Origin of the sequence: Sporosarcina luteola, from assembly GCF_023715535.1 — a bacterium.
In the GTDB taxonomy this organism is placed as follows: Bacteria; Bacillota; Bacilli; order Bacillales_A; family Planococcaceae; genus Sporosarcina; species Sporosarcina luteola_B.
This window is the reverse complement of record NZ_JAMBOI010000003.1, coordinates 286,515-344,185: the sequence shown is the minus strand read 5'-3', so window position 1 is coordinate 344,185 and position 57,671 is coordinate 286,515. Positions and strand designations below refer to the sequence as shown.

The window sequence follows — 57,671 nt, the reverse complement described above, 5'->3', positions numbered from 1 at the left end:
TATTGCTGTATGTCTGTGTCGCATTGTTCGTAATCGCGTTATCGAATGTCCTTGGACTTTTCATCCGCCAGCCGTTAGTCGTATATGCACTGACTGGATTGATCAATGTAGCAGGCTATTTGTTGAGCTGGAAATTGGACGATTTCGCTCAGTATTCACCGTTCCTTTATTTAAACATACCGAAAATCGTCAATGGGGAGATTTTGACGCTGATGAACGACCCGGCGATTAGCGTGTATATGGGATGTGGGATGCTGCTTGGAGCGACGGTTATTCTTTTGGGTGTGACTTATGTTGGGTTAAGTTTTGAGAAGAGGTTTGTGAAGGAGAGGAAGTCGGTTACGGCTTCGGTGTGAATGTTGAAGTGGGGGTGGTGTTATGGGTTTATTGAAATTTGAAATGAAGAAAGTTTTTCGGCAGAAGAAGCTTGTATGGCTATTTGTAGTTGTCCTGTTAGGTGTCGCAGGCGTCTTTTATCAGAACTATTCCGAACGGGAGGCCATGAAGGAGAGGGCTTTGGAGAGCATTCGGCCGTACTCGGAAGAGGTTGACGCCCGGTATCATTTTTATAAGGAACGAGAATATAACGATCAGTTGGACGAAGCGATGCGAAGGCAGCAGGAGCATATCGTTGAATTGGGGACTATCTTCTTTCGTTGGAAAGGGGTCATCCATAACGGTGGATGGAGTGAAATACCCGCCATTGAAAATGATTTTTTGAAAAGTGTGGCGTTGTTTGAAGAGGCGGAAGGCGGTTTCGGTTCGCTATATGGGATGGAAAGGGAGAAGGCGATCCAGAAGAATGCTTGGCTTCTCAAGCAAGAGCTCCCTTATGTAGACGAAGAATTTCCCCTTTCGCCGGCACTTATGTTAAAGCAAAGTTCCAACCTTCTATTAAGCGTAGGCGGGTTTTTGTTTCTCGTACTCTTCTTCGGCAATATCGTGACGTCTGAAAAAGAGCAGCAGACTTGGTTGACGCTGAAAACACAGCCGATTGCTAAGTGGAAGCGCATTGTGGCGAAGTATACGGGGGTGCTCATCGTAATTTTTGGATTTCTACTGATGGTTTTATGTGTTGGACTGCTGATCCCGTATGTATTCGGTGAGCAAGCATGGAATTTCACCTATCCGCAGCTCATCCAATCTGGAGAGTCATTCACATTCATTTCAACAACGGCGTATTTGGTTCGGATCTTTATGTTGTTTTTCTGCGCGGGCGCATTGGTTTTCAGCTTCATCATGCTGCTGAGCACGCAATTCAGAAGCTCGTTCGCCGTTTTAGTGATGACGGGATTTGTCGGTGCAGTCGGTTATTCGGCGACGTTGTTGAATGAAGGATTTCAGACATTTTGGAATCCATTTCATTTATTGAGTATGACAACGATTGTCTCTGAAACGGTGGATGGCTCATTTTGGTTATACCCGATAGCTGCGGTCTGTTGGAGTTTGCTGTTGCTAACGGTGGGAATCTTAATGCCTGAAGGAGAACGGGGCTTATTTGGGGCGACGGATATGAAGAAGCCCTTTGGTGATGGGAAAACACGGCATGTCCTGACGATTTGGAACAGCGCTCGGTTTGAATGGCGGAAGTTGAAACGGCAAGGGTTGTTGAGACAGTCCATTATTGTGCTTGGGCTTTTTGCTGTGATCGGCTACTTTTTGCTTGGGCAGGTTTCGCATAAGAAAGAGGCGGAGTATGTTGAGGGGCTGGATGAGAGTATAGCGATGTATCGCAGTATCGTACAGCATTCTGAAGAAGAGCTTGCTTCACTGGATGAAGATAGAAAAGCAGCTGAAGAGTCTGGAGACGAGGGATGGATTAGGTATTACAATGATGTTGCGCAGCACCAACGGCAAACGATGTTGGCTTATTTCGAAGATATCCTTTCCAATTACGAAATGGGTAAAAGAGCATATGAGGAAGGGGATTGGCAATCCTTTTACCAATATCAGCTCTTTAACAACAGGCAGAGCAGCGGGGAATTTACTAATGAATATATGTTTTGGGAGATTGGTGGGCGAAGCTACGTCATGCTGGAAGCAAGCAAAGCGGAAAAAGAATGGCTGATGAAGCATAACGTGCGACCGATCATCTCAGGTGATGATATCCCGACGATTTATGAAAGTTGGGGAGATAAAGAAACGAAGAATTGGCATGTAGAGAAGAATCGGAAGGTCGATAACAGTGGATTATTTTCGCTTTTTCTATACTTTGATAACTATGTCTATTTCATTCCAATATTGCTCTTGCTAGTTGTCTTTGGCGCAGGATTCGCGGGCGAGAAAGGGAAACGGCCTACCATCCAAACGTTGCAGACACAGCCGGTTGCAGTTCGATCGATTTTCTTTGGGAAAGTGACTACGGCGATCATTGTGGGGATTTCCGGTTTAGTGGGTGTCTTTGCATTTGTTCTATTGGTCAGCACATTGTTCAATCGTTTTGGTGACTGGTATTATCCGATCTTTCATTACAACAGCAAAAAGGTAGTGGAGGCTGACCGATACACGGGGATGAGGGCGCTTGAAGGCGGCTTTGATTTTATGCCGCTAGGCGAATATGTGCTGAGCGGGATAGCGTTATCTGTTTGCATTTTCTTGTTTCTGCTTGCAATGACGCATGTGTTGGGGCTTTTTGTTCCTCGGGCATTCGTTGTATATAGCTGTGTAGCGTTAATTTGTGGAGTAGGATACTTCATCGGTGGGAAACTAGGCGACTTTGCGCAGTTTTCACCGTTCACGTATTTGGATATTGGTCGGATTGTCAATGGGGAAGTGGCTACAGTATTGAATAATCCAAGTGTGACGGTTTTGAATGGTTGTTGGGTGCTTTTGGGAGTGTCGGTATTACTAGTTGTTGCAGGATATGGGATGTTGGGTCTGCGGTCGCGAGTGAAAAGGGAGGTTACAACGGGTCAGTTGGTTGTTGGGGAGTAAGCAGCATCAGTTTAACCATATTAAAAAACATGGGACATCTTCGTCTTAATAATGAGTTAATTCGGAACGTATGTATGCTATAATTAAAGAGTAAGAGTAATTGAATAGGTGACTTAAGGATGGACGGCTCATCCCTTTTTGAAAGGGGGTGATGCCCATGTCAGTATTCGAATCTTTAATGATTGCAATCGGTTTTGCAACATTAGTAGTCATGATACTGTCAAATGACAAAAAGAAATAACCCATCCTTGAGTTCAGCGCTCATGCCGGATGGGTTATTTCATCTGAGAAAGCCGTCCCCTTACAGGGAACCTATCAATTACTGTGACCACTCGGGTGCAACCGGGTGGTTCTTTTTATACTATGAAGTCTATACATCAATTATACAATTGTTGAATTATTGTTGCAAGGTACGTGGACTATACATTGTTCACAGCACATAGGAGGGACAATTTTGAAAAAAGAATCAATCTAAAGTGCCTTTTGTGTCTACACCTTATATCTTAATGTCAATCTTCGCATTTTTCTTTAACTCTTCAACCTGCTGAGCGAGTTTTTCCTGCTGTTTTTGCTGATGAAGAGATTGTTCTATTTGCGGTTTTACATCTTCAAGCTTTGGAGCTTCTTGTCCTGCACTCTTTGCTTGTTCCGCATATTGATCATACATTTGTTGAATTTCTTCATCGGTTATTTTGCCAGCCGGCACTTCTTTCTCAACATACTTTTTAAGTTTAATATCGTCAGCTAATTGGGTTTCAAGTGTTTTCATATCTATGCCGGATTGCTTAAGAGCGGCTTCAAATTCTTTTTCTGTTTTAAACTGTTCCTTTATTTCGTCCAGTTGCTTATTAATATCTGCCTTTGAAACTTTATAGCTTTTTTTATCTGCCTCTTGAAGAAGAAGAGTTTGCCCAACCAAGCTGTCAATTGTTTGGTTTTTCGCTTGCTCAGCAGCTTCTTTAGAAGTTGGATCTTTCCCCATTAACTGCATTTGTCCTTGTACAGATGCTAGAGCGATATTATAGTCGCTTCCTACAATTTCTTCATCATTCACTTTGGCAACAGTTTTATTTTCATCTACTTGCTGTTCTTCTAATTTCTTTTGCATTTCTTCCGTTTGCTTTTGCTGTTCCTTCTGCTGATCGGTTTCCGCTGTTTTTGCTTTATCATCATTTGGGGCTTCTGTACTTTCTTCATTTCCTCCGCATGCTACTAAAACAACGGCCAATAGACCGGTTATTAATGTAAACATCATTTTTTTCATAATCGATCTCCTCCCTTAAGCTAGAAGTATGATTTTCACTAAAAAAATCATCTAGTGCGCATTATAAGGTTAATCATGCGAAAAAGAAACAGTATGCGGTCTTTTTTAATATTTATAACAGGATTGATACATTCTGTAATAATAATGGATGCATGTAATAAAAGGCGATACATATTGTACTAGCACAATATGTATCGCCTTTTATTGGTATTATCATGGTTGTCTTCACCTTTTTGGCTGATAATCAAGCATTTGAAACATTTCCTTCAGTTCCTTATCCGTCAAGTCGCGCCATTGTCCGATCGGCAAATTGCCGAGTTGGATGTTCATGATGCGTGTGCGCTGGAGGCGTCTGACGTTGTAGCCGAGTGCCGAGCACATGCGGCGGATTTGTCGGTTCAGCCCTTGCGTCAACGTGATGTTGAATTTTCGGGGACCTAGTTGTTTCACTTTGCATGGTTTTGTTATCGTATCGAGAATTTCGACGCCTGATTCCATTTTGTTAATGAATTCCTTTGTAAGCGGGCGGTCAACGGTAACGATATATTCTTTTTCGTGGCCGTGTTCTTCGCGCAGGATTTCATTCACGATGTCGCCGTCGTTCGTTAGAAGCAGCAAGCCATCTGAGTCTTTGTCGAGCCGTCCGATATGGAAGATGCGGAGCGGGTGGTTTACGAAATCGACGACATTCCCTTCGATATGGCGTTCGGTCGTGCTTGTGATGCCGACGGGTTTATTGAGGACGATATAGACGAGCTGCTCTTCGGTTTTCACGGGTTTGCCGTCGACATGGACTTCATCTCCCTGTTCGACTCTGCTTCCGAGTTCGGCTGGCTTGCCGTTGATTGTGACGCGCCCGTCTTCGATCCATTTATCAGCACCACGTCGGGAGACGATGCCAGCTTCGCTTAAATATTTATTAATTCGCATGAGATTCACCTTTTTTCGAGTTTCTTTCCCACTATTGTACAGCTTGGGCTGCAAGTATACAAAGTCGAGGGACTACATATATTATCGAAAGGTTGACAATTGATTGAAAGAATAGTAAGGTTAGTACAACTTTTTTGTTCGGAGAGGGTAGAGGTGCCGGGAGCGGTGCCGCCCAGGAACAGATGAGCCGAGTTGAGAAGAGCATAGCTAAGAAATTGTTGAATAAGAGGAGTAGCATCGGAAGCGCGATGTAGAGAGTCAGTGGGTGGTGGAAACTGATTCGCGTCCGTTGTGAATGGACTTATGAGAGCTATCTGGAGTTTTCCAGGTGGACGTCTTTCCTACGTTACGGGAAGTGCCTTTTTTAGGCGCGCCGAGTGGAAGCTTAATAGCTTCAAATAGAGGTGGCAACGCGGGTAATCCGTCCTCTGCAACTGGACTTTTCTGTCCTTTTGCAGAGGGCTTTTTTGTTTTTCTTGAAAGAGGAGAAGGGATTAGTTTGTGAAATGCATTCGGCGCGAAGGAGATTCTTTTGGAGAAATAGCCGAATTCCGCGGACCGTTGTATGGTTCGGGTCATTTTCTTGTCGTGCCAAGTGCTTTTGACAAATAAAAGGTTTTAATCGAAGGAAGCGGCTAGGTAAAAGGTCCTGAAATGACGATAACTTCCGTCAAGTGACCGATAACTTCGTTGAATTGACCGATAACAGCGGCGGATTGACCGATAACTCCGCCGAAGTGACCGATAACTCCCGGGAAATGATCGATAACTACACACGAACAATGAGAAGAGGAGAGATGAGATGGAAAAGACGAGTTTACGTATTACAGAGAAGAAAATTGAAGGAGATTCGCTGACGCCGATCCTGATTTTTAGGCGTTTGCAAGGGCGACATCGGTTTTTATTGGAAAGCTCATCGCAACATGATCGGTCGGGGCGGTATTCTTTTATCGGCGTGGATCCCGTGAAGGCGTATCGTGGCGGGAATGGCCGGTTGGAAGAGTTCGTGTACGCAACTGGAAAGACGTATTTGCATGAAGGGGACCTGTATTCGTTAATGAAACGACTCATGCCGAGGATTGCGGAGCATGGAAAATACCCGTTCATGGGCGGTGCTGTCGGGTATATCGGATACGGAGCGGCGGAGGCTACTGCGGTTTATTCCGATGAACAGCCTGACGTTTATTTCAATATTTACGATACGGTCATTATTTTCGATCATCTACAAAACGAAGTGACGTTGCTGCATACGGAAATTCATCCGGAGTACGAGAAGCCAGACTTGTATGCATTGGCGGAGACGATTACGTCAGGTCCAATAGAAGCAGAGAAGGGTGTATCGGTTTCCGATTATCGATGTGCAGTATCACGACAAGAATTTGAGGACCGCGTCAAGCAGGCGAAGCAATTCATTGAAAATGGTGAGGTTGAGCAGGTTGTCCTCTCCCGAAAGCTTGAAGCGGATATCGTTGGCGACCCCTTCGCACTATATCGAAGACTTCGTAAAAAGAATCCTTCGCCGTACATGTACTATATGGAGTTCAGCAATCAAACCGTCATCGGCGCCTCGCCAGAAAGTCTCGTCCGGGTGACGGATGGGACGGTCATAACGAATCCGATTGCGGGAACGAGGAGAAGAGGGCGAAGCGAAGAGGAAGATAAGGCTTTAGAAGAAGAGCTGCGAAATGATCCGAAAGAGCTCTCGGAACATGACATGTTAGTTGAAGTAAGCAAGAAGGAGATGGAAATCGTCTGTGATCCTTCATCCGTCCAGGTTTCAACATACATGGAAACCGTCCGATACGAGCATGTCATGCATCTTGTTTCGGAAGTAGAAGGGACACTTGCACCGGGCTTGCATGCGCTTGACGCATTGAAGGCGACATTGCCCGCGGGAACAGTGACGGGTTCACCGAAAAAGATTGCGATGGATATCATTTCACAACTGGAAGATGAGCCGCGCGGGTTGTACGGCGGCGCAATCGGCTATATCGGATTGAACGGCAATATCGATTTTGCATTGACGATCCGGACGATGACGGTACAGGACGGAAAAGCGACTGTGCAAGCGGGAGCTGGAATTGTGAAGGAATCCATACCTGCTTTGGAATATAAGGAGACATTGAACAAAGCCCGCTCTTTACTAGAGGCTTTGAAATAAAACAAGAGACTAGAAGAGGAGAGATGAGCAGTGGAAAATTATACGAGAATAGTAGAGGCAGGCCGGAACTTACAATATGAAGAAATGGAGGATGCGGCCAATCGGATGTTTTCAGAGGAAGCGAGTATAGAGGAAATGGCGGCTTTTCTTGTTGCTTTGTCTAAAAAAGGAGAAACAGCGACTGAGGTGGCGGCATTGGCTGCGGTCATGACGTCTCATGCGGTAGAGCTGAACGTCCCGATTGCACGTTATTTGGACAATTGTGGAACAGGCGGCGATGGATCGAACACATTCAATATTAGTACGACATCGGCTTTTGTCTTGGCAGGTGCCGGTGTGAAAGTGGCGAAACATGGCAACCGGAAAATAACAAGTGCTGCGGGCAGCCAGGATGTACTCGACTCGCTCGGCATCCATTCCCTCTTTACACCTGACGATATGAGCACGATGCTCCAGGAGGAAGGAATTGCCTTTCTGTTCGCGCCGATCGTCCATCCGAAAATGAAACGGATCGGCATGGTCCGCGCAATGATAGGGAAACCGACGATTTTCAACCTCGTTGGGCCGCTGACGAATCCAGTTCCAATTAGCACTCAATTTACAGGCATCAACCGTCCCGATTTCATTATGGAATACGCGTCCGTCATGCGGATGCTGGGCAGGGAAAGGGCACTTGTCGTGTCAGGGGCGGGAGGACTCGATGAAGCGTCACTCGCCGGGCAGAACTCGTTTGTCCTGATGGATAAGGGCGACTTGATTCCATTCTCACTCAACGCGGAAGATGTAGGGCTTTCATATGCACCCCTATCAGCAATCCGCGGTGGAACCCCGGAGGAGAATGCCGCCATGATACGTTCTGTGCTCCAGGGCGAGCGTGGTCCGCGCTTTGACACGGTTGTGTTCAATGCAGGTTTAGGATTGTTCACGAACGGCGTTGCCGATTCGATTCAGGAGGGGATTGAACGGGCGACTGACAGCATTCTTTCAGGCAACGCGCTCCAGAAATTGGATGCTGTCGTCGCCTTCAGTGAACAAATCAGGCAGGAGGCGATGGTGCGATGACAATTTTAGAAAAGATTTTACAAACGAAACGGCTTGAAGTGAAACAGCTGCTAATGGAGGAACGTGTCGTTTCATGTGAAACAATGTCGAAACGGCCCGCCCTTTTTGAAACGCTAAAGCAATCAAATCGCTTGGAAGTCATTTCGGAAATGAAACGCGCATCCCCCTCTAAGGGAATGATTGCCGGAAATACGGATCCGGTCGCGCAGGCAAAGACTTATGAGCAAGCAGGCGCGGCGTGCATCTCGGTATTGACGGATTCTACCTTTTTCAAAGGTTCATACGAAGACTTAGCATCGGTTGCTGAAGCGGTAAAAATACCGTTGCTCTGCAAGGATTTCATCATTCATGAAGTGCAAATTGACCGTGCGAAACAGGCGGGTGCTTCCGTTATTTTGCTCATAGTGGCGGCGCTTGATGATGCGACATTACAAAGGCTTCATAACTATGCAACGGACCAAGAACTCGAAGTGCTAGTGGAAGTCCATGACGCAAAAGAACTGGACCGTGCACTCTCAGTGAACGCAAAACTGATTGGCGTTAACAACAGGGATTTGAAAACGTTCGAAGTGGATCTTGCAAGGACAGAAGAGGTAGCGCAGCATTTTCCGTTCAATGAAAACCGCATATTCATCAGCGAAAGCGGAATCATGGACGCGGAAGATGCAAAACGGGCAGCGACAGCCGGAGCGAGCGCTGTCCTCGTAGGAGAATCGCTTATGCGGAGCGCTTCCGTTGAAGACTCGCTCCGTTCACTGCAAGTTCCGAAGGCAGGTGTGCCGCTATGACGAAAGTGAAAATTTGCGGGTTGATGGAGCCTGAGCATGTAATAGCTGCGGTGGAAGCGGGTGTGGATGCGGTCGGCTTCGTGTTTGCACCGAGCAGACGCCGTGTCGCGATTGCGCAAGCGAAGGAACTGGCACGATTTGTTCCGGATCACGTCATGAAGATTGGGGTTTTCGTCAATGCGACGCAAGAGGAATTGGGGTCGACTTTTCAGGATGTGCCGCTCGATTATATCCAATATCATGGCGATGAGACGGAAGAATTCATTAAAAAAGTTGGTCTTCCTTCCATTAAAGTATTATCAGTGCGCGGCAGTGAAGATGTAGCGAAAGTGTCTAACTATGAGACGGAGTATGTCTTGTTCGATACACCGGGTGTTGAATTCAAAGGCGGAAGTGGGAAGGTGTTTGACTGGAGTCTGGTGGAGCAGAATGTGCCCACAGACCGCCTGATTTTGGCGGGCGGTCTGAATGCGCAAAATGTGAAGGAAGCGATTCGGCAAGTTCGTCCATACATGGTGGATGTGTCGAGTGGGGTGGAGATTGATCGGAAGAAAGATCCAACGTTGATCCGCGAATTCATTCGCGCAGTGAAAGAGGAGGAGAGCTGAGATGGCGGTAGAGATGAGAAAAGGTAGGTATGGGAAGTTCGGTGGGCAATATGTGCCGGAGACGTTGATGTCTGCATTAATTGAATTGGAGAATGCGTATGGGGAGGCGAAGGCCGATCTGAAGTTTAAGGAGGAACTGGACTATTATTTACGTGATTTCGTCGGCAGGGAGAATCCGCTATATTTTGCGGAGCGGTTGACGGAGAAGGTCGGGGGCGCAAAGATATTCTTGAAGCGGGAGGATTTGAATCATACGGGTGCCCATAAGATCAATAATTCGCTCGGGCAGGCGCTGCTTGCTATGCGGATGGGGAAACGGAAAATCGTGGCGGAGACGGGTGCCGGGCAGCATGGTGTGGCGACGGCGACGGCTTGCGCGCTGTTCGGTCTGGAATGTGTCGTCTTCATGGGGAAAGAGGATATCCGTCGACAGGAGCTGAATGTGTTCCGGATGGAGCTGCTTGGAGCGAAGGTCGTATCAGTCGACAAAGGCTCGGGCACATTGAAGGATGCCGTCAATGAAGCGCTCCGCTATTGGGTCGCGAATGTGGAAGATACGCATTATATATTAGGATCTGCGCTCGGACCGCATCCATTCCCGGAAATTGTGCGTGATTTCCAGCGAGTGATTGGCGTGGAGACGCGTCGGCAGATTGTGGAGAAGGAAGGGCGCTTGCCTGACGCGGTTGTTGCGTGCATCGGTGGCGGGAGCAATGCGATTGGCATGTTCCATCCGTTTGTCGAAGATGTGGGAGTTGCGCTATATGGTGTCGAAGCGGCGGGGAGTGGAGTGGAGACAGGGCTTCATGCGGCTGCGATTGCGGACGGGAAGGAAGGCGTATTGCATGGGGCATATATGTATGTGCTACAGGACGATGACGGTTTCATTCAAGAAGCGCATTCAATTTCGGCAGGGCTTGATTACCCTGCAGTCGGGCCGGAGCATTGCCACTTGCATGACATCGGAAGGGTGAAATATGAGGCTGTGACGGATGCGGGAGCGCTGGAAGGCTTGCAATTACTCTCAAGGACGGAGGGTATCATCCCTGCCCTCGAAAGTGCGCATGCCATCCAGTTTGCAGTGGACTTGGCGAATCGCATGGGGAAGGACCAAATTGTCGTCGTCTGTTTGTCGGGACGCGGGGATAAGGATATGCAGACGGTACGTGATGTGCTTGGAGGTGGAGTGGAATGAAGACGTTGGAGAAGAGAATCCGTGAATGTAATGACGAAGGTAAAAAGGCGTTCGTACCATATATGATGGCTGGCGATGGAGGTCTAGGAAAGTTGAAGGAGAAGCTGCTCTTTTTACAGGAAGCGGGTGTGACAGCAATTGAAATCGGCATCCCGTTTTCAGACCCGGTGGCGGATGGGGAAGCGATCCAACAGGCGGGAGCGCGGGCACTTGCGGATGGCGTGACGCTACGGAACGTGTTGGAGGAGCTTGAGAGATGCAAGGGTGAAGTGACGGTACCTTTAGTCGTCATGACATATTTGAATCCGGTTTTAGCGTTCGGCGTGCCGCAATTTGTCGAAGCGTGCAAGCAGGCGGGGATTAATGGCTTGATCATCCCGGATTTACCGCTTGAGGAGAGCGTGCCGCTTCGCAATGAATTGAGAGAGACGGATATCGCATGGATTCCGCTCGTGTCGTTGACAAGTCCTGATGAACGGATTGCAAGGATAGCGGAAAGCGCGGAAGGGTTTCTATATGCCGTTACCGTTAATGGAATTACGGGTGCGCGGAATGATTTCCGTGAGGATATTTACTCTCATTTGCAGCGTGTCAAGCGGATCTGTACTGTGCCGGTATTGGCTGGGTTCGGCATTTCGACACCGACACAAGTAAGGGAAATGGGCAATCATACGGACGGCGTTATCGTCGGGAGCGCGATTGTCGAAGCTTTTCATCGGGATGAATTGGAAAAGATCCGCGAATTGGTGAAGGCGAGCGTAGTGAAAGTTGAAATTGTCAATTAACACTGAAACCTTTTAGGCACCTATGACGTACATATAGCAAAGGAGTTGTACGGCATGCATTTGGATTTGATCAGACAGGAAGTGGAAACGACATATGACAAAGTGAAATCTTTGGCAGGCTGGAGCGTCGACAAGAACGTTGTGTTGACGATCACTTCGTATTATGTGACGGCGGAGAAAGAGTTTAATGCTATGGATTTCAACCGCGCCATGGCCGCCTTGAAGGAAAGGGCAGGCTGGTTTTCACCATTGCGCGGACATCTGTTGCCGATGATGGCTGCATTTCTAACACAAGCCGACGACTCGGTGGAAGAGGGAGCCGATCGTCTGATGGATAAGCAGCGGACGTTGAAGCAGGCCGGGTTCCGGAACTCGATTCATTCCTATCTTGCCGCGCTGCTTATGGACGATGATAGCGCAAGTCTAGAGGAAGAGGCGCACCGCGCTAAAAAACTATATGACGCGATGAAAAAACAGCATTATTTTCTTACATCTGATGATGATTATGCGTATGCAGTACTGCTCGGGAAAATGGGGGAAGACCCCGTAGAGCATGCCAAGGCGATGCGTTCTTATTACGATGCGTTGCATGAAGAAGGTTTCCGGACGGGCAATGAGCTTCAGTGGCTGTCGCAAGTCATGACGTATATGGATATCGCTTTCCAGCCACGGCTTGTTAAAAGGGCTTGGGAACTTTACGAGAGGCTCCGTGAGGAATTAAAAGCGAAGCCAATCCATTATCCAATGGTCGGATTCCTGACAGTTTTCGAGGTCGAGGACGCGAAAATCCAGGATATCATCCTCCTTGCAAAGCAATTGGAGCAATCGAAACGGTTCAAATGGAACAAGGGAATGGCTCTGTCAGTCGCTATCGGCCATGTGATGCATGGGTTGACGGAAAGAGCCGATGAGGTGAGTGTCAGTCTTGCCTCATCCGTCGAATTGATTTTGCAGGCGCAACAGGCGGTGATGGCCGCAACGGTTGCGGCTGTTGCAGCTTCCTCGGCTGCGAGTTCGTCAAATTAATGATATGAAATGAATAATTAAACAGGAGAAGAGGCTATTGGCATATAACAATGGCTTTTTCTTCCTGTTTTTTTGTTGTGCATGACGAATAAATGAAAAATATTTTAATTTAAAAAATCATTAAGAAAACGTTTAGTTAGCAACGTTTGTAACATATTTGTCACATTAGAAATAATACAAGATTTAGATATTCTAAAAAAACAGTATTGTCAGGACTTATGATGTGTAGTATATTGAGTTCAATAACTTCGAATGAAGTCTGAATATTAGTTATTCGGTAAAGTGTCAGTTTGTAAGGAGGAAGTTCTATTGAAAAACCCGGTTTTGGAAATAAAAGATCTTCGTACGTCATTCAATATTAAGGGCGACTATTATGCCGCGGTAGATGGAGTTTCCATTACAGTCCACGAAAACGAAGTCGTTGCAATCGTCGGTGAATCGGGTTGTGGTAAAAGTGCATTGGCCCTTTCTGTAATGGGGCTGCATGACCGGAAAGCAACGAAGCTTGAAGGACAAGTGAACTTTGCCGGACAAAATCTGCTGACGTTAACACGCTCACGGTTGGACAAAGTAAGAGGGAAAGACATCGGAATGATCTTCCAAGATCCGATGACCGCTTTGAATCCACTCGCGATAATTGGACGGCAGATCGAAGAGCCGATGGATTATCACATGAAACTGTCCGCGAGTGAAAAGAAAAAACGTACATTGGAACTACTTCGGAGAGTAGGTATTAAAAACGAGCAACGCGTCTATGAGCAATATCCGCATGAATTATCGGGTGGGATGAGACAACGTGTCGTCATCGCAATCGCACTTGCATGCGACCCGGTCCTTCTACTGGCGGATGAGCCTACGACAGCTTTGGACGTTACGATTCAAGCACAAATCATGGATTTGATGAAAGAACTGCAAAACCAGATGAAAACTGGCATCATCCTGATCACGCATGACCTCGGAGTTGTTGCTGAAATGGCAGACCGCGTCGTCGTCATGTATGCAGGGGAAGTCGTTGAAATAGCAGATGTGAAAGACCTTTTTGAAAACCCACTGCATCCGTATACAAGATCATTATTGAATTCTATCCCTTCCAATATGGAAGGAAAAGAGAAATTACATGTCATTGATGGAATCGTTCCATCCATTCAGAACCTCGACCGCAAAGGGTGCCGTTTCGCACCGCGGATCGCATGGATTCCTGAAGAGGACCATGAGGAGATACCGGAAATGCATGAAGCGGCACCGAACCATTTTGTCCGATGCTCATGCTATAAAACGTTCTACTTCCCGGAGGACAGAGTAGGAGAGAAAGAATATGTCGCTACTAACAGTTAATGATTTGAAAGTACATTACCCGATTCGGGGCGGTTTTTTCCGTAAAGTAGTAGATCATGTCAGAGCCGTCGATGGCATCAGCTTCGAATTGCAACCCGGTGAGACTTATGGTCTGGTTGGAGAATCAGGTTGCGGCAAGACGACATCCGGACGTGCGCTTATCGGCTTGAATAAAGCGACTAGTGGGGAAATGCTGTTTGAAGGAAAGGACCTTGCTAAACTAAGCAGGGCCGAAAGACGCAATTACACGAAAGATATTCAAATGATTTTCCAGGACCCGTATTCATCTTTGAACGGACGGAAAAACGTATTGAATATCATTGCGGAGCCTCTTCGCAACTTTGAGAGACTATCTCCTAAAGAAGAGTTATTGAGAGTACAAGAGTTGGTGGCGCGTGTTGGTTTAAGCCCTGAATCGATCTATAAATACCCCCACCAATTCTCAGGCGGGCAAAGGCAAAGGATCGGGATCGCGCGTGCACTCGCATTAAATCCGAAATTGATCATTGCGGATGAGCCGGTTTCCGCGTTGGACGTATCCGTTCAGGCTCAAGTATTGAACTTCATGCAGGAAATTCAAGAGGAGTTCAACTTGACGTATCTATTTATCTCGCATGACTTAGGGATCATCCAGCATATGTGCGACCGGATCGGCATTATGTATCGGGGTCGTTTTGTAGAGGAAGGGACGGCATCCGATATCTACAACAACCCACAGCACGTCTATACAAAACGGTTGATTGCTGCGATTCCAGAAATGAATCCAGAAAAACGTTTTGAGAAGATGCATTTACGTCAATCAATCAATCAGGAATACCAAACTGAGTATAATAACTATTTCGACAAAGATGGGCGGATGTTCGACTTGAAGAGAGTCTCGGATACGCATTCCGTCGCCATGCTATAAGGAGGATGAAGTAAATGTTGAAATTCATTTTACGAAGAGCATTGCTCATGATTCCGCAGCTCATCCTCCTCAGTCTCATCATCTTCATGCTTTCAAAAGCGATGCCGGGTGATGCGGTAACGGGGGCGTTCATGTCGAATCCTAACGTTTCACCGGAGCAGGTAGAGAAAATTCGTGAAAAATTAGGTCTGAACGATCCATGGTACGAACAATATGGGCGGTGGATCGGAAAAGCGGTACAAGGTGATTTCGGACAGTCATATGTCCATAAACAGCCAGTAACATCGTTATTGGCGGGCAGGATCGAAAACACAGTGCTTCTGTCACTTTTCACAGCTATTGTCATCTATCTGTTAGCCATACCGCTAGGAATTGTAGCGGGAAGATGGACAGATACATGGGCGGATAAAATGATTGTAACCTATAACTATTTTGCTTTTGCGACTCCATTATTCATTTTCGCCTTATTGATGCTGTTCCTTTTCTCTTTCATATTGGGATGGTTTCCGATTGGAGGAAGCGGAAATATACGAATAGACCCAGGAAGCTGGGAATATATCGTCGACAGAGCCAAGCATTTATTCTTGCCGGTTATGTCAGGTGCTTTAATAGGTACGTACGGAACAATCCAATATTTACGGAATGATATTATTGACCAGAAGATCAAGGATTATGTAAAGACTGCCCGTTCTAAAGGTGTACCTGAGGGTAAGGTGTATACCCGCCATATCTTGCGAAACTCCCTCTTGCCGATTGCGGCTTTTCTCGGGTATGAAATCACGGGTCTAATTTCCGGTTCAATATTCATTGAATCCATTTACAGTTATCCCGGTCTCGGACAACTTTTCCTTCAATCCATTGCGCAACGAGATTTCACTGTCGTTACGGCACTCGTCATGGTTTCCGGTGCTGCCGTAATCATAGGGACTTTGCTATCGGATATTATCCTCAGCATTGTCGATCCTCGTATACGTATTGAATAGAAGATGAAGAGAAGGAAGAGGAGGGAAAGTAATGACAAATCCAGTCATAGATGAAAAAAAATTGATTGCTCAAGAAAAACTAAATAATCCATCGCTTTTGCGTACGATTTGGCGTGAAATAATGCACGATAAAATGGCGTTGGGCTCATTAATTTTGTTTACAATCATCGTATTATCGGCTTACATTTCGCCATTATTCGTTGACCAAACAGCATTGACGCGAGTGAACTTCTTAAACGTCTGGAAGCCGCCTTCCTTAGATAATTGGGTCGGGACAGATGATGGAGGGCGAGACGTATTTGGCCAGTTGATGATCGGGACACGGAACTCGCTCACAATCGGAGTCGCAGTCACACTCATTGCCGGGTTGATTGGCTTGACATACGGCCTGATATCTGGGTATTACGGAGGCGCAGCCGACAATGTTATGATGCGTATTCTTGAATTCCTCATGGTATTGCCGTCATTGATGTTCATTATTGTATTTGTAACTATTGTACCAAACTATAATGTATTTACATTCATCCTGATCATGAGTATTTTCGCCTGGTTTGGAAAAGCGAGGCTAATCCGCTCCAGGGCTCTTCAGGAAAGGGAGCTTGATTACATTAACGCTTCCAAGACATTAGGGACTCCAAGTTTCAAAATCATGTTCTTTGAAATGTTCCCTAACTTAAGTTCACTCGTCATAGTTAATATGACACTTACGCTTGCTAACAATATCGGGATCGAGACCGGGCTGACTTTCTTAGGATTCGGCCTGCCCGCTGGAACTCCTTCACTTGGAACGTTAATTTCGTTCGCAAGGAATCCCGATATTATAAAGAACAAGTGGTGGGTTTGGTTACCTGCAGCATTGCTGATCCTAGTAATGATGCTGTGTATAAATTACGTCGGGCAAGCGGTCAAACGCGCGTCAGACGCAAGGCAAAGATTAGCCTAAAAAATAAGGGGAGGTAATACAAATGGCAAAGAAGCAGTTTATGCTACTTGCGAGTCTGTTGCTTGTTCTCAGCGTATTTTTAGCTGCATGTACTGGCAAAGAAAAAGAAGGCGCTGGTGATAAAGAACCGGCAAAAGAACCAGAAAAGAAAGAAGAACCAAAAACGGAAGAGAAGCCGGCTGAGGATCCAAGCGCAGGCCTTGATTTCCCGTTCGAAGTAACGAACAATGCTGAGCCAATGGCAGACGGAGAATTGACGTGGGCTATGGTAACAGACACTCCGTTTGAAGGTACGTTAAGCCGTGTGTTCTACTCAGGGACATTTGATGCTCAAGTTATCGAGAAATTTGATGAGGCTCTACTATCTTCAGATGGAGATTACTTGATCACTAATGACGGTGCAGCTACTTACGAAATTTCAGAAGACAATAAAACACTCACATTAACTATCAAAGATGGTGTAAAATGGCATGACGGCGAGCCGGTAAAAGCAAGTGACCTTCTTTACTCATACCAATTGCTTGGTCACCCTGATTACACTGGAGACCGTTACGATTTCATGATTGAAAACGTTGTTGGTATGCCGGAATACAACGAAGGTAAAACAACAGAAATCTCTGGTATCGAAGTTTCAGATGACGAGAAACAAATTTCATTCACATTCACAGAAGCAACACCATCCCTATTGTCTGGTTTTTGGTCATATGCAACACCTAGGCACCACGTAGGGGATGTTATGACTGGCGAAATTACAATCGAAGAACTTGAAGCTTCCGATAAAATCCGTGTGAACCCAATCGGCTTCGGTCCTTACAAAGTTGAAAAAATCATCCCAGGTGAATCTGTCCTATACGTCCGCAATGATGACTACTGGAGAGGTAAACCTAATCTTAAATCACTGGTCTTGAAAGTTGTAAGCTCCGCTTCTATCCTTGAAGCACTTAAGAAAGGCGATGCTGATATCGCTTCAATCCCAGTTGATCAATATCTAAATGCAAAAGAAATCGACAATATCGAGCTTCTTGCGGATATTGACTATGCATACACATATATCGGGTTCAAACTTGGTAAATGGGATCCTGAAAAGAAAACAAACGTAACAGATCCAAATGCTAAAATGGCTAACAAACTTGTTCGTCAAGCTATGTGGTATGCAATGGACAACGAAACAATCGGTAAAGAACTTTACCACGGTCTTCGTTTCCCTGCAACATCATTGATCATTCCTGTATTCGCAAGCTTCCATGATGCGGACCTTGCAACACCATCTTATGATCCTGAAAAAGCGAAAGCACTTCTTGACGAAGCAGGATATAAAGACGTTAATGGCGATGGATTCCGTGAAAATGACAAAGGTGAAGAATTCGTTCTTAACTTCGCTTCCATGTCAGGTGGAGAAACTGCTGAGCCGATTGCACAGTTCTATATGCAAAACTGGGCTGACGTCGGAATTAAAGTACAACTTCTAGACGGACGTCTACACGAGTTCAACTCGTTCTATGACATGGTTAAAGCAGATGATCCAAAAATCGACATCTACCAAGGAGCATGGGGAACTGGTTCTGACCCAGATCCATCTGGCCTATACGGCAGAGATGCTGCATTCAACTACAGCCGTTTCACAAACGAGAAGAACGATGAGCTTCTTGCAGCTGGTACATCTGAAAAGGCATTTGATTCAGACTACCGTAAAGATATCTACAAACAATGGCAAGCGCTTATGGCTGAAGAAGTTCCGGTTGCACCAACTGTATACCGTTACTACCTAATGGGCGTTAACAAGCGCGTTGTTAACTACTCAATCGACCCAGGCTCTGATCTATACTTGTATGATTTGGGTGTAAGTGAATAAATAATTATCGGTTCTGATCGATAATCAACCGCCATCCGGGAAACTGGGTGGCGGTTTTATTTTTTGAAACCGTATTGTAATATTCTCAAAAGTTTGATAGGATTGAACTTACCAATTAACCGACTAGGCTATTAATTCAGAGAGATGGAGAGATGGGGGAAATAGAAATGAAGATTTACGTATCCGTTGATATGGAAGGGATCACGGGGCTGCCTGATTACACGTTTGTCGATTCTGCCAGACATAATTATGAACGTGCGCGGCGTATTATGACAGAGGAAGCAAACGCTATCATACGAGCGGCGATCGGACAAGGAGCTGAACAAGTCCTTGTGAATGATAGCCATTCCCAAATGAACAATCTGCTTTTGGAGGAGTTACATCCTGATGCAGATTTGATAACCGGTGGTATGAAAGCGTTTTCTATGGTGCAGGGACTGGATGAGTCATTTGACGGTGCTATCTTTGCCGGATATCACGCAAGGGCAGGTCAGCCAGGTGTCATGAGCCATTCAATGACCTTTGGCGTCAGGAATATGCATATCAATGACGTGGCCATCGGCGAGCTTGGCTTAAACGCATATGTAGCGGGTCATTACGGAGTTCCTGTCATCATGGTCGCCGGGGATGATCGTGCATGTATGGAAGCGCAAGCCTTGATTCCTGGGATTGTGACCGCCGCTGTCAAGCAGTCGATTTCCCGTTCCGCTGTCAAGACGTTGCATCCGACAAAGGCGCATGCATTAATCGAGGAAAAGACTGCAGAAGCGATTACTAAACGCTTAGCAATTAAACCGCTCGTACCTCCGGCAAACCCGGTTTTACGAATTGAATTCACGAACTATGGTCAAGCGGAATGGGCCGCGCTCATGCCGGGGTGTGAAATCGAGCCGGATACAACCATCGTGAAATTTGAAGCGAAAGATATTCTCGAAGCGTACCGGGCAATGCTCGTGATGGTCGAGTTGGCAATGCAAACAAAGTTCTGCTAAGGGGGAGTGGCGCGTGGCAATTTACATAGTTAAGAGATTCTTCATGATGATTGCGACAATCCTCATCATCGCGACACTGACATTCTTCTTAATGCATTCGATACCAGGCTCGCCGTTCGATGAAGAGCGGACATCGAATCCGACAATCCAGGCGAATCTGGAGAAGTTCTATAAGCTAGATCAACCGACACATGTGCAATATGTGCACTACTTGAAGTCAATTGCGACGTTCGATTTCGGACCATCCATTAAAAAACCGAACGAGTCGGTGAATAAATTACTTGCCAGAGGCTTTCCGATTTCATTCGAGCTTGGGATGGTGACGATTCTCGTTGCTGTCATATCGGGGATTACGTTAGGGACATTCGCTGCATTGCGACATAATGGCATCATCGATTATGCGGCGATGGCATTCGCTGTTATCGGGATATCCGTTCCTAACTTCGTATTGGCGACGGTGTTGATCCAGCAAGTGGCGGTCAACTGGAATCTACTCCCGCCTGCTACGTGGAGCAGCCCTCTCCATATGATTTTGCCGACATTGGCGCTTGCCACTGGTCCGACGGCAATCATTGCACGTCTGACAAGGTCGAGCATGTTAGAAGTCTTGACGCAGGATTATATGAAAATGGCGAGGGCGAAAGGATTATCGCCGATGCGCATCGTCCTTCGGCACGCATTGCGCAATGCGCTTATGCCGATCGTCACAATCATGGGGACGATGCTTGCGGGAATTTTGACGGGAACATTCGTCATCGAAAAGATTTTTGCGATTCCGGGCATGGGAAAATATTTCGTCGAGAGCATCAATAACCGGGACTACCCAGTCATCATGGGTTCGACCGTATTCTATAGCTCCTTCCTCGTATTCATGTTGTTTTTAGTAGATATCGTCTATGGATTCCTTGATCCGCGCATTAAACTTCACCGAAAGGAAGGTGATGCGTGATGGTAAGTCATCAGCAAAAAGTTCAAGTCCCGGATGAATGGTTCAAACCAATAGGGAAAGATGCGGAGAAAGCGGAATCAGTCGTACGTCCATCACTTTCCTATTGGAAGGATGCCTGGCGTAGATTGCGGAAGAACAAATTGGCGATGGGTGGGCTAGTATTCTTAATTATTCTGACATTGTTCGCAATTTTTGCTCCGATTCTATCACCACATAATATAGAAACAACGCAATATGCAAACCAGAACTTGGCGCCATCTTCGAAACATTGGTTTGGGACGGACGACAAAGGGTGGGACGTCTTCACGAGAACTTGGCATGGCGCTCGCGTTTCACTGTTCGTCGGTGTTGCCGCCGCTTTGATCGACTTTTTCATCGGCATTATCTACGGCGGAATTAGCGGTTATAAAGGCGGAAGGACGGACACCGTCATGATGAGGATCATTGAAATCCTTTATGGGCTTCCTCATCTGCTTGTCGTCATTCTGTTAATGGTCATCATGGGTCCAAGCTTGACGACGATCATCGTTGCGCTGACAATCACCGGATGGGTCGGAATGGCCCGTATTGTCAGGGGGCAGGTGCTGCAAATCAAAAACTATGAATTTGTTACGGCCTCGAAATCTTTCGGAGCGAGAACACCTAGAATTATTCGGAAGAACTTGCTTCCCAATACAATGGGACCAATCATTGTCCAAATGACATTGACTGTGCCAAGCGCCATTTTCGCGGAAGCCTTCTTAAGCTTCATCGGGCTAGGCATCCAGGCGCCTGTTGCGAGCTGGGGGGTTATGGCGAATGACGCATTGCCTGTCATCTTATCAGGACATTGGTGGAGGTTATTCTTCCCTGCGTTCTTCATTTCAATGACAATGTTTGCATTTAACGTCCTCGGAGACGGTATGCAAGATGCACTTGATCCGAAACTGAGGGGGTGAAAGGTTTGGACATGAAAAAATTTGCACCGATTGATGAAAATCAAGGCGGGACCGCGATTGCGCCAGGCCTGAAACAATCGCGTAAGCGTACTAAAACATTTACGGATGTCATGCTCTCCGTTCAGGATCTGCATGTATCTTTTAAGACGTTCGGGGGGGAAGTACAAGCTCTGCGCGGCGTTTCGTTCGATCTGTATAAAGGGGAGACTCTTGCCATCGTCGGGGAGTCGGGCTGTGGAAAAAGCGTCACCGCGAATACGATCATGGGACTCATTCCAAAACCTGCGGGACGCATTAAAAATGGAAAAGTCCTGTTTAAAGGGAAAGATTTGACGAAGCTCGATAAATCCGAGATGAGAAAGGTGCAAGGGGTCGACATTTCGATGATCTTCCAAGATCCGATGACCGCCTTGAACCCGACACTTAAAATCGGCGAGCAGTTGACGGAAGGGTTGCGGACCCATCAAAAAGTGAGTAAAGCCGAGGCGCTTCAAAAAGCGATCAACTTGCTGGAAGTGGTCGGTATCCCGAATCCCGATGAACGAATGAAACAATATCCCCATCAGTTTTCCGGAGGGATGCGTCAGCGGATTGTCATTGCAATCGCTCTGATCTGCGAGCCTGAACTGCTAATAGCTGATGAGCCGACAACTGCACTGGACGTCACAATCCAGGCACAGATTCTAGAACTATTTGAAGAGATTCAGGAACGTACGGGCGTCTCAATCATTCTCATCACGCACGATTTGGGAGTTGTGGCGAAAATCGCAGATCGGATTGCGGTCATGTATGCAGGGAAAGTCATTGAAATCGGCGATAAGCGCGAAGTGTTCTATACACCGCAGCATCCTTATACAAAAGGGCTTCTCGCTTCTGTGCCGAGGCTCGACTTGAAGGAAGAGGAACTTCAGCCGATCGAAGGGACCCCGCCGGATCTATTTTCTCCGCCAATCGGTTGTCCGTTCACGGCGAGATGCCCGTTCGCCATGGAAGTATGTGAACGCATCTATCCTGCAACGACCAGCTTATCCGAAACTCATGCAGTCGATTGCTGGCTGCAGGATGACAGGGCGAAGAAAGTGATTGGTCAAAACTAGGTTTTTCGCACGAAAGTGCTTTGTAAGTCATATATCAACAAGGGGGCTATTGGTATGAAGAAGTGGTTATCATTTTTGATGGTGGCAATGCTTGCACTTGTTCTTGCGGCATGTACTGCAAACAAGGAAGCGGGCAAGGAGCCTGAAAAACCGGCAGAAAATACGAAGACGGAAGATGGAAAAGAAGAGGGTAAAAAGGAAGAGGCGGCTGCAGGAGAGAAGATTCTCCTAATGAATAACGGGGAAGAGCCGACATCGTTCGATCCATCCATCGGGTTTAACGCAGTGTCCTGGAGTGCACTGAACAATATCATGGAAGGTCTGACACGTCTTGATAAGGACCATAAAGCGGTCGAAGCGACAGCTGAAAAAATCGATATCTCCGATGACGGATTGACGTATACATTCACAATCCGTGATGGCGCAAAATGGTCGAACGGCGATCCGGTCGTAGCTGGCGATTTCGTATTCGCTTGGAAACATATGCTGAATCCGGAAACAGCATCACCAGCGGCATTCCTAGCATACTTCATCGAAGGAGCGGAAGAGTACAATACTGGGGAAGGCTCTCCAGATGACATCGCAATCGAAGCGAAGGACGAGAAGACGTTCGTCGTCAAATTGACGTCTCCGAACGAAGCATTCTTGAATATCATCACAAACCCAAGCTTCTTCCCGATCAACGAAAAAGTGGCTTCAGCCGATCCGACTTGGCATACGGAAGCTGCAACTTTCGTAGGGAACGGACCATTCAAATTGTCCGCATGGAGCCACGATGTAAGCTTCGAATTTGAAAAGAACGAACATTATTGGGATGCTGACGCAGTCAATTTGGATAAAGTCCACTGGGCAATGGTCAATGACACGACGACAGCTTATCAAATGTATCAATCCAATGAGTTGGACGTGACGGGCGTACCGTCTGAAATTGCGGATCAATTAAAGGACAGCAAAGAACTTCGCATCGATGACCAAGCGGGCTTGTATTTCTACCGCTTCAACACGTCAATGGAGCCATTTACGAATAAAAAGATCCGCCAAGCATTCGCGTATGCGGTCGATCAAGAGGAAATCGTCAATTTTGTAACGAAAAATGGCGAGAAGCCGGCACATGGCTTCGTCACATACGGCTTCATCGGGCCGGACGGCAAAGAATTCCGTGAAACAGTAGGCGACCTCGTCTCCTTCAATCCGGAAAAAGCGAAACAACTTTTGGAAGAAGGAATGAAAGAGGAAGGCTATACGGAGCTTCCGAAAGTGACACTCTCTTATTCAACGAGCGAATCGCATCAGAACATCGCGATCGCCCTTCAATCCAAGTTCAAAGAAGTGCTCGGCGTTGACGCAGAGCTGCAAAACGTGGAAAGCGGAGTATTCCTTTCCGAGCAAAAAGAGTTCAAATACCAAATGTCCCGTTCCTCATTCCTGCATGACTATGCAGACCCTGTGAACGCGCTTGAAAGCTTTATCACCGGCTCTTCCATGAACCGTACAACATGGTCGAATGCTGAATATGATAAGCTCATTGCGGACATTAAAAATGAAACGGACGAAAACAAACGTTGGGAGTTGTTGAAGCAGGCCGATAAGCTCCTCATGGACGAAATGCCTGTATTCCCACTATACTTCTACAACTCGACATCACTTGAAAAAGAAGGCGTTTCCGGCATTCTGCGCCACCCTGTCGGCTATGTCGACTTGAAATACGCAGATAAGAACTAATGAATGAACAAGTCGCGGTGTCCGTCATGGCGCCGCGACTTTCCAATTTGAGCCCGCGGGAAATCCAATTATATGTAAGCAGTTAGTCGCGCCAAATGCCTTTCGACAATTCATGAACTAGTTGCAGGCGTTATGCGCGTGTCAGCGAGTTTATGCGTAATTCCAGTGATTTATGCGCGAGAAATGAAATTTATGCGTATATGAATGATATTATGCGGGAGTACGATGATTTTTGATTGAAAGAGGTGCAGGGTAATGAGAATACGACCGAAAAGGCTTCAGCAGGGGGATACGATCGGCATAGTCGCGCCGTCAAGCCCGCCGAATCAAGAGAATCTTGAACGCTCGCTCTCTTTTCTGGAACAGCTTGGCCTGAAATGGAAATTCGGACAACATGTGAAAAATGTTAACGGCTATTTGGCAGGAACGGATGATGAGAGGCTGCAGGATTTGGAAGACATGTTCGCGGATCCTTCGATCAGCGGCATCATTTGTGCGGGGGGCGGCTACGGTTCGGCCCGCTATGCCGATCGGTTGGATTTGCAACTGATCCGGGAAAACCCGAAAGTGTTCTGGGGATTCAGCGACATCACCTTCCTCCATACCGCAATCGGTCTCTATTCGGATCTTGTCACCTTCCATGGTCCGATGCTCGCTTCGTGCGTCGGGAAAGACAGTTTCAGCGAGCTGTCTGCGAAGATGTTCCAACAATTATTCGAACCGATGGAGCTTCATTATACGGAAGAGATTTCACGGCTGACGGCACTTGCAGGGGGTAGTGCGCAAGGCGAGCTTGTTGGTGGAAATCTATCATTGCTGTCCAATACGATCGGTACGAAATTCGAAATCGATACGAAGGGCAAGCTGCTGTTCATTGAAGACGTCGGCGAGGAACCGTATCGGGTCGATGGGATGCTGAACCAACTGCGCATGGCAGGGAAACTTGCTGATGCTGCGGGCATCGTCATCGGGGATTTCTCTGACGTTGAGCCGAAGAAACAACAAAGGACCTTGTCGTTGGATGACGTGTTCCGCCATTATTTGGGCGGCTTGAATAATCCGGTTGTGGAGGGCTTCAAGATAGGCCACTGCGAGCCGCATTTCGCGATTCCGCTAGGGGTCGATGCAAAGCTTGACGCAGATAATAAGACGTTGACGATTTTGCCGGGGGTGGAATGAATGCGCATCCGTTCAGTCGAAATAATTCCTGTCGCAGTGGCGCTGACAAAGCCGTTTAAAACGGCGTTGCGAACGGTGACGACGGCCTATGCGATCTACGTGAAAGTGACCTGTGAAGACGGACGAATCGGTTGGGGGGAAGCACCCCCGACCCACGTCATCACGGGCGATTCACTTGGAAGCATTACATACACGATTGAAGAGGTCATTGCTCCACTTTTGCTAGGGAAGGATTTACGGAATCGCGAGGAGGTCTTCCGCCTGCTGAAACGGTCAATCGTCCGCAATACAAGTGCGAAGGCCGCTGTCGATATGGCCATCCATGATCTGCTTGGCCAGTTGGCCGGAATGCCGCTTTATCAATTGCTCGGCGGTTACAGAAGTGAAATTGAAACCGACTTCACGGTCAGTGTCAATGACGCCGCAGAAATGGCGGATGACGCGGAACGGTATATTGCGGACGGTTTCAATGTGTTGAAAGTGAAAGTCGGGATCGGGGAGATTACCGACGATATCGAGAGGATCCGAGCAATCCGGGAACGGGTCGGGGAAGGACCGAAAATCCGTCTCGATGCGAACCAAGGGTGGAAGCCGAAAGAGGCTGTCTTTGCAATCGGCAAGATGGAAGACGCGGGGCTCGACATCGAATTGATTGAGCAACCGGTGCCTGCAGATGATATCGATGGGCTCCAGTACGTGACGAATCATACGATCACGCCGATCATGGCGGATGAGAGCGTGTTTTCCGCGAGAGATGCACTCCGTGTGTTGGAGCGGCGGGCGGCGGATTTGATCAATATCAAACTTATGAAATCAGGCGGCATCCATGAGGCGCTGAAGATCAATGCATTGGCAGAGACATATGGTGTCGAATGCATGGTCGGCAGCATGATTGAGACGAAGCTCGGGATTACGGCGGCAGCCCATTTTGCAGCGAGTCAGCCGAACATTACGAGATGCGATTTCGATGCGCCGCTAATGCTTGCGGAGGATATTGTCGCAGGCGGGATCGTTTATGCTGGAAGGGTCATCCGAATGCCTGAAGGACCTGGGCTCGGATTGGATCAGAAGGGAATGGGACTGATTGGGAAGGGGGCAGGACAATGACGGAGTTGACAGTGAATATGTATGTGTGCGCAGTGCCGGTCGCGACGGTATGGACTTCGCCGGAATCAGCGCGGGGGATGGATGCGGACGGGGTATCCAATCCGCTTCAACTGAATAAATGGCTGGAGAAGCTTGCGTATGAAGAGCGGCTCGATCTTTGCAATGGTAACCGGGTGCAAACGCAACTGTTATACGGCGAACCGGTAATCGTCGACGAAATCGAGGGCGAATGGGCGAAGGTGATTGCGGTATGGCAGCCATCGAAGAAAGACGAACGGGGCTATCCGGGCTGGGTGCCGCTCCGTCAATTGAAGAAGGCGACTCCGTTGGCGGAAGCTGGTGGATTTGTGAGAGTGGCGGTCGCGAAAGCGCAATTATGGAAACCGGACGGGACGCCGCTCATGATTGTGCCGTTCAATACGATTTTACCTTTGACCGATGAAAGCGACGACCATTTCCATGTGGAAACGCCGGACGGAGAGGCATTGGTCCTGAAAGCTGATATTGTGCGGGCGGCATCTGTCCATACATTCAAAAAGCGGAATGCGGCAGCCGCCGTCGAAGAGGGACTTGCCTATTTGGATCTTCCGTATTTCTGGGGCGGCATGTCTTCGTACGGCTTTGACTGTTCGGGCTTCACGTACAATATGCTGAAGGCTTGCGGGCATATCATCCCACGGGATGCCGGCGATCAAGCGAAAAGCGGCGAGGAAGTGCCGGTGGATAAACCGGAGCGGTGGGAAAAGGGCGATCTGCTGTTCTTCGCGAATGATGAAGGGAAAGGCAATGTCAGGCACGTCGGATTCTTTTATGGAAACGGGCTGCTTCTGCATTCTCCATCGACGGGGCAATCGATCGAGCTATTGAAACTTGCAGGTTCGAAGTTGGAACGGGATTTGTGCGCAGTCCGCCGTTACGGCAACGATGAAGGGGGAAATTGAATGGCTGGAGATGTGATTTTATCCGTACAGGACTTGAAACGCCATTTTGACGTGGGTAAAGGGTTGAAGCTGAAGGCGGTCGACGGCATCAGCTTCGACATTTTCAGAGGGGAGACATTCGGGCTTGTCGGGGAATCGGGCTGCGGCAAATCGACTGCGGGACGGACGATTCTTGGCCTGTACAATAAAACGGACGGCGAAGTTTTTTATGAAGGACGCAGCGTCCATACGATGACCGATAACGAACGCCAGCGCTTCCTGAAGAAAATGCAGATGATTTTCCAGGATCCGTACGCCTCGTTGAATCCACGTTCGACTGTTTATGAAATCATTGCCGAGCCGATGCAGATACATGGAATGTACAAGTCACAGGCGGAAATGCGGGCACGTGTGAATGAATTGCTTGAAGACGTCGGCTTGAACCGGGATCATGCGAACCGCTATCCCCATGAGTTTTCCGGTGGTCAACGGCAGCGTATCGGGATTGCCCGGTCGCTTGCGCTCGATCCGGAATTCATTATTGCGGATGAGCCGATTTCTGCGCTTGACGTGTCGGTGCAGGCGCAAGTTGTCAAACTGCTTCAGCGGCTGCAACGTGAGAAGGGATTGACGTATTTATTCATCGCCCATGATCTGTCAATGGTCAAATACATTTCCAACCGGATCGGTGTCATGTATTTGGGGCATATGGTCGAGCTTACGACGAGTACGCAGCTGTATGATAAGCCGTTGCATCCATATACGGAAGCGCTGCTGTCGGCGATTCCGATTCCGGATCCCGACATTGAGGAATCCCGCGAACGGATCCTTTTGAAAGGCGAGCTGCCGAGCCCGATCAACCCGCCGTCCGGCTGCGTTTTCCGGACACGCTGTCCGTACGCGATGCCGGTCTGCGGGGAGCTGAAACCGAAATGGCTTGAAAAGGAGGAAGGGCATTTCGTTGCCTGCCACTTGCATGACGAGGAAGTGATGAAGCGGTCGGATGCGGTGAAGATTCCAGTGGGGTCGTCCTGATAAATCGGGGCGGCTTTTTTGGTTAAGGAAATTTCTTGGGGGGTTATATGTGTGTCAAAGGTCCCGAAATGAGCATAACCTGCTGAAAATCGCGCATAAGTAGCCTCAATTCGCGCAAAACCCCCTCGAAACCGCGCATAACTAGCCTCGATTCGCGCAAAACTTGTCCGGTCAGCCGATTAGGTTTGCTTCGCGGGTGTCAGTATGGGGTATCCGCCGCTAACGACGCGATTCCCTAGAAAAAAGTTCCGGTTTCCGTTAAAGTTGCCAATGAAATTCGGTTATCTTATAATAGTATCGTTGTAACTCCTCAATTACCTCTTTCGGCCTGCATCGTGCCAGGTTCCAATCAATCGGGCAAGACTGCCCTTTATTGCATACTCTTGCAAGACACAAGAAATCAAAAAAATTGAATAGGATAGGTGGACGGAGTAGAATACTGTCTACAGTTGTCTAAAATGTCTGATTAAAAATTCGGGGGTGTTTTTCGTTGAGGTTATCACCAGTTGAACAGGAAAAACTAATGTTGCATATGGCTGGAGAGCTTGCCATCAAGCGTAAGGAGCGCGGGGTGAAGTTGAATTATCCCGAGGCTGTTGCTTTTATTTGTCATTTTATTATGGAAGGTGCGCGTGACGGAAAGTCCGTTGGGCAGTTGATGAGTGAAGGCAAGCAGCTGCTGACGGTGGACGATGTGATGGAAGGCGTCGGTGATATGGTGAAGGATGTGCAGATCGAGTGTACGTTCCCGGATGGGACGAAATTGGTCACTGTGCATCACCCAATTCAATAACAGAAGGGGGTTTTTCTTTTGAAACCAGGAGAGATCAAAGCTGCTGAAGGATGGATTGAAATTAATGTGGGGCGTGATACGAAGACGGTGAAGGTCGCAAATACAGGCGACCGTCCGATTCAAGTCGGGTCTCATTTCCATTTCATTGAGGTGAATAAGTTTCTTGAGTTCGATCGTGAACAGGCGGTCGGCATGCATTTGAATATTCCTTCCGGGACTGCGGTGCGTTTTGAGCCGGGCGAGGAGAAGGAAGTGGAGCTCGTCGAGTTTGGCGGAAGGCGCCATGTGTTCGGGTTGAATAAGTTGACGGAAGGTTCCACTCATAAGAAGGATGAAATCGTTGAGAAGGCGTCGGATGGCGGATTTAAAGGAGCTGACAGTTAAGTGAGAATTTCACATGAACAGTATGCAAGGATGTTCGGCCCGACTGTGGGTGACAAGGTCCGTTTAGCGGATACCGATTTATGGATTGAAATTGAAAAAGACTATACAACCTACGGAGACGAAGGTATTTTTGGAGGCGGGAAGTCCCTTCGCGTGTCGATGGGGCAGAACGGTGAAAAGACTTCCGAAGATGGGGTATTGGATACGGTAATTACGAATGCGACAATCATTGATCATACGGGAATCGTGAAAGCGGATATCGGGATCAGGAACGGAAGGATCGCCGGGATCGGTAAGGCGGGGAATCCGAATACGATGGACGGTGTCGATCAAGGCATGATCATCGGTGTCGGCACTGAGGTATATGGAGGAGAAGGGTTGATTGCGACAGCGGGTGCAATCGACACGCATATCCACCTCATCAGTCCAGAACAGGTGGAAGTCGCATTGAACGCAGGGACGACAACATTCATCGGCGGTGGGACAGGTCCTGCGTCAGGTTCTACTGCAACGACGGTGACACCGGGGAAATGGCATTTGCATCGGATGCTTCAGCAGATTGAAGACATTCCGTTAAATATCGGTATCTTCGGAAAGGGAAGCGCTGCGTTTCCTGCACCGCTTGTTGAACAGATCCGCGCGGGCGCAATCGGATTGAAAATCCATGAGGACTGGGGAGCGACTCCGTCTGCATTGGACCAAAGCTTAACGGTGGCAGATGAATATGACGTTCAGATCGCATTGCACTCTGATACGTTGAATGAGGCGGGATTCGTCGAGGATACGATCGATGCAATCAATGGACGTGTCATCCACGTATTCCATACTGAAGGAGCTGGCGGAGGCCATGCGCCTGACCAGTTGAAAATGGCGTCACTACCGAATGTCTTGCCGGCATCGACGAATCCGACGAAGCCGTTTACAGTCAATACGATCGATGAGCATATGGACATGCTCATGGTGTGCCACCATTTGAAGCGCGACGTGGCGGAAGATGTCGCTTTTGCGGATTCACGCATCCGTCCGGAAACGATTGCTGCTGAGGATATTATGCAGGATGAGGGGATTCTGAGCATCATGTCATCCGACTCCCAGGCGATGGGCCGGGTCGGGGAAGTGGCGATCCGGACGTGGCAGACGGCGGATAAGATGAAGAAACAACGAGGTCCGCTCCCGCAGGACGAAGAGAAAGACAATGATAACTATCGCGTCAAGCGCTATATTTCAAAATATACGATCAACCCTGCGATCGCCCAAGGGATTTCCCATGAAGTCGGTTCGATTGAGGATGGGAAATTGGCGGATATCGTTTTATGGGAACCAGCATTTTTTGGCATCAAAGCGTCAGTTGTCATAAAAGGCGGCATCGCTGTTTACGCAGCGACAGGTGATCCGAATGCTTCGATTCCGACGCCGCAGCCGTTCATGGGCCGCCGGATGTACGGCTACCATGGACAAGGTCCGCAAAACTCCTCAATGACATTCTTGCCGAAAATCGCTGTGGAGGAAGGTCTTCCGGAAGAACTCGGGCTGAAGAAGATGATCGGAACGGTTAAAAATTGCCGTAATGTGTCAAAAGCGGACATGAAGCATAATAGCGAAATGCCTGTGATCGACGTAGATCCGGAGACATACGAAGTGAAAATTAACGGGGAACTCGCCACATGCGAACCAGTTGACGTCCTACCTATGGCACAGAGATACTTCTTATTCTGAATTGGTAAGTCTTTGAAAAGAAGGAGAATGCAAGATGCTAATTGAAAAAATCATAGGCAATATCGGTGATACAGAAGAAATTCCAGGAAAGCGCATCGAGTGGGTCGAACTTGAATGGGAAGAACTGAGCAAGCGTATTCTGCGGACGGAAACGACAGAAGGCACAGATGTCGCATTGCGCATCAACCAGGAAGAGCCCTTGAAATACGGCGATCTATTATTTGAAGACGACAATCGCGCCATCGCAATCCGGACGAAAATGGAACAGGTCATCGTCATCCGACCGAAGGATATAGTCGAAATGGGCAAGGCCGCATTTGAGCTTGGCAACCGCCATACTCCAGCACTGATCGAAAAAGATGAAATTGTCGTCCGCGCAGATCACACGTTGGCGCCATTATTGGATGAGGTGGGTGTGGACTATGAAACGACCGAACGACGATTCAAGCAACCTTTCAAATACCGTGGCCATTCCCACTGATATACAGTTTCTGAGACTTCTCCAAATCCATGATTCGGCATTCCCGATCGGCACATATACGCAATCCTACGGGATGGAGACGTATATCCAGGAGGATACAATCCGGACTAAGGAAGAGCTGATCGCTTTTTGTACGACTTTCCTCTTTCAGAATCTCGTATATGGCGATGCGATCCTCATTCAGGAGGCGCATAAGGCTGCAAAGGGCCGGGACGTCGATCGGCTTCTGCATTTGGAAAACCTTTGCGGCGCTATCAAGCTCGCTAAGGAGTCCAGGGATGCAAGCGTCAATTTGGGCAGGCAGTTCATCAAAACGGTTTCACCGCTCGTCGAGGATGCTTTTTTCGACGAGTGGAAAAATCGGATTGCGGCGAATGAAATCAAAGGCCATTATGCGATTCTTTATGGCATTTATTGCGCCGTCAATAATATGGATGCGCATTATGCGGTCCTTTCGTATTTATTCTCATCGGTGAACGGGATTGTCACAAATGCAGTACGCGCAGTGCCATTCGGTCAAAACACAGGTGTGCAGGCGGTGCATCTGTTGGCGGAAGAGGCGGTTGCGGCTGCCGGGATCGTCGCCGGTTTGACGGAAGCGGATATTAGCAATAATGCGCTAGGCATCGAGCTTGCATCGATGAAGCACGAATATTTACATTCTAGATTATTCATTTCATGACAGGAGGCGTTTCTATATATGAAACCAGTACGTATTGGCATCGGGGGTCCCGTCGGGTCGGGCAAAACATCGCTCGTCGACGCATTGACCCGTGCGATGCATGAGGACTATAACGTTGCAGTTATTACGAATGATATATACACACGCGAGGATGCTCAATTCCTGATGAATCATGGCGTGTTGGGTGAAGACAGGATTCTTGGTGTGGAGACTGGCGGATGCCCGCATACGGCAATCCGTGAAGATGCTTCCATGAATTTCGCAGCAATTGATGAATTGAAGGAACGTTTCCAAGATCTTGACATCGTTTTCGTCGAGAGCGGCGGGGATAACCTGTCGGCTACGTTCAGCCCTGAACTTGTAGATGGATATATCTACGTCATCGACGTTGCGGAAGGACAGGATATTCCGAGAAAAGGCGGCCCGGCGTTGACAAGATCGGATCTTTTATTGGTCAATAAAACGGACCTTGCCCCGCATGTCGGCGTTGACCTTGAACTGTACGAGAGCGACGTGAAGAAGATGAGAGGCGGCCGCCCTTATGTCTTAGCGGACGTCCGGACACGGAAAAATGTCGACCAGATCGTCAATTGGATTAAACGGAATATGCTATTAGAAGGCGCGGGAACAGCGAGTGGTGAGTAAAGTGACACGGAGGCACCATAACGGCAAACTGGATATGGTGTTTGAGCCGAGAAGAGGCTATACACGGATGCCGCATGTATTTCAGCAGCCTCCTTTAAAGGCGAGCCGCGAGCTGTACGAAGGCAGTGATCCGACGGCGACGGTGTTTGTGATGGAATCGTCGGGCGGCATGGTGGCGGGAGATCGCAATGATATAACGATCCGCCTATTGCCGGGAAGTAAAGCGAGGATCATCCAGCAATCGGCGTTGAAAGTGTACCGGTCGCATACGGGCGAAACGTGCGTCCAATCGATTGACGTGGAGCTGGAGGAAGAATCGCGCCTCGAATGGATGCCGGAAGTGATCATCCCATTCGCGGACTCCAAATTTCTTATGGAAACGACGATTCATCTTAAGAAGGGCGCCACATTGCTTTGGGGTGAAATCATCGCACCCGGCCGCGAGATGCGCGGTGAAGTATTCGATTTCTCTTCATTGAAATCAATGATGAAGATTTACGTCGAAGAGGAGCTGCTCGCTTTCGACAGCCTCCGTTTCGTCCCGGACAATCTGCATCTCAATGGACTTGGTTTACTTGAAGATGCATTGTATGTCGGCTCTATTTGGCTCGTTTCGGAAAAGGCCGATGAAATCGATCTGCGGGCGATCCATGAAGCGATGAATGTCGGCGACGGATTGAGGGCGGGCGTGACCAGACTCGCGGGAAATGCGGTGCATTGCCGTTTTCTCGGGGTGAATCAATGGAGACTTCAGCAGGAATTGAAACGGGTATTTTCCGAGCTGGCGGCACTCATATAAAGTGGGGTAAACTATGGATAAACGTAAAATACTACTAGTCTTAATCAGTATGCTCCTGCTCGTTGCCGTCGCAGGATGTGGAAAAAAAGCAGCACCCGCCGCGAAAGAAAACAGCCTCATCTATGCTTCGGAATCCGAGTTTGATGGACTGAATCCGATTCTTGAGGAGACGAACGTGGACGCGCTTCTATTCCGCGGGCTTTTCCGTTTCGATGAAAACAACGAACCGAAAGCCGATATCGCAGAGTCATTCGACATGTCCGATGACAAGTTGACATATACATTCAAGTTGCGGGAAGACATCCGGTTCCACGACGGTGAACCGCTGACTGCGGACGATGTCATCTTTACGATTGAAAGTGTGTTAGATGACAAGAATGCCTCGTTCCTGAAGTCTGACTTCCTTGAAGTGGAGTCGCTGAAGAAAATTGAGGACTATAAATTCGAACTGAAACTAAAGCGTCCTTTCACGCCGATTTTGGATAAATTGACGCTGCCGATTCTGCCGAAGCATGCGTTTAATGGCGTTGAGATGCGGACAGCGGACTTCAATAGCCATCCGATCGGTGCAGGTCCGTATGAATTTGACCGATGGGACCGCGGCAACAGCTTGACGTTGAAAGCGTATGAGCATTTCCATGGCACGAAGCCGTCCATTGCTAAAGTCATCTTCAAATTCATCCCCGACAGCAATGTGCGGGCATTGCAATTAGCTTCAGGCGAGGTCGACATCGCTCTTCTCGATCCGGTGCAAGTCGGTGAACTGGAAAAACGCAATCATGTGAAAATCTATAATATCGACACTGCCGACTACCGCGGGATCCTTTTCAATATGCAAAATGATCTGTGGCAAGATGTGCGGGTTCGGCAGGCATTCAGCTATGCCATTGATCGGGTGCAAATTGTGAAAGGCATCTTGAAAGGCTTCGGAGAAGAGGCCTATTCGCCGCTCCAAAAGCATGCCTTTCATAATGAAGACATTGAAACGTACAGCTATGACATCGAGCAAGCTGGAAAGTTGCTGGATGAAGCAGGCTGGAAAAAAGCGGACGACGGATTCCGTTATAAGGATGACCGGAAGTTGAGCTTTACGATTACGACACCTGCGTCCGACGCAGTGCGTGTCAATATGGCGAATTATGTCGCCGAGGGCTACAAATCGATCGGTGCAGATGTCAATGTGGCTGCGCTTGACTGGAGTGCCATCACGATTGAAGAGACAGATGCTTTCATGATCGGATGGGGCAGCCCGTATGACGCGGATCATCATACGTACATCTTGTTCCATTCGGATGAATCAAGTTTGACGGGATCCGGTTATAATTTTGGAAGCTACTCGAATGAAAAAGTGGATGCATTGCTTGAAAAAGGACGTTTATCAATGGATGAAAAGGAACGGCAAGCAAGCTATATGGCCTTCCAAGAAGAGTTGGCAAACGATCCGGCATTCGCATTTATCGCTTATGTCAATGCAGTCTATGGCATTCACGGAAATATCGAAGGCGTGAAGGAGCGTACGCTTGGCCATCACGGCTCCGGTTTCCTTTGGAATGTCGAGGAGTGGAAATGGAATGACCGTTAAATGGATTGGGAAGCGCATGATGCTAGGGGCACTCGTCCTCTTCATCGTGAGCTTCCTCTCTTTTTTCATAATGCATGCAAGTCCGGGAAGCTCTGCGACGGCGTATTACGGAGGTAATGCCCAGACGTTGACCACTGCTGAAAAGGAACGGATCAGCGAAGCCTTTGCACTGGATCGTCCATTGATCGTCCAATATGGGGCGTGGCTGAAACAGACGGTGCAAGGTAATCTTGGCGTGTCCGCGAAGGAGGGCCGTCCCGTCGCTTCGATTCTTGGGGAGCGGCTGCCGAATACATTGCTGTTGTTCGGTGTGTCAATGTTCTTCATCATCATCGGGTCAATCTGGCTCGGGATGACGGCGGGCATGAGACCCGGGTCGCTGCTCGACAGGGGGCTGTCGGCTTTCAGCATAGCATCTTCATCCATCCCGGCGTTTTGGCTCGGGATTTTATTCATTTACCTATTCGCTGTCACGCTTGGCGTCTTGCCGTCTTCGGGGACGGGAAGCCTGGGCGGGGACGGCGGTTTTGTTGATAAAATCAAGCATCTCATCATGCCGGCATCCGTCGTCGTTCTGACGCATGTCGGCCTTTACGCGCGCTTCCTCCAAGAGAGTGTCAAAGCGGAAATCGGAAGCTATTATGTAATGGCGGCGAGGGCGAACGGTGTGGAGGAGCGGGAAATAAGGCGTGGCGTGTTGAGGAATGCATTCATCCCTTATTTGAATTATCTTGGTGTGACAATCCCTTCGTTTTTCGGGGGATCCGTCATTGTTGAGGCTTTATTTGCGTGGTCGGGTCTTGGCCAACTGCTTGTGAAATCCGTCATGGTGAAGGATTATCCGCTGCTCATGGGTGGCATCATGCTGACAGGGCTAATTGTCGTCGTAAGCCTATTTGCCATTGACGTGCTCATGTACACGCTCGATCCGAAGCTTCGGAAAGGGGAGTTGGGCGGATGAAATCTCGGAAGAAACTTGTCTTCTGGTGCTCGCTTCTCGGCCTGATCCTTGCCATGACAATGCTATCCGATCTTCTCGCAACACAACCCGTGAATGAAATGGATTTGGACTCCGTGTATTCGCCGCCTGGAGAGGGTCATCTGTTAGGGACGGATCATCTTGGCCGTGATGTTTTTTCGCGTTTATTGCAAGGTGGAAAGGTCACTTTGGCTGTAGCGGTCTTGTCGGTTGCATTGTCATTTGTTATCGGTGTTATATACGGAGGAATCAGCGGTTATGTCGGCGGATGGACTGATAGCGTCATGATGCGGATTTTGGAAGCTCTTATTTCCATTCCCTCCCTTATTTTCGTCTTAGCGTTCCAGGCGGTCATGCAAGGCGGAATGTGGGGGATGACGTTCATCATTGGTGTGACGGGCTGGTTTACGACGGCCCGGATTGTCCGCTCGGAATTCATCCGGCTGAAGGATGCGGACTATGTGAAGATGGCAAAAATGTTCGGCACACCGGTTTGGAGAATCCTTACAGGGCATCTGCTGCGCAATAGTCTGCCGCCGCTGTTCGTCGTTACAATCTTCAATTTGGCAGGGGCGGTATTCATCGAAGTGTCGCTCAGCTTCCTCGGAATCGGCATACCGCCTTCGATTCCATCGTGGGGAAATATGCTGTACAATGCACAAAATGATCTGTTGATCGGCGCATGGTGGATCGGTGTATTCCCTGGATTGCTGATCTTCCTCACGATACTTTCCATTAACTTCATCGGCGAAGCGTTGAAAAATTCCGGAAGGAGGCGTTTCCATGCTTGAGGCGAAAGGGTTATCGGTTAAAATCAATGGAATCCCGGTCGTAACAAACAGCTCGTTTTTCATTCCGGAAGGGAAAATAACAGCGATGATCGGAGAAAGCGGCAGCGGGAAAAGCATGACGGTTGCGGCATTGCTACGGATGTTGCCCGCTGGTGCGCTAGCTTCCGGAGAGATTCGTTTTATGGGCACCGATTTATTGAAGGCGACGAATGAAGAGATGGCGGTGTTGAGGAAAAAGGAGTTTTTCACGATCTTCCAAGACGCTTTGAACAGCTTCAATCCAAGCGTGAAGATGGATCGGCAGCTGTATGCATTTTCCGCCGGCCGGGTCGGCGATGACCAGGAAAGCTTCCGGAAGAAGATGAAGGCGATTCTCGGAAAGCTAAGCTTGTCTGCGGAAATTTTGAATCAGTATCCATTCGAATTATCGGGCGGGATGCTGCAACGATGCATGATTGCCTGCGCTTTGTATGTGAAACGAGCATTGCTCATTGCAGATGAGCCGACGTCCGCACTCGATAAAGTCGTGCAAAAGGAATTTCTGAAATGGCTCCGACTATTGAATGAAAGCGGTACGACGGTATTGATCATAACGCATGATCTGGATGTCGTTGCAGACGTGGCGGATGAAATGATTGTCATGCGAAAAGGTGAAATCGTGGAGACGGGTGCAGTTGCAGATGTCTTGGCGAGGCCGACGCATGAATATACAAAGCGTTTGTTGGATAGCCGATTTTAGGAAAGGGGGTGTAGGGATTGCTGAGAGTTGAACATCTGTCGAAAAGCTATGGCAGGGGAAAACGAAGGAAGAGGATCCTTCATGACATTAATTTGTCGGTAGGTGACGGTGAGCTCGTTGGAATCGTCGGGGAAAGCGGCAGCGGGAAAAGTACATTGGCGCGCCTGATTATGCGATTGGAGTCTGTGGATGAAGGATCGGTTTCATTCACGGCAAATGGTAACTTCTATGCCTCCTGTCAAATCGTCTTCCAAAACGCATCTGCCGCTATGAACCCTTCCTGGACGGTCCGTGATATTTTAAAGGAACCACTACGGTTGATGAAAGGCGATCGGGATGCGTATATCCTTATGATGCTAGGAAGAGTAGGCTTGGAAGAGAAGCATTTGGACCGGCGTCCTTCGGAATTAAGCGGAGGCGAACGACAGCGGGTGAATTTGCTGCGCTCAATGCTTGTAGAGCCGAAGCTGTTGATTTGCGATGAAATCGTGTCCAATCTGGATCGGTTGATTCAGAAAGAGATTGTTGAGCTCATTCAGAAGATGAATCGGGAGATGGGCATGGCAATTCTGTTCATTTCTCATGACCTCAAAGTCGTGCAGCACTTATGCGACCGAGTGTATGTAATGGAGGGCGGCGGGATTGTCGAGGAAAGTGTGAAGCGGGATGGCAGGTTTTCATTCACACATCCTTACTCCCTGATGCTGTTCGAGTGAGCCTGTTCAACCTTTTGGAAGTGGGTATACTGGAAAAGAGAAGTAGAAGGAGATGGACAACTATGGAACAACGGCCGATGAGCCAATCACGCACAATCATTTCGAAACTTGTATTGCCGCCGGACACGAACCATATGCAGACAATTTTTGGTGGAAAGGTCTTGGCATACATAGATGAAATTGCTGCCATTGCGGCAATGAAACATTCGAACAAGGCGGCAGCCGTAACTGCCTCCATCGATTCGGTCGACTTCCTGTCGTCCGCGAAGGTCGGGGATGTACTCGAACTCGAAGCTGTCGTCAGCTCAACAGGGCGTACATCGATGGAAATATTCGTCTCGGTGCATTCGATGGATCTGTTGACGGGTGCGAAAAAACTGACGACGGAATCATTCCTGACGATGGTCGCCATGGATGAAAACAACAAGCCGACACCGGTTCCAGGCGTCTACCCGGAAACCGAAGCGGAAAAACGGCTATTCGACACCGGCCCCGCCCGCCGGAATCACCGGAAACTGCGCAGGGAAATTAAACATTGATGAAAGCCGCCTTATAGGGCGGCTTTTTGTGTGGAGAGATTTTATACAGCAGAAATTGTCGTTGGCATGAGTCTCTTTCACTGTGCTTACTGGTTTTTACAAAATGCATGTAATGCGAAACCTGTACTGATGGAAAATGAAAATTCGCCGCTTTCACGATCACCACTTTGCATTCGTAACTAAGCATGAAAATCTTATTGAAACCTCAACTGACCTTCCTCCGTATATGAGGAAAGGAGTGAGTGCGATGAGGACGGGTATCCATGAACGGCAAATGGAGCTGACGATGCTGCGAAATGAACGGAATCGAGTGAAGCGCCGTCTCGACGGGGCGGAGGCGCAATATAAGGAGGCGGTCCGGTTGCGCAATCGCCTGCATCGGCAGCTGTCTAAGGAGCAGCAGGATGTTGTGAAGTTGGGCAAGTTTTCATTTGCGAATAAAATCAAAGAGTGGACAGGAAAATGGGATGAGCAAATGGAGAAGGAGATTAATGAAGTCGCAGAGGCTGAGCTGAAATACAATGAAGCCGAAAAGACGGTGACCGATTTGAAAGCGGAAGTCGGGAGGCTGCGCACCGAGATGAACCGGGAGGAATTCCTCTATGTCGATGAGGATTGGGAAGATTTCTTAAAGGAGAAAGAGGCGTGGATCCGGCAAAATGATACTGTGGCAAATGGGACGCTGCAGAAAATTGCCGATGACCGGGTTCGTGTACGAGCGTTAGTGAGGGAAATCGACGAGGCGTATGAAGCGGGCGATAAAGCGAAACGGACGCTGGATGCTGCGCTCGATAAGCTAGGCAACGCGGAAGGACTCTCCATGTGGGATACGTTCTTAGGCGGCGGGCTCATCGTTTCGGCGCTGAAGTATTCGGAAATGAATAGTTCGGATGATCTTGTACATCGTGCGCAACGGGCGCTTCGCCATTATGAAACGGAATTGATGGACGTCCAAAATGCCGCGACGGAATCGTTCAATGTGAATCAAAACGACATTTTCACATTTACGGATATTTTCTTTGATAATATCTTCTCCGACTGGGCGGTCCATTCGCGGATTACAGATGCGAAGGTCAAGTTGAACACCGTGCTCCACGACGTTCGCCGCGTGCAGGACCAGTTGCGGCGGAAACGCGATGAAGCGATGGAAGAATTAAACCGGCTGGATCAGCAGGAGAAGGATATTATTGTGTCTTAATTGACATATTACACCTTTGTATATACAATGTATATACAAAGGTGGTGTGTCGACATGTACCAAGTGAAGAAATGGGGGAATAGTCTCGGCATCCGTATTCCCAAAACGGTTAGCGATGAACTATTGCTGCGTGAAAACTCCGAAGTTTACCTTTATGTGGAAAATGATCGTTTAATTATCGAGCCAAAACGAAAGTTTCTTCAGGCAATGATTGATGGTATCAAAGAAGATAATATTCATTCTGAAATTGAATTTGGAGAGCCAGAGGGAGGAGAAGCATGGTGAAGTATGTGCCGGAACGCGGGGATCTGATCTGGCTATCATTCTCGCCACAATCCGGGGCAGAACAAGCGGGAAGACGCCCAGCTATTGTTTTATCGCCTTCCGCTTATAATGAAAAATCAGGACTAGTCCTAGTCTGTCCTGTGACTTCAAAACAAAAAGGCTATCCATTTGAAGTCATGCTAAAGGATTCATTAAAAACCTCTGGAACTGTGCTTTCCGACCAGGTGCTTAGTCTAGATTGGCGCGCAAGAGAAGCCAGTTTCATCGAACATATTGATGAGGCAGCACTGGCGGATATACTTGAAAATGTCCGTCTGCTCCTGGATTAACTCACTTTATTCAAACTCCAAAAACTCAACCCGGTTGCCGAACGGATCGTGTGTGAAGAAACGAGCACGCCCTGCGATCGGCGACTCTTCTGTAATTTCACATCCCGCCGTTTCCAATCGGGATTTCAATTGTTCAAGCGCATGTACGGTGAAGCCGGGATGCGCTTTTTTGGCTGGTATGAAATCGACCTGGATGCCGATATGGATTTCCTGTGAGCCGCATTGGAACCAGCAGCCGCCACGGGCCTGCAAGTTTTCAGGCTTCGGAACATCCTCCATTCCGAGCAGGTTGCCGTAAAATTCGCGTGCCTGTTCTTCCGAATGAGGAGGTGCCGCGATTTGGATATGGTCAATACCGGTAAGAAATTGAGTCATAGTACTTCTCCCCTTTTATGGTTGTTATCTTCAGTGTAGATGAGTTGGTCAAGAGAAGCTATGACGGGAAATGGAACAATATGTATAAGTGTTGCTTATGGGTTATTTACTTCGTGATAAGTTACGCGGGCAGAATTCTATTGGTCCCCCTCTTTTGTCGTGATAAATGCCTCTGACAAATTAAAACCTCTATGAATGGGGTGGATCATTAGTCCTGAAATGACGATATAAATGTGAAAATGACCGATAACTTCCTAGAAATGACCGATAACATCGCTCAAGTGACCGATAACTTCCGGGAAATGATCGATAACCTTCAGAAATTGATCGATAACTCGATTCAACATCTACAACAGGACTTTCTATTCATTTCATAAAAATCATTCAATTTCCTTTACATTCCAGTTTGCGTTAGTGTACTATGTAACTAATACACCAGTACAGGAGGGGTAGATGGTGAAGCAGTGGAATGGTTTATTGCAAAAGGAATGGGTCCAGTGGAGAGGGCAGATCATGGTGGTGATCTTTTTACTACTGGCGGGATTGTTTATATTGCCGTACTTTGCGGGGGTGCTTGCAGCAGGGGAAGTTTCCGTATTTGAAATGACGATGGTCATTGGTTTCGTAGCGGCAGGTGCATGCATATTGGTTCCTGTCATTGCGTTCTCGATGATGTTCAACAGGGACATGAAAAGGCCGGATTTATGGTTTCATTCGACAGCTTCCACAGTGAAGCTTGTCGCGGTGAAAATGGTGATGTCATCCGGACTGGGCTTGGCGTACTTGCTTGTTACAGCGTTTGTTGTTGCGATTGGTTTTGCAATTACACCTCAACCGGAAGCCATTTTCAATGAGTTGTTGTTTTACGGAAGTTTTCTGGTCGGCGGAGTATTTATCGCTTCCATACAGTTCATGGTTTATGGATTTTTCTTTATCGTCATCGACCAGTTGTTGAAGCCTTTTCTTAAAGGATTTTCCTTTGTCGTTACATTGATTTTATTAATCATTTCAGTAAGGATATACGGTGAGGTTACGGTTTCCGACATTTACGGGAAATTCATACAGGTAGGCGGTTTCGATTTGATGTCTCTTAAGAACCCGGTGATCGATCTCAAATATGATTACTTCACCGTCACGGATACAGTTTTATACACAGGAGAGATTATATTCGCGGTTCTCTTTACTGTCGGTTTGTTCTATTTGGCAATCGCCTTGTTTGAGAAGAGGGTGAGGCTATGACGGGCTGGAATGGTTTATTTCGTAAAGAATGGATGTTGATGAGATATTCATTCATTGCGTTTATCGTGCTCTTCATCGTGATTGCCGTATCAAGTTTCACGCCCTTGGCGGTCGGGGGCATATTTGACCTTACAGAAACTACGAATATGTTCTCGTTTTTTCAAATGTATTTTGGAGCGTTGCTTTTCATTCACAGTCTTCATACGGATATGAAGCGGCCGGATGTATGGCTGCATTCTCCAGCTTCAATAACACGGCTTTTAGGCTCCAAGATGCTAATGGCTTTACTATTAGTCGGACTATCTAACCTAATTTGGACTGGCATAGGGATTGTCGTCCATTTCATGGGTGGATTTGAAGGGGTCATCCCTGGATGGCCGAACTTGCTAAAAGTATTCCTTATTACTATTTTTGCGATATCAGCAAGCTTGCCGATATGGGTGATCTACAGGCTTTTGTCATTGAGAATTGGCTGGTTGGCGATAATTGTTTTGTTACTATTTTTCTTCTTTGGATCAATGGCATGGGGAATTATAGAAGTTATATGGGGAGAATTTGGACCTAACATAGGTTCACTCGTATACATCCTCGTTTCAATTGTATTATTCGTTAGCGGAGCAATCCTGCTTGAAAAGAAAGTGAGGTACTGACGATGAGCATTGATTTTTTACCGGATAAGCCGATTTACCAGCAGCTCATCGACCGGATTTTGGGGGATATTATGCGTGGCACTTTGAAGGCGGGGGAGAAGTTGCCTTCCGTCCGTGAATACGCAGTTGAAGTTGGCGTGAATGCGAACACGATGCAGCGCGTCTACAAGGAATTGGAGCAGATGGAGATCACGGAGACAAGAAGGGGGCAGGGATCGTTCGTGACGGAAAATCAAGAGAAAATTATGGCGCTTCGCAATGAAATGAAGGAGCAGCTCGTGACGACATTCCTTCAAAGTGTGGCGGCATTCGGATTTACGACTGACGAAATTGTAAAGTGTCTGCAGGAACGGGGTGGCGAAAATGATTGAGTTGAAACAGATCGTGAAGAAGTATGGCAGTAAGAGGGCATTGCAGGATGTGACTGTGTCGATTCCTAGAGGGAAAGTGATCGGGCTTGTCGGTGAAAATGGAAGCGGCAAGTCGACGTTATTGAAAATGATGGCAGGTTTGTTGACGCCGAATAGCGGAAGTACGACGTTTGACGGGCAACCAATTACGCGGCGTATTGCTTCACGAGTTGCCTATATGTCCGACACCGATGATTTCTATACGTACTTTACCGTGCAGCAGCTGATCGATTTCTACGAATCACAATTCGAGGATTTCGACATGGTCAAAGCGAAGGAGATTGTGCAATTTCTGAATGTGTCGCTTACTTCGCGGATAAAAAGCTTGTCCAAAGGGAACCGTGGACGTGTGAAAATCGCCGTAACACTTGCACGGGAAGCAGATTACTACTTGCTTGATGAGCCGTTTTCAGGCCTCGATCCGATGGTGAGAGATGATATCGCGAAAGGGCTCATCCGCTTTACGGACCCGGAGCGTCAGTCGGTCATCATGTCGACGCATGAAATTCGGGAAGTGGAGCCGCTGCTGGATGAAATCATCGTCATGCGGGGCGGGCGGTTGATCGCCCATGAGGCGGTCGATGAAATAAGGGACTTTTACGGAATCGATGCAACGAGCTGGATGGTATCTTTGTTCAAAGAACGTCAAGTGGAAAGGGAGTTGGGAAAATGAAGCCGGTAGTGGAATTGAAGAATTTATCCAAAACGATTCGAAGCAAGAAAATCATCGACAATTTGAATCTGTCGCTGTATCCGGGGCAGATCACGGGCTTCCTCGGTCCGAATGGTGCGGGGAAAACGACGACGATCAGAATGATGGTCGGGCTCATGAAGCAGACGGAGGGCGATATCGTCATCGAAGGGGTTTCATTGCGGGACAACTTCGAGGAAGGACTTTCAAAGGTTGGCGTTATTGTTGAGAATCCTGAAATGTATAAATTTATGTCAGGTTATAAGAATTTGCTGCATTTTGCCCGCATGCATAAAGGTGTGACGAAAGAGCGGATCGATGATGTCGTCCGCCAAGTCGGGATGCAAAATCGTATCCATGAAAAAGTAGGGACCTATTCGCTCGGAATGCGTCAACGTTTAGGCCTCGCGCAGGCTCTCCTGCACCGGCCGAAGTTCTTGATTCTGGATGAACCGACGAATGGACTCGATCCTGCGGGAATCCGTGAATTCAGGCAGTACCTTCGTAAGATTGCCGAAACGGAAGGGGTATCCGTCTTCGTTTCCAGCCATATGCTCTCCGAAATTGAGCTCATGTGCGACCGGATTGCTATCATCCAAAACGGCAAGCTGATTGATATCCGTGAAATGTCCGAGGCACGGGAATCGTTCTATTATATTGAAGCAACGCCGGCGGAAAAGGCGAAGCAACTGCTTACGGATGGAGGGTTCACGGTGGAGCCGTTTACAGATGGATTGCTCGTCAATGCGGAGCAACATCAAATCCCGGACCTGGTCGAGTCGTTCATTGCCGAAGGGCTGCAAGTGTTTGCGGTTCAGCCGCATCGGAAAACGTTGGAAGATGAGTTCTTAGAGATGACTGGAGGTGGCCAGATTGCTGAAGCTTATGCAAAATGAATGGATGAAATTGTGGCATAAAAAAGGAACATGGATCATGGTCGGTATTCTTGTCATCTTGACAGCCGGAATGATGGGTCTGATGAAATGGATTAGCTTGCAGAATATGGGTGGCGAAATGACAAGGGAAGGGATGATCCAGGATCCATCTTCACTGGGCGGAACTGTCTTATTGCTGACGGTCATCGTTGCAGCGGGCATTGTCGCGTCCGAGTTTTCTCAGGGTACGATTAAGATGCTGCTGACGCGGCCGGTAAAACGATGGAAGATACTTGTATCCAAATTCCTGACCGTGAATCTCTTTGGCATGTTCCTTATGCTGATCGGTTACGTTGTCTATCTCCTCTTGGCGATGCTTTTATTTAAATCAGACGCAGGCGAAAGCCTATCAAGCTGGTCAGTTTGGAGCAAGAGTCTGTATATGCTGCTTCTTTCATTCGGCAACGTATTCATCACTTCGACATTCGCATTTGCAATCGGAAGCGTTTTCCGCTCCAGCTCACTCGCAATCGGTCTGTCGCTGTTCATTTACTTCACCGGCTCAACGATCAGCGCCTTGCTTTCGCAATACGAAATTGCAAAGTACTTGTTCTTCACACATATGGATTTGACCCAATTCGAAACGGGCATGATGTTAGTGCCTGACTTGACGATGCCATTCTCGCTTGCGGTATTGGCCGTTTATATCGTGGTCTTCCTTCTTATCAGCTTTTCGACATTCATAAAACGAGATGTTACAGCTTGATTGGTAGGTATAATTGAACAGAGAATTGATAATTTGCCCAACACCAACCACGTTAATGGTTGGTGTTTTTAGTTCTTTTGAATTAAATAAATACCTTTTGGTGGGCAGATGGATATAGAAAGGAGTCGCGTATTCTGTCGAATCCAGGCGGATTTTTCCCAATTTCCTATAATCATAATGTTTGCTACAGTAAGGATAGCAAAACCGAATCTATTAGGAAAAGAGGAGAATGAATGAAGAGACCATTGAAGGTGCTTGCGGTAATGGCGCTTACAGCAAGTATGCTGATGACAACAGGAGCTGTCTACGCAGAGGACGATTTCCGGGATTTCAAAGAGAATCAGATGAAGCAAAGGGGCGAAACGTTCCGAGTGCTCATCACGGCAACGACTGACCAAGAGTTGCAAGAGCTTCAACAAAACTACGAGCTCCGCAATGAATTCGACGGCCATTCTTACACGACAGATGTGACAGCGAAAGAATTCTCGCTGCTGCAAAACATGCCGCATATCACTGTTGAAAAAGTGGATGTCCTCTCCATCCAAATCGACCCGTCCTCTTTGAAGCTGAATAATGAGGTGGATGCAGCGGCCGCTAGCCAATCCGTTCCTTGGGGAATCAAGGCAATCTATAACGATAATAACTTAACTACTACGACGGGCGGCTCGAACGTAAGAGTCGCCGTGCTCGATACAGGCGTCAATGTGAACCATAACGATCTATACTACAACGCGGAACAATGTAAGGATTTTACGCAAAGCGCGTCGCTAGTGAATAATACGTGCACCGACCGAAACGGGCACGGGACCCACGTTGCGGGAACCGCCTTAGGAGAGGGTGGCGATGACCGTAGAGGCGTTTACGGAGTGGCCCCGAATGCAAAGCTTTGGGCGTATAAAGTATTGAACGACTCCGGAAGCGGATATGCGGATGATATCGCGAATGCAATCCGACACGCGGCAGATGAGGCATACGCACAACGGGTGAAAGTCGTCATCAACATGTCCCTCGGTTCGAACGGAGAAAGTTCGTTGATCACAAATGCCGTCAATTACGCGTATGACCGCGGGGCATTGATTGTCGCGGCAGCAGGAAACGATGGCTTTTCTCCTGGTTCAATCGATTATCCGGCAGCCTTGCCGTCAGCAATTGCAGTCGCGAATCTCGAGAATCGGTTGGAAAACGGCACATATCGTGTCGCCAACTCCTCTTCTCGCGGATATTCAAGGACAGCAGGCGATCATATCATCCAAACGGGGGATGTTGAACTGTCCGCACCGGGCACATCCATATTCTCAACTTGGTACAACGGCGGGTACGCAACAATCAGCGGAACATCCATGGCCACACCGCATGTGGCAGGCTTGGCAGCAAAAGTCTGGGCGGAAAATCCTAGCTTCACAAACGTTCAACTTCGCGCCAACTTGCAAAATCGTGCGAAATCATATGACATCCTCGGCGGTTATCATGCCGGACGAGGTGACGACATTGCATCCGGATTCGGATTCGCACGAGTACGTTAACATTGCCTCCTAATGAAAATCCCATACATTAGGCCGAAAACAGTCCCATACTCCCCTGGGACTGTTTTCTCATGTGTTTATTGAACTGAAATGATATGTTTGAATAGTAAGAAATCAAGGGGGGCTAATGATGAATATCGGATCCATCCTGAAATACTACCGAATGAAAAACAACTTGACGCAAGCAGAGCTCAGCAAAGGTCTCTGTTCCATTTCCCATTTAAGTAAGATCGAGTCGAATAAATACATTCCAAACGGCGAAACGATCAATGAATTGTTCAAGCGGATGGGTGTTGTTTGGGAACGGGAAGTAATTACATATGAATATTGGAAAGAGAAATTGGAAACCTTCATCATGCACTCGGTCTACTATGACCTGAAATCGATGGATGAGGTATACAAAGAGCTTTCTACTCAAATAGACTATTTGCAATCAACGGACTTGGTGAACCGGTATGAGCTCTACAAATTACGTTATTATTTATTCAAACAGGACATACCTCGCGCCACGCAACAAGTCTTCATCCTGAAACGAATGGAGACATCCTTCACAGATTATGAAAAAGGCGTATCCAAAGTCATTCACCTGATGTACGAAATTTTCTCGCAAAACTTTACAGAGGCGGAAAATCTCCTTGGACAAATAGAAGATTACCGCGAACGGATTCCATTCATGTTCGAAGGGGAGCTGTTTTATCAAAAAGCATATTTGCTTCACAACCGAGCACAATACGGCAGATCGACCTACTTTGCAGAAATGGCTGTCGACCACTTCCGGAAGGACTGCAATTACATCCGCTTGCTGCACGCCCAACTACTGCTTGCCATCAATTATACAAACCGCGACTTCACTTTGCAGGCGGACGACTTGTTTAAAATCATCCTCCGCAATGCGAAGATGATGGAGATGGATCAGTTGTATCAAGGGGCGCTCTATAATTATTCTGTATTGCAAAACCGCAGGGGCTTCCATGAATCTGCATACGAAATGTTGCAGGAATTAAAAGCGTTGTTGGCCCCCGGTACAGATTATTATCAGCCGGTCCTCATTCATTTATTGCAAACCGCCGTTGAAAAAAATAAAGAGATAGATCCGTTGCTGGAAGAATTGGAAGTGCTATCGGAGAGGAAGAATGACCCGTATTTAAAGATACAGTTGAATTACTTTCGACATACTAAACTTTCCCAAGAAGAGCTTTTCAACTATTGTGAACAAATAGTATTTCCTTTTATGAAGAAACATGGTTATATAGGGGAAGCAAGAAGTATCGCTTGGAGGTTGGCAACCTATTACAGGTCCACTGGCGACTACGGAAAAGCCGCGAAGTACAGTTTATATCACTATGAAGAAGGGGAGAAGGAATGATGAAAAGAAAATTATCCATTATCTTGTTGACGGCACTGCTTGCCGCATTTGCAGGAACAGGAAGCGCATTGGCATTGGAACCGGATGACAGCGTATACACAAACACAAAAGGAAAAGACAATCTAACACCACCATCGATTTTACCTCCACAAGTATAAGAAAAAAGGTGTCCCACAGCCAATCGAGGCCGCGGGACACCTTTTCAATTTACACACGCCATACCGCGATTACCAAAAAAAAAGCACTTCAACAATCACTTATGATTGTTGAATGTGCTTACAAGACCAAATGTTGTACCCAGGATGATAAAAGCGAACAGCGTGTACATGATGTATAGGAACCACATGAAAACTTCACTCCTTTTTATCGTAAATCCTACATTCCATTGTAGCATCACTTCGGAAAGGTGGCAACGGGCGACACAGGGTTGTTGGAATATCGTAGTTCGCGGAAAATTTGTTGGACATGAGAATGTCGACTTCGCGTTAAATGCCTTTAACAAACTGAATGCGTATGTTGAACTTGGAGGATGCTATAAATTTGGGAGCATACCGGGGGAGACCTAAGTCCGAAGTGAGCAAAACTATGTGAAACTCACGCATAACTAGCGCGAACTCGAGCAAAACCACGAAGCATGCTACACCAACATGCCAAAACACCCAATTTAGAGCGAATTTGAAACCCTTCCCAGCGATTCGCCGTATTCTAATAAAGCAATAGGGGGTGTTCCGATGCGGAAGATAGTTATTTTCATAATCATGCTATTCATCCTTTCACCAACCCATGTCTATGCGAAGTCCTTCACGATCGACCGGGTGCAGATCAAAGGGTGGGTGCAGCCGAATGGCGATATGCTCGTGAATGAGGTGTTCACGTATACGTTGGATGGATCGTTTTCGCGATTGACGCGGTCGTTTCCGGAGAAGCATCTCGGCCAGATTCATAATTTTGAGGCGTATCAAATCGCGAGCAAAGACCCCGTTGTAGGGGAAATCGATGAATCCGCCTTGACGAAAGCGGCGGTGTCTCGAAAAGGCAGCACGTTCGCGACTGAAGTCCAGGCGGAGAATGACACGATCACCGTCCTGTATGTTTACAAGATGCAGAACGCGGTGACCTCATACGATACATATAGTGATTTGGCTATCACCTTTTTCGAAGGGAGCAGCAATCACGATATGGACTTGAATAATGTGGACATCACCTACGCTATGCCGGGCGATGCCGGCAAGGACCAAATCCATGGTTTTCTGCACGACCGAGAAGGGCAGGTGCGGAAGGTTTATCGCGACGGCATCACGTTTCATACGCCCAAGTCGGCCGCATACACAGTGACGGGGACCCGTGTGCTGTTCCCGTCGACAATTATGACTGGACAGCAAAAAATCGCAGAGCCGGTTTCATTCGAGGAAGCAATCCGGAAGGAACAGCAGCTCATTGATAAAAAGGAGTCAAGATGGGCGAATATTCCAGCCGCGAAAAACATAGCGGATGGCCTTAGCATTTTCTTCATCGTACTCATCATTTTACTTTACCTACTGAGGCAGCGGGTGTTCACCTTGTTCGGCAGCACGGATCTTGTATTACAGACCGATCCGTCATATTTGGCTTTTGTCGATCAAAATGGCCGGTTCAATCGGAAAAACTTTCTGGCTGGGCTATTTTCACTCGTCGAAAAAGGAATTATCAAAGCGGAATTGACAGAATCAGCAGCACGGTTCCAAGGGAAGGAAGGCGCATCCGATAAGACGCTTGTCTTTCGCTTGCTTCAGTCGAATGAACAATTGAATAAATCCAAGCATAAGTTACTGCCCCATGAACAATATTTGGTGACGTGGCTATTCAAGGGAAGGGTCGGACATCGGAAATTCCATTTGCACGATATAGCCGGACCTTCAGTACGTGGGGATAAGGAGAATCGGACTTATCTGCGCAAACAGCGGCAATTCCATGAAAACCATGAAATCTGGCATGAGGATGTGCTTAATCTAATGGAGGAGGCGGGTGCCCTTTCGACAAAGGTGCCGAAAATGATGAAGGTAGTTATTTTCCTATTGCTTACGATAACGACGATGTATGGATTTTACGCGGATGGCGCTGGTGGCTGGGGGATTGCCTTCCCCGCGATTGTTGCTGGCATCGTGTATTATTTTTACAGTACAAACCCCGCAAAGAAATGGCCCGCTATCCTATTCTTTATCGGAATGTTTTCTGCTGGAGCACAAATCGTTTCTTCAGAAGTAACAGATGCTGTCCTCTCAGCAGTAATTTGCGGTTCATTTTTCTTCTTCTTAATTCCGAAGGCGATTCCAAGCTCGTTTACAGCACTTTACACTAAGATGAGTATCAATAAATTCAGGCGACAGATGAAGCGGGGGATACCGGATTATCTCCCTTCCGCTGAAGCTGACCGGTGGATTGCACGTGCTTATTTATTGAATACATCAAAGAAAAGGCTTCCGAGGCTTAGACGTGGACTTCCAGAAACCTCATCGTTGGCACCCTTATTCGCATTGCAAGTGGATCCGCTTCATTTCACTTATTCCACTTGGGGTCCGATGTCCGTCAGCAAAAACGGCTCTTCTTGGGGAGGCGGATCCTATGATTCCGGCGGCTATAGCGGCGGAGGAGGAGATGGCGGCGGCGGTGGTGCAGGGGCAGAGTAATCATAAAAAATGCCGGCTTATAAAAATGCCGGCATTTTTTTTATGTCATTATTTTTCTTTCAATAGATCACGGATTTCTTTCAATAATTCCTCTTTCGCGTCGAGTGCAGGCTCTTCATCCTTTGCCGGTTCCTCTTTCTTTTTGAACTTCATCAGTAGACGTACAAATAGGAAGATTGAGAAGGCGATGATGATGAAATCAATGATGGATTGTAAAAATAGTCCATATTTAATGGGAGTCGCCCCGATTGCCACTTCAAGTTTGGATACGTCGACCTTCCCGGTGATCGCAACGAGGAGCGGCATAATGATGTTATCGACGAGCGATGATACGATTTTCCCGAATGCTGCCCCGATGACGACGGCAATTGCAAGGTCTAGGACGTTTCCTTTGAACGCAAATTCCTTAAATTCTTTCCACATATTACTCACCCCTTTCAAATGAAAACTAGTTGTTTTTCTCCAACTGTTCGCATATAATGAGAACAAATGTTCCGAACGGAGATGACAGCTATGCGACAGGCTTTACTCAAGATATGCCAACGCCATGAATTGGCTGAAATGATCTATATGGGGGCGGATGGCGCACTGACGAAGAGACGCGTGCGCATCCTGGCAGTCGGCATCGATTCATTCACGGCCTACTGCCATCTGCGTCATGAAAAACGTACGTTCAAAATAGACCGGGTCTTGTCCATCCAACGTGTTGTAAGTCGTGAACGGCAGGCCATTTGAATTTCACCACATGAATTCCTCTTCAGGAAACCACCGATAGACTTGCAGATCCACTTTACCGTTTGGCAAGAATTTCACGCCTTCCGCCTCTAGCAACTCCCGCTGCAAACCGCCTTTTTCTTCCCGATCGGATGGGGTTGAGATGCCGCCTTGCGCATTGATGATACGATGCCATGGCAAATCGTATTTGGAGCTCATCGAATGGAGGATCCTGACGACCTGTCTTGCGCCTCGTGGACTTCCTGCTGCGCTTGCTACTTGTCCATATGTCATGACCTTGCCTGCAGGGATGTCCCCGATGATCTGCACAACCCTTTCTGTAAATGGAAGCATGTCATTCCTCCTCATAATGAAACTATCCATATCTCTCAATCGTACACAAGATAGGTGGAAATTAAAATGGGAGAGTGGTCACGTTGAACAACTTGTTTATGAAACAGAGTTTCATCGGATATATCATTAAGATTGCCGGAGTTGTCGTGATGGGGTGGGGCCTCATCCAAGGCATCATCTCTTTGTTTATGATGGTGCAAGTAGGGGGCCAGTTCATGAGTGAGTGGGGTGAAATGCAGCATGCGGGCGGACTTACAGGCACTGCGTTGTTTGCGTTTCTCGGAATTATCGCTACGCATTTTCTCTGTGGGTTGCTGATTATCGGTTTCGGGGAAGTCATTGATACCTTGCAGAAGATTTATTTCCACATGGATCCTGAAGCGAAGCGGCAATGGGAAGAAGAGCGGGAGGAAAAGGAAAAGGAGGATGCAGTGGACCCAAGAGGAGATGTGCCATTTTGGGTGGAGCAGGAAGTGAAGGGCTATTACGTAAAAATGCAATCGAACGTCCAATCAATCGAAAAGACAAGTGATCCATATGTTTTCAAAATTGCGGTGGATGAGCGCGTTGACTATATGGAAGTAGGGAACTTCGAACCGCGGATTTTATCCGACGAGGAAACGGCTAAATTCACCGAATGAAAATAGCCTCGTCAGTCGACGAGGCTGCGTTTCTTCCGTTTCTGAAATAGGACGAACAGTAACAACGTAAGTGTAAGCCAAAATGCGCTTGCAATCATGCCTCCGAGGATGTCGCTCGGAAAATGGACGCCTAGATAGATGCGGCTCGCGGAAATCATGATGAACATGAAAATAGCAAAGGCCACCAAAGCGGTCCTGCCTGCAGTCGATTGTATATGACGCCATAGCAAATAAATGAATAGCAGGTAGAGACTGAAGGCCATCATCGCATGACCGCTCGGAAAGCTGTAGCCACCCACTTCAGTGAGACGATGGAACTCAGGACGAGGCCTTTTAAAAATGAGCTTCAAAGCTTGGAACAATATAATGGTCCCGATCATTGTAAAGAAAAAGAAGTAGGCTTGGCTTCTAGAGCTGAACTTCCATAGTAGAAGAACGGTCAATGCGATGGTAAGGAGCATGACGACTTTCGTGGAGCCGATGAATGTAAAAGCGAGCATAATTGACGTCAACCAAGACGCTTCCAGCCCTTGCATGGCATCAATGACCGATCTGTCAAATCCGCCGACCATATCGCTGAGAATCGCTGTGACTAGGAAAGCAAAGGCACTACCGAAAACAATACATAAAATGATGGCCACAGAAGGGCGAATTGGTGATTCCTTCAACTAGATCATCCTCTCTTCTGCGACATATTGTACAGGAAAAGGCAGTGTGGTGCATATTGTAAAGTAGGAAAGTGGGGTGGGAATGAATGGAAGTAGCGGTATTGCTCATCTGCGCATATTTGATTGGCAATTTGCTGATGGCAACTGTCATCGGTAAATTGTTGTTCGGACAAAACATCCGCTTATCAGGCAGCGGAAATCCGGGAGCGCGCAATGCGGGAAGAGTGCTTGGCAAGACCGCTTTTGTATTAACGTTCATTGTGGATGCACTAAAAGGCATCATCATCGTATTGATTGCCAAATGGATGGGGATGGACGAATGGCTGCAACTGATGTGCGTTCTTGCCGTAATGGCAGGGCATATTTACCCGGTCATCTACAAGTTCCGCGGCGGGCAAGGGGTATCGACGTTCATTGGCGGAATGCTTGCAGTTAACCCGCTAGTTGTCGCCTGTTTTGTAGTTGCATTCCTCGTCCTTTATCCATTTCTGAAAAACTTCACAGCCGCTGGAGTAAGCGCAATGGCACTGTCACCGCTTTTCCTGTTCGGATTAACGAAGGAATGGCCGCAAACGGTTGTCGCCATCCTTGTCGTACTTTTGCTTTTATTCGCCCACAGGAAAGATTTGCCTGGCAACAAAGGGGTATAGAAATCAATAAGGCGAACTATCGACCGCCTATACACAACGGGAAAGAACCTTCACTTAGAGAAAGGAGAGACATCTAATGAAAGAGATTCGATCCATGGAAGAATGGGAACAACTACGCAATCAGTCTCAAAAAGAACCCGTCTTCTTAATTAAACATAGCTCGACGTGCCCGATAAGTGCGGCTGGATACCGTGCGTTTGACCAGTTCGAAACGGATATCCCGAAATACTATCTGATTGTCCAAAGAAGCCGCCGACTGTCAAATGACATCGAAAGCGAATTGAGCATTCAGCATGAAAGCCCGCAGCTTTTCTTACTGAAGGATGGCGAGGCGGTATGGCATGCGAGCCACTATGAAATCAGCCAATCCAATATTAAAGCAGCTGTCGAATCTAACGGATGAAGAATGCAGGCATCTCTTAATGGGATGTCTGTTTTTTTGTGGGTTCATGTGAATCTCTTCACAAAAAATGACACTTGTCATATGAATAGTTATGACGTTCATCTATTCTGCAGAATGGGTAAGCATACTAGTATGGAAATAAGGAAAATTATCGAGGAGGCGTTTTACAATGAGCAAGGAAAAAACGAAGCAGTTGCACAAGAATGTTGCACCTTATGCCAAATCGGATTTAAAAAAGAGTGTCATCCAATTGATCAATACGGTTCCGCCTATATTTATTCTATGGTTTTTGGCGTATCAGAGCTTGTCGGTATCAATTTGGTTGACGATCGGAATTGCAATTCTCACAGCGGGCTTTGTCGTACGGACATTCATCATTTTCCACGACTGCACGCATGGTTCATTCTTCAAGAATAAAAAAGCGAATGATATTATCGGTACGATTACAGGCATCCTCACGCTGTTTCCATATGAGAAATGGAAACGCGAGCATGCGATTCACCATGCGACAAGCTCCAACTTGGATAAGCGGGGAGTCGGTGACATTTGGGTCATGACGGTTGAAGAATATCTTGAAGCATCAAATTGGGTGAAATTCAAGTATCGATGCTACCGGAATCCCCTTGTCATGTTCGGATTCGGACCGTTATATTTGGTACTCATTACAGGCAGGGTCAACCGAAAAGATGCACGCTCTAAAGAACGGAACAACACATATTTGACGAATGTCGTTCTCGTCGCGCTCTATGCATGTATGGTATGGCTCGTCGGCTGGCAGGCATTCCTCATCGTTCAAGGCTCGATCATGTTTGTCGCAGCAGCGCTCGGCATTTGGCTGTTCTACATCCAGCACACATTCGAGGACTCTTATTTCGAAGAGGAATCCGAATGGGATTATGTAAAGGCGGCAGTGGAAGGCAGCTCGTATTACAAATTGCCGAAAGTCCTCCAATGGGCGACAGGCAACATCGGCTTCCACCACGTCCATCATTTGGCTCCGCGAGTACCGAACTATAACTTGGAACTAGCACACGAATCAACACCGCCGCTTCAAATGGCGACGACAATCAATATCAAAACAAGCTTGGAATCACTCCGTTACAAACTTTATGATCCGAATAATAAACGGTTTATCACATTCAAAGAAGTGAAAAGTGCAGTCAAACGAGCTACGCCAAGCATCGATTTGAATGAATTGAAACGGAAACAAACAAGCTTTGACAGTAAATAATAAGACGCAGCCGCCTTCCTATGAGGCGGCTGTGTGTTTTTGGTACAATGGAAGAAACAGGACGGTGAAATGGATGCAAAAATGGTATAGTATTTTCCCGAAAAATCGGTGGCTCAGTATTTACGCATGGGTCGTTTTTTGCCTATTGCCGTTCTTTTTCATTTTTCGTACATGGTCTGCTGTCGGAATTTCAGTCGGAACCGGACTATTAGTACTTTTCTTCATCTCCTATTTCTTTTCAATCAAATCAAAAAGCGGCCTCGTCTATATGTGGGTCAGCTTCGAAATCGTCATCAATATCGTTATGACACTTTTATTCGGATACGTCTACCTGTCCATCTTCACTGCGTTTTTCATCGGGAATATCAGATCAACGGTAGGATTCTTCATCATGTATGGCCTTCATATCTTTTTTACGGTTGGTGCGATTGTCACAGGGTTTTTCCTGGAGATCAACCTCTTTTTACCGCAAGTCCACTTTATTCTCATAACGGTGATCGGCGTTATCCTGCTTCCATTTAATCTGTACAATCGAAGCAAGCGCGAAAGACTAGAAGATCAGTTGGAGGATGCGAATGATCGCATTTCAGAATTGATCTTGCTGGAAGAACGGGAGCGAATCGCAAGGGACCTGCATGACACACTCGGGCAGAAATTATCGATGATCGGATTGAAAAGCGACTTGGCCCGAAGATTGATTTCAAAAAATCCGGAAGAGGCGGAGAAAGAACTGAACGACATCCGCCAAACGGTAAGCACAGCACTGAAGGAAGTGCGTGAGCTTGTGGCGGATATGCGTGCAACAAGGCTTGTGGATGAAGTGATGCGCGCCCGCCAAATACTAGCTGCCGCGGAAATCGAATTGAGGATCGAAGGAGATCCGGCTGTAACCCATATTCCGTCAAACTTTGAAAATGTCCTCGGCATGTGTCTGAAGGAGGCGGTGACGAATGTTGTAAAGCATAGCGAAGCGACAGTTTGCAATGTTATTTTCAAGCAGAAGGAAGATGAAATGTCGATTATCGTCCATGATAACGGAAAAGGGATGAAAGCGGTAAAATCAGTCAGCACGGGACTGA

62 protein-coding genes and 1 other annotated feature (2 of these 63 cut by a window edge) are annotated in these 57,671 nt (G+C 47.5%); of the genes, 56 read left to right on the top strand and 6 right to left on the bottom strand.

Annotated elements, in window-relative coordinates:
- Positions 1-356: the 3' end of an ABC transporter permease subunit gene (locus M3191_RS08855; RefSeq protein ID WP_251700029.1), read on the top strand. The gene continues 2,194 nt to the left of window position 1, outside the view; 356 of the gene's 2,550 nt are visible here — the last part of the coding sequence; its start codon lies beyond the left edge, outside the window; the stop codon is at positions 354-356.
- Between the two features lie 22 nt (positions 357-378).
- Positions 379-2,934 carry an ABC transporter permease subunit gene (locus M3191_RS08850; RefSeq protein ID WP_251700028.1) on the top strand — a complete coding sequence of 852 codons (2,556 nt, stop codon included), beginning with the start codon at positions 379-381 and terminating at the stop codon, positions 2,932-2,934.
- Between the two features lie 496 nt (positions 2,935-3,430).
- Here M3191_RS08850 and M3191_RS08845 read toward each other — a convergent pair whose 3' ends face one another.
- Both M3191_RS08845 and rluF read right to left on the bottom strand, forming a co-directional pair.
- Positions 3,431-4,198 carry a SurA N-terminal domain-containing protein gene (locus M3191_RS08845; RefSeq protein WP_251700027.1) on the bottom strand — a complete coding sequence of 256 codons (768 nt, stop codon included), beginning with the start codon at positions 4,196-4,198 and terminating at the stop codon, positions 3,431-3,433.
- Positions 4,199-4,423: 225 nt separating this feature from the next.
- The gene (rluF, locus tag M3191_RS08840) at positions 4,424-5,128 is read right to left on the bottom strand and encodes a 23S rRNA pseudouridine(2604) synthase RluF (RefSeq protein WP_251700026.1); all 705 of its coding nucleotides are present in this window, start codon (positions 5,126-5,128) and stop codon (positions 4,424-4,426) included.
- A gap of 209 nt (positions 5,129-5,337) precedes the next feature.
- Positions 5,338-5,560, top strand: a binding site (T-box leader).
- Positions 5,561-5,930: 370 nt separating this feature from the next.
- On the opposite strand from rluF, the gene M3191_RS08835 reads away from it, so the two are divergent.
- The 37 genes from M3191_RS08835 (at position 5,931) to mazF (ending at position 41,370) form a co-directional block, all read left to right on the top strand.
- Positions 5,931-7,289 (top strand): anthranilate synthase component I family protein, encoded by a 1,359-nt coding sequence (locus M3191_RS08835; RefSeq protein WP_251700025.1) that lies wholly within the window; start codon positions 5,931-5,933, stop codon positions 7,287-7,289.
- A 30-nt stretch (positions 7,290-7,319) separates the two neighbouring features.
- On the top strand, positions 7,320-8,351 hold the full coding sequence (gene trpD / locus M3191_RS08830; RefSeq protein WP_353056517.1) for an anthranilate phosphoribosyltransferase: 1,032 nt from the start codon (positions 7,320-7,322) through the stop codon (positions 8,349-8,351).
- The gene (trpC, locus tag M3191_RS08825; RefSeq protein WP_251700024.1) at positions 8,348-9,139 is read left to right on the top strand and encodes an indole-3-glycerol phosphate synthase TrpC; all 792 of its coding nucleotides are present in this window, start codon (positions 8,348-8,350) and stop codon (positions 9,137-9,139) included. Before trpD ends, trpC begins: the two co-directional genes overlap by 4 nt.
- The gene (locus M3191_RS08820) at positions 9,136-9,747 is read left to right on the top strand and encodes a phosphoribosylanthranilate isomerase (protein WP_251700023.1); all 612 of its coding nucleotides are present in this window, start codon (positions 9,136-9,138) and stop codon (positions 9,745-9,747) included. Before trpC ends, M3191_RS08820 begins: the two co-directional genes overlap by 4 nt.
- Before the next feature lies 1 nt (position 9,748).
- Positions 9,749-10,942, top strand: a complete 1,194-nt coding sequence (gene trpB, locus M3191_RS08815) for a tryptophan synthase subunit beta (protein ID WP_251700022.1) — start codon at positions 9,749-9,751, stop codon at positions 10,940-10,942.
- The gene (gene trpA / locus M3191_RS08810; protein WP_251700021.1) at positions 10,939-11,727 is read left to right on the top strand and encodes a tryptophan synthase subunit alpha; all 789 of its coding nucleotides are present in this window, start codon (positions 10,939-10,941) and stop codon (positions 11,725-11,727) included. The genes trpB and trpA overlap by 4 nt, the downstream gene beginning before the upstream one ends.
- Positions 11,728-11,781: 54 nt before the next feature.
- Positions 11,782-12,753, top strand: a complete 972-nt coding sequence (locus tag M3191_RS08805; RefSeq protein ID WP_251700020.1) for a DUF4003 family protein — start codon at positions 11,782-11,784, stop codon at positions 12,751-12,753.
- 309 nt (positions 12,754-13,062) lie between these two features.
- Positions 13,063-14,088, top strand: coding sequence for an ABC transporter ATP-binding protein (locus M3191_RS08800; protein WP_251700019.1), 1,026 nt, complete (start codon positions 13,063-13,065; stop codon positions 14,086-14,088).
- The gene (locus tag M3191_RS08795) at positions 14,069-14,995 is read left to right on the top strand and encodes an ABC transporter ATP-binding protein (RefSeq protein WP_251700018.1); all 927 of its coding nucleotides are present in this window, start codon (positions 14,069-14,071) and stop codon (positions 14,993-14,995) included. The genes M3191_RS08800 and M3191_RS08795 overlap by 20 nt, the downstream gene beginning before the upstream one ends.
- 14 nt (positions 14,996-15,009) lie before the next feature.
- Positions 15,010-15,978 (top strand): oligopeptide ABC transporter permease, encoded by a 969-nt coding sequence (gene opp4B / locus M3191_RS08790; RefSeq protein ID WP_251700017.1) that lies wholly within the window; start codon positions 15,010-15,012, stop codon positions 15,976-15,978.
- A 31-nt stretch (positions 15,979-16,009) separates the two neighbouring features.
- Positions 16,010-16,921: an ABC transporter permease gene (locus tag M3191_RS08785; RefSeq protein ID WP_251700016.1), complete on the top strand. Its 912-nt coding sequence runs from the start codon at positions 16,010-16,012 to the stop codon at positions 16,919-16,921.
- 22 nt (positions 16,922-16,943) lie between these two features.
- Positions 16,944-18,773 carry an oligopeptide ABC transporter substrate-binding protein gene (gene opp4A, locus M3191_RS08780; RefSeq protein ID WP_251700015.1) on the top strand — a complete coding sequence of 610 codons (1,830 nt, stop codon included), beginning with the start codon at positions 16,944-16,946 and terminating at the stop codon, positions 18,771-18,773.
- Positions 18,774-18,940: 167 nt separating this feature from the next.
- A complete protein-coding gene (locus M3191_RS08775; protein ID WP_251700014.1) occupies positions 18,941-19,765 on the top strand; it encodes a M55 family metallopeptidase in 825 nt (274 codons plus the stop codon).
- Positions 19,766-19,778: 13 nt separating this feature from the next.
- Positions 19,779-20,714 (top strand): ABC transporter permease, encoded by a 936-nt coding sequence (locus tag M3191_RS08770; RefSeq protein WP_251700013.1) that lies wholly within the window; start codon positions 19,779-19,781, stop codon positions 20,712-20,714.
- Positions 20,714-21,652, top strand: a complete 939-nt coding sequence (locus M3191_RS08765; RefSeq protein ID WP_251695915.1) for an ABC transporter permease — start codon at positions 20,714-20,716, stop codon at positions 21,650-21,652. Before M3191_RS08770 ends, M3191_RS08765 begins: the two co-directional genes overlap by 1 nt.
- 110 nt (positions 21,653-21,762) lie before the next feature.
- Positions 21,763-22,749 carry an ABC transporter ATP-binding protein gene (locus tag M3191_RS08760; RefSeq protein ID WP_251700121.1) on the top strand — a complete coding sequence of 329 codons (987 nt, stop codon included), beginning with the start codon at positions 21,763-21,765 and terminating at the stop codon, positions 22,747-22,749.
- Positions 22,750-22,803: 54 nt separating this feature from the next.
- Positions 22,804-24,471 (top strand): peptide ABC transporter substrate-binding protein, encoded by a 1,668-nt coding sequence (locus tag M3191_RS08755; RefSeq protein ID WP_251700012.1) that lies wholly within the window; start codon positions 22,804-22,806, stop codon positions 24,469-24,471.
- A 255-nt stretch (positions 24,472-24,726) separates the two neighbouring features.
- Positions 24,727-25,650, top strand: a complete 924-nt coding sequence (locus tag M3191_RS08750; RefSeq protein ID WP_251700011.1) for a S66 peptidase family protein — start codon at positions 24,727-24,729, stop codon at positions 25,648-25,650.
- Positions 25,651-26,757 carry a mandelate racemase/muconate lactonizing enzyme family protein gene (locus tag M3191_RS08745; RefSeq protein WP_251700010.1) on the top strand — a complete coding sequence of 369 codons (1,107 nt, stop codon included), beginning with the start codon at positions 25,651-25,653 and terminating at the stop codon, positions 26,755-26,757. It abuts the gene before it with no gap.
- Positions 26,754-27,698: a C40 family peptidase gene (locus M3191_RS08740; RefSeq protein WP_251700009.1), complete on the top strand. Its 945-nt coding sequence runs from the start codon at positions 26,754-26,756 to the stop codon at positions 27,696-27,698. The genes M3191_RS08745 and M3191_RS08740 overlap by 4 nt, the downstream gene beginning before the upstream one ends.
- Positions 27,699-28,712, top strand: a complete 1,014-nt coding sequence (locus M3191_RS08735) for an ABC transporter ATP-binding protein (protein ID WP_251700008.1) — start codon at positions 27,699-27,701, stop codon at positions 28,710-28,712.
- A gap of 490 nt (positions 28,713-29,202) precedes the next feature.
- Positions 29,203-29,505 carry an urease subunit gamma gene (ureA, locus tag M3191_RS08730; RefSeq protein WP_251700007.1) on the top strand — a complete coding sequence of 101 codons (303 nt, stop codon included), beginning with the start codon at positions 29,203-29,205 and terminating at the stop codon, positions 29,503-29,505.
- Between the two features lie 18 nt (positions 29,506-29,523).
- Entirely contained in the window at positions 29,524-29,889 is a 366-nt protein-coding gene (gene ureB / locus M3191_RS08725) for an urease subunit beta (protein ID WP_251700006.1), read from the top strand.
- A gap of 30 nt (positions 29,890-29,919) precedes the next feature.
- Entirely contained in the window at positions 29,920-31,605 is a 1,686-nt protein-coding gene (ureC, locus tag M3191_RS08720; protein ID WP_251700120.1) for an urease subunit alpha, read from the top strand.
- 34 nt (positions 31,606-31,639) lie between these two features.
- Entirely contained in the window at positions 31,640-32,086 is a 447-nt protein-coding gene (locus tag M3191_RS08715) for an urease accessory protein UreE (protein WP_251700005.1), read from the top strand.
- Positions 32,028-32,768: an urease accessory protein UreF gene (locus tag M3191_RS08710; protein ID WP_251700004.1), complete on the top strand. Its 741-nt coding sequence runs from the start codon at positions 32,028-32,030 to the stop codon at positions 32,766-32,768. The genes M3191_RS08715 and M3191_RS08710 overlap by 59 nt, the downstream gene beginning before the upstream one ends.
- 18 nt (positions 32,769-32,786) lie before the next feature.
- Positions 32,787-33,413 carry an urease accessory protein UreG gene (gene ureG / locus M3191_RS08705; protein WP_251700003.1) on the top strand — a complete coding sequence of 209 codons (627 nt, stop codon included), beginning with the start codon at positions 32,787-32,789 and terminating at the stop codon, positions 33,411-33,413.
- A complete protein-coding gene (locus tag M3191_RS08700; protein ID WP_251700002.1) occupies positions 33,406-34,212 on the top strand; it encodes an urease accessory protein UreD in 807 nt (268 codons plus the stop codon). Before ureG ends, M3191_RS08700 begins: the two co-directional genes overlap by 8 nt.
- A gap of 13 nt (positions 34,213-34,225) precedes the next feature.
- Positions 34,226-35,794 (top strand): ABC transporter substrate-binding protein, encoded by a 1,569-nt coding sequence (locus M3191_RS08695; protein ID WP_251700001.1) that lies wholly within the window; start codon positions 34,226-34,228, stop codon positions 35,792-35,794.
- The gene (locus M3191_RS08690; protein WP_251700000.1) at positions 35,784-36,755 is read left to right on the top strand and encodes an ABC transporter permease; all 972 of its coding nucleotides are present in this window, start codon (positions 35,784-35,786) and stop codon (positions 36,753-36,755) included. The genes M3191_RS08695 and M3191_RS08690 overlap by 11 nt, the downstream gene beginning before the upstream one ends.
- Positions 36,752-37,564: an ABC transporter permease gene (locus M3191_RS08685; protein WP_251699999.1), complete on the top strand. Its 813-nt coding sequence runs from the start codon at positions 36,752-36,754 to the stop codon at positions 37,562-37,564. Before M3191_RS08690 ends, M3191_RS08685 begins: the two co-directional genes overlap by 4 nt.
- Complete coding sequence (locus M3191_RS08680) at positions 37,557-38,303, top strand: ATP-binding cassette domain-containing protein (protein WP_251699998.1); 747 nt, start codon at positions 37,557-37,559, stop codon at positions 38,301-38,303. The genes M3191_RS08685 and M3191_RS08680 overlap by 8 nt, the downstream gene beginning before the upstream one ends.
- Before the next feature lie 17 nt (positions 38,304-38,320).
- Positions 38,321-39,019, top strand: a complete 699-nt coding sequence (locus M3191_RS08675; protein WP_251699997.1) for an ABC transporter ATP-binding protein — start codon at positions 38,321-38,323, stop codon at positions 39,017-39,019.
- Between the two features lie 62 nt (positions 39,020-39,081).
- A complete protein-coding gene (locus M3191_RS08670; protein WP_251627632.1) occupies positions 39,082-39,558 on the top strand; it encodes an acyl-CoA thioesterase in 477 nt (158 codons plus the stop codon).
- A gap of 247 nt (positions 39,559-39,805) precedes the next feature.
- A complete protein-coding gene (locus M3191_RS08665; protein ID WP_251699996.1) occupies positions 39,806-40,756 on the top strand; it encodes a hypothetical protein in 951 nt (316 codons plus the stop codon).
- Positions 40,757-40,810: 54 nt separating this feature from the next.
- Positions 40,811-41,041 carry an AbrB/MazE/SpoVT family DNA-binding domain-containing protein gene (locus M3191_RS08660; protein WP_251699993.1) on the top strand — a complete coding sequence of 77 codons (231 nt, stop codon included), beginning with the start codon at positions 40,811-40,813 and terminating at the stop codon, positions 41,039-41,041.
- Positions 41,035-41,370: an endoribonuclease MazF gene (mazF, locus tag M3191_RS08655; RefSeq protein ID WP_251699991.1), complete on the top strand. Its 336-nt coding sequence runs from the start codon at positions 41,035-41,037 to the stop codon at positions 41,368-41,370. Before M3191_RS08660 ends, mazF begins: the two co-directional genes overlap by 7 nt.
- A 6-nt stretch (positions 41,371-41,376) precedes the next feature.
- Here the strand turns inward: mazF and M3191_RS08650 are convergent, their stop codons facing one another.
- The gene (locus tag M3191_RS08650) at positions 41,377-41,745 is read right to left on the bottom strand and encodes a VOC family protein (protein WP_251699989.1); all 369 of its coding nucleotides are present in this window, start codon (positions 41,743-41,745) and stop codon (positions 41,377-41,379) included.
- A 233-nt stretch (positions 41,746-41,978) separates the two neighbouring features.
- Between M3191_RS08650 and M3191_RS08645 the strand changes: the two genes are divergently transcribed.
- The 11 genes from M3191_RS08645 to M3191_RS08595 all read left to right on the top strand — a co-directional run bounded on the left by M3191_RS08645 (position 41,979) and on the right by M3191_RS08595 (position 51,931).
- Complete coding sequence (locus M3191_RS08645) at positions 41,979-42,122, top strand: hypothetical protein (protein WP_251699987.1); 144 nt, start codon at positions 41,979-41,981, stop codon at positions 42,120-42,122.
- Positions 42,123-42,201: 79 nt separating this feature from the next.
- Positions 42,202-42,984 (top strand): hypothetical protein, encoded by a 783-nt coding sequence (locus M3191_RS08640; protein ID WP_251699985.1) that lies wholly within the window; start codon positions 42,202-42,204, stop codon positions 42,982-42,984.
- On the top strand, positions 42,981-43,634 hold the full coding sequence (locus M3191_RS08635) for a hypothetical protein (RefSeq protein ID WP_251699983.1): 654 nt from the start codon (positions 42,981-42,983) through the stop codon (positions 43,632-43,634). Before M3191_RS08640 ends, M3191_RS08635 begins: the two co-directional genes overlap by 4 nt.
- Before the next feature lie 2 nt (positions 43,635-43,636).
- Positions 43,637-44,005 (top strand): GntR family transcriptional regulator, encoded by a 369-nt coding sequence (locus M3191_RS08630; RefSeq protein ID WP_251699981.1) that lies wholly within the window; start codon positions 43,637-43,639, stop codon positions 44,003-44,005.
- On the top strand, positions 43,998-44,717 hold the full coding sequence (locus tag M3191_RS08625; RefSeq protein WP_251699979.1) for an ABC transporter ATP-binding protein: 720 nt from the start codon (positions 43,998-44,000) through the stop codon (positions 44,715-44,717). Before M3191_RS08630 ends, M3191_RS08625 begins: the two co-directional genes overlap by 8 nt.
- The gene (locus M3191_RS08620; RefSeq protein ID WP_251699978.1) at positions 44,714-45,631 is read left to right on the top strand and encodes an ABC transporter ATP-binding protein; all 918 of its coding nucleotides are present in this window, start codon (positions 44,714-44,716) and stop codon (positions 45,629-45,631) included. Before M3191_RS08625 ends, M3191_RS08620 begins: the two co-directional genes overlap by 4 nt.
- Positions 45,609-46,376 (top strand): ABC transporter permease, encoded by a 768-nt coding sequence (locus tag M3191_RS08615; RefSeq protein ID WP_251699976.1) that lies wholly within the window; start codon positions 45,609-45,611, stop codon positions 46,374-46,376. The genes M3191_RS08620 and M3191_RS08615 overlap by 23 nt, the downstream gene beginning before the upstream one ends.
- 233 nt (positions 46,377-46,609) lie before the next feature.
- Positions 46,610-47,899, top strand: a complete 1,290-nt coding sequence (locus M3191_RS08610) for a S8 family peptidase (RefSeq protein ID WP_251699974.1) — start codon at positions 46,610-46,612, stop codon at positions 47,897-47,899.
- 130 nt (positions 47,900-48,029) lie between these two features.
- On the top strand, positions 48,030-49,265 hold the full coding sequence (locus tag M3191_RS08605; protein ID WP_251699972.1) for a helix-turn-helix domain-containing protein: 1,236 nt from the start codon (positions 48,030-48,032) through the stop codon (positions 49,263-49,265).
- Positions 49,265-49,423 carry a hypothetical protein gene (locus tag M3191_RS08600; RefSeq protein ID WP_251699969.1) on the top strand — a complete coding sequence of 53 codons (159 nt, stop codon included), beginning with the start codon at positions 49,265-49,267 and terminating at the stop codon, positions 49,421-49,423. Before M3191_RS08605 ends, M3191_RS08600 begins: the two co-directional genes overlap by 1 nt.
- Positions 49,424-49,996: 573 nt before the next feature.
- Positions 49,997-51,931 (top strand): DUF2207 domain-containing protein, encoded by a 1,935-nt coding sequence (locus tag M3191_RS08595; RefSeq protein WP_251699967.1) that lies wholly within the window; start codon positions 49,997-49,999, stop codon positions 51,929-51,931.
- 48 nt (positions 51,932-51,979) lie between these two features.
- Here M3191_RS08595 and mscL read toward each other — a convergent pair whose 3' ends face one another.
- The gene (gene mscL / locus M3191_RS08590; RefSeq protein WP_251699965.1) at positions 51,980-52,354 is read right to left on the bottom strand and encodes a large conductance mechanosensitive channel protein MscL; all 375 of its coding nucleotides are present in this window, start codon (positions 52,352-52,354) and stop codon (positions 51,980-51,982) included.
- A gap of 90 nt (positions 52,355-52,444) precedes the next feature.
- On the opposite strand from mscL, the gene M3191_RS08585 reads away from it, so the two are divergent.
- Positions 52,445-52,666, top strand: coding sequence for a transcriptional regulator (locus tag M3191_RS08585; RefSeq protein WP_251699963.1), 222 nt, complete (start codon positions 52,445-52,447; stop codon positions 52,664-52,666).
- 3 nt (positions 52,667-52,669) lie between these two features.
- Here the strand turns inward: M3191_RS08585 and M3191_RS08580 are convergent, their stop codons facing one another.
- Entirely contained in the window at positions 52,670-52,999 is a 330-nt protein-coding gene (locus M3191_RS08580) for an MGMT family protein (RefSeq protein WP_251699961.1), read from the bottom strand.
- Between the two features lie 83 nt (positions 53,000-53,082).
- Between M3191_RS08580 and M3191_RS08575 the strand changes: the two genes are divergently transcribed.
- The gene (locus M3191_RS08575) at positions 53,083-53,640 is read left to right on the top strand and encodes a hypothetical protein (RefSeq protein WP_251699960.1); all 558 of its coding nucleotides are present in this window, start codon (positions 53,083-53,085) and stop codon (positions 53,638-53,640) included.
- Positions 53,641-53,651: 11 nt separating this feature from the next.
- Here M3191_RS08575 and M3191_RS08570 read toward each other — a convergent pair whose 3' ends face one another.
- A complete protein-coding gene (locus tag M3191_RS08570; protein WP_251699958.1) occupies positions 53,652-54,308 on the bottom strand; it encodes a phosphatase PAP2 family protein in 657 nt (218 codons plus the stop codon).
- Positions 54,309-54,394: 86 nt separating this feature from the next.
- On the opposite strand from M3191_RS08570, the gene M3191_RS08565 reads away from it, so the two are divergent.
- From M3191_RS08565 to M3191_RS08550, 4 genes are all read left to right on the top strand, one after another.
- Entirely contained in the window at positions 54,395-54,958 is a 564-nt protein-coding gene (locus M3191_RS08565) for a glycerol-3-phosphate acyltransferase (protein WP_251699956.1), read from the top strand.
- Between the two features lie 76 nt (positions 54,959-55,034).
- A complete protein-coding gene (gene ytxJ / locus M3191_RS08560; protein ID WP_251699954.1) occupies positions 55,035-55,361 on the top strand; it encodes a bacillithiol system redox-active protein YtxJ in 327 nt (108 codons plus the stop codon).
- 169 nt (positions 55,362-55,530) lie between these two features.
- Positions 55,531-56,592 carry a fatty acid desaturase gene (locus tag M3191_RS08555; RefSeq protein ID WP_251699952.1) on the top strand — a complete coding sequence of 354 codons (1,062 nt, stop codon included), beginning with the start codon at positions 55,531-55,533 and terminating at the stop codon, positions 56,590-56,592.
- A 73-nt stretch (positions 56,593-56,665) separates the two neighbouring features.
- Positions 56,666-57,671: the 5' portion of a sensor histidine kinase gene (locus M3191_RS08550; protein ID WP_251699950.1), read on the top strand. The gene runs 119 nt beyond the window's last position; the window shows 1,006 of its 1,125 coding nt (coding positions 1-1,006); it begins with the start codon at positions 56,666-56,668; the stop codon falls past the right edge of the window.

What these genes read in the sequence shown, in the direction of transcription:
- trpC (WP_251700024.1), top strand. Translation starts at nt 8,348, where the DNA reads ATGACAATTTTAGAAAAGATTTTACAAACGAAACGGCTTGAAGTGAAA.
- M3191_RS08605 (WP_251699972.1), top strand. Translation starts at nt 48,030, where the DNA reads ATGAATATCGGATCCATCCTGAAATACTACCGAATGAAAAACAACTTG.
- M3191_RS08745 (WP_251700010.1), top strand. Translation starts at nt 25,651, where the DNA reads ATGCGCATCCGTTCAGTCGAAATAATTCCTGTCGCAGTGGCGCTGACA.
- M3191_RS08755 (WP_251700012.1), top strand. Translation starts at nt 22,804, where the DNA reads ATGAAGAAGTGGTTATCATTTTTGATGGTGGCAATGCTTGCACTTGTT.
- M3191_RS08635 (WP_251699983.1), top strand. Translation starts at nt 42,981, where the DNA reads ATGACGGGCTGGAATGGTTTATTTCGTAAAGAATGGATGTTGATGAGA.
- M3191_RS08775 (WP_251700014.1), top strand. Translation starts at nt 18,941, where the DNA reads ATGAAGATTTACGTATCCGTTGATATGGAAGGGATCACGGGGCTGCCT.
- M3191_RS08845 (WP_251700027.1), bottom strand. Translation starts at nt 4,198, where the DNA reads ATGAAAAAAATGATGTTTACATTAATAACCGGTCTATTGGCCGTTGTT.
- ureC (WP_251700120.1), top strand. Translation starts at nt 29,920, where the DNA reads ATGTTCGGCCCGACTGTGGGTGACAAGGTCCGTTTAGCGGATACCGAT.
- ureG (WP_251700003.1), top strand. Translation starts at nt 32,787, where the DNA reads ATGAAACCAGTACGTATTGGCATCGGGGGTCCCGTCGGGTCGGGCAAA.
- opp4B (WP_251700017.1), top strand. Translation starts at nt 15,010, where the DNA reads ATGTTGAAATTCATTTTACGAAGAGCATTGCTCATGATTCCGCAGCTC.
- mscL (WP_251699965.1), bottom strand. Translation starts at nt 52,354, where the DNA reads ATGTGGAAAGAATTTAAGGAATTTGCGTTCAAAGGAAACGTCCTAGAC.
- ytxJ (WP_251699954.1), top strand. Translation starts at nt 55,035, where the DNA reads ATGAAAGAGATTCGATCCATGGAAGAATGGGAACAACTACGCAATCAG.
- M3191_RS08580 (WP_251699961.1), bottom strand. Translation starts at nt 52,999, where the DNA reads ATGCTTCCATTTACAGAAAGGGTTGTGCAGATCATCGGGGACATCCCT.
- M3191_RS08850 (WP_251700028.1), top strand. Translation starts at nt 379, where the DNA reads ATGGGTTTATTGAAATTTGAAATGAAGAAAGTTTTTCGGCAGAAGAAG.
- M3191_RS08555 (WP_251699952.1), top strand. Translation starts at nt 55,531, where the DNA reads ATGAGCAAGGAAAAAACGAAGCAGTTGCACAAGAATGTTGCACCTTAT.
- opp4A (WP_251700015.1), top strand. Translation starts at nt 16,944, where the DNA reads ATGGCAAAGAAGCAGTTTATGCTACTTGCGAGTCTGTTGCTTGTTCTC.
- M3191_RS08625 (WP_251699979.1), top strand. Translation starts at nt 43,998, where the DNA reads ATGATTGAGTTGAAACAGATCGTGAAGAAGTATGGCAGTAAGAGGGCA.
- M3191_RS08710 (WP_251700004.1), top strand. Translation starts at nt 32,028, where the DNA reads ATGAAACGACCGAACGACGATTCAAGCAACCTTTCAAATACCGTGGCC.
- M3191_RS08690 (WP_251700000.1), top strand. Translation starts at nt 35,784, where the DNA reads ATGACCGTTAAATGGATTGGGAAGCGCATGATGCTAGGGGCACTCGTC.
- rluF (WP_251700026.1), bottom strand. Translation starts at nt 5,128, where the DNA reads ATGCGAATTAATAAATATTTAAGCGAAGCTGGCATCGTCTCCCGACGT.
- M3191_RS08565 (WP_251699956.1), top strand. Translation starts at nt 54,395, where the DNA reads ATGGAAGTAGCGGTATTGCTCATCTGCGCATATTTGATTGGCAATTTG.
- M3191_RS08835 (WP_251700025.1), top strand. Translation starts at nt 5,931, where the DNA reads ATGGAAAAGACGAGTTTACGTATTACAGAGAAGAAAATTGAAGGAGAT.
- M3191_RS08595 (WP_251699967.1), top strand. Translation starts at nt 49,997, where the DNA reads ATGCGGAAGATAGTTATTTTCATAATCATGCTATTCATCCTTTCACCA.
- M3191_RS08680 (WP_251699998.1), top strand. Translation starts at nt 37,557, where the DNA reads ATGCTTGAGGCGAAAGGGTTATCGGTTAAAATCAATGGAATCCCGGTC.
- M3191_RS08685 (WP_251699999.1), top strand. Translation starts at nt 36,752, where the DNA reads ATGAAATCTCGGAAGAAACTTGTCTTCTGGTGCTCGCTTCTCGGCCTG.
- M3191_RS08735 (WP_251700008.1), top strand. Translation starts at nt 27,699, where the DNA reads ATGGCTGGAGATGTGATTTTATCCGTACAGGACTTGAAACGCCATTTT.
- M3191_RS08820 (WP_251700023.1), top strand. Translation starts at nt 9,136, where the DNA reads ATGACGAAAGTGAAAATTTGCGGGTTGATGGAGCCTGAGCATGTAATA.
- M3191_RS08600 (WP_251699969.1), top strand. Translation starts at nt 49,265, where the DNA reads ATGAAAAGAAAATTATCCATTATCTTGTTGACGGCACTGCTTGCCGCA.
- M3191_RS08695 (WP_251700001.1), top strand. Translation starts at nt 34,226, where the DNA reads ATGGATAAACGTAAAATACTACTAGTCTTAATCAGTATGCTCCTGCTC.
- mazF (WP_251699991.1), top strand. Translation starts at nt 41,035, where the DNA reads ATGGTGAAGTATGTGCCGGAACGCGGGGATCTGATCTGGCTATCATTC.
- M3191_RS08795 (WP_251700018.1), top strand. Translation starts at nt 14,069, where the DNA reads ATGTCGCTACTAACAGTTAATGATTTGAAAGTACATTACCCGATTCGG.
- M3191_RS08660 (WP_251699993.1), top strand. Translation starts at nt 40,811, where the DNA reads ATGTACCAAGTGAAGAAATGGGGGAATAGTCTCGGCATCCGTATTCCC.
- M3191_RS08665 (WP_251699996.1), top strand. Translation starts at nt 39,806, where the DNA reads ATGAGGACGGGTATCCATGAACGGCAAATGGAGCTGACGATGCTGCGA.
- M3191_RS08670 (WP_251627632.1), top strand. Translation starts at nt 39,082, where the DNA reads ATGGAACAACGGCCGATGAGCCAATCACGCACAATCATTTCGAAACTT.
- trpA (WP_251700021.1), top strand. Translation starts at nt 10,939, where the DNA reads ATGAAGACGTTGGAGAAGAGAATCCGTGAATGTAATGACGAAGGTAAA.
- trpB (WP_251700022.1), top strand. Translation starts at nt 9,749, where the DNA reads ATGGCGGTAGAGATGAGAAAAGGTAGGTATGGGAAGTTCGGTGGGCAA.
- M3191_RS08760 (WP_251700121.1), top strand. Translation starts at nt 21,763, where the DNA reads ATGCTCTCCGTTCAGGATCTGCATGTATCTTTTAAGACGTTCGGGGGG.
- M3191_RS08610 (WP_251699974.1), top strand. Translation starts at nt 46,610, where the DNA reads ATGAAGAGACCATTGAAGGTGCTTGCGGTAATGGCGCTTACAGCAAGT.
- M3191_RS08650 (WP_251699989.1), bottom strand. Translation starts at nt 41,745, where the DNA reads ATGACTCAATTTCTTACCGGTATTGACCATATCCAAATCGCGGCACCT.
- M3191_RS08750 (WP_251700011.1), top strand. Translation starts at nt 24,727, where the DNA reads ATGAGAATACGACCGAAAAGGCTTCAGCAGGGGGATACGATCGGCATA.
- M3191_RS08740 (WP_251700009.1), top strand. Translation starts at nt 26,754, where the DNA reads ATGACGGAGTTGACAGTGAATATGTATGTGTGCGCAGTGCCGGTCGCG.
- M3191_RS08805 (WP_251700020.1), top strand. Translation starts at nt 11,782, where the DNA reads ATGCATTTGGATTTGATCAGACAGGAAGTGGAAACGACATATGACAAA.
- M3191_RS08620 (WP_251699978.1), top strand. Translation starts at nt 44,714, where the DNA reads ATGAAGCCGGTAGTGGAATTGAAGAATTTATCCAAAACGATTCGAAGC.
- M3191_RS08785 (WP_251700016.1), top strand. Translation starts at nt 16,010, where the DNA reads ATGACAAATCCAGTCATAGATGAAAAAAAATTGATTGCTCAAGAAAAA.
- M3191_RS08630 (WP_251699981.1), top strand. Translation starts at nt 43,637, where the DNA reads ATGAGCATTGATTTTTTACCGGATAAGCCGATTTACCAGCAGCTCATC.
- M3191_RS08715 (WP_251700005.1), top strand. Translation starts at nt 31,640, where the DNA reads ATGCTAATTGAAAAAATCATAGGCAATATCGGTGATACAGAAGAAATT.
- M3191_RS08765 (WP_251695915.1), top strand. Translation starts at nt 20,714, where the DNA reads ATGGTAAGTCATCAGCAAAAAGTTCAAGTCCCGGATGAATGGTTCAAA.
- M3191_RS08585 (WP_251699963.1), top strand. Translation starts at nt 52,445, where the DNA reads ATGCGACAGGCTTTACTCAAGATATGCCAACGCCATGAATTGGCTGAA.